The sequence below is a fragment of the Mesorhizobium tianshanense genome (assembly GCF_007830515.1).
GTDB lineage: Bacteria > Pseudomonadota > Alphaproteobacteria > Rhizobiales > Rhizobiaceae > Mesorhizobium > Mesorhizobium tianshanense.
This window is the reverse complement of record NZ_VLKT01000037.1, coordinates 1-55,631: the sequence shown is the minus strand read 5'-3', so window position 1 is coordinate 55,631 and position 55,631 is coordinate 1. Positions and strand designations below refer to the sequence as shown.

Below are 55,631 nucleotides of genomic sequence, written 5' to 3'. Positions count from 1 at the left end.
TCCAGGGCGCTATCGATGCTGCGCTTGAGGAACCGCGCGTAATTGTAGTTCGGGATGATGATGGATACCGGAATTCTCGGCACGGGTTGCATCGCATTTGACCTCGCATCTTGCTTTGGTTTCGGCAAATCCGCTCGTGGGTCTGCCACCTCTTCAAGTGCCCGACGAGTTTCCTGAGGAAACGGCTTTCCATCAAGAGACGGGTCACGTCTTGCGTTGCGACTTCGCAATGAGGCCGCCATTGCCTTCAACACTGGCCGCCCGGGTCAAGAGTATGGTCGGCGGCAGCAAAGGCTCCGACGGTTTCGGTCAGGACGATGCCGCAACCGAGCCCGACGGAAATGGTGCCGCCTTCGGTCACGATCACGTCGGGATCGAAGCGGACGGGCGCCTTGAAGGCATGGCGGATGGTGACCGTCAAATGCGGCCGGAACAAGCCCGCGCCGAAAACAAGGCGGCATTGCGTTTCAGGCTACATGCAGCGACGGCCGTTGCTCTTCCGAAGCCGGCGAACCGGCTCCGGACTGTATGGGCGCGGGCCTGAATAATCAGGCGGCCTGCAGCCCGGGCAGCGACAGGTCGACTTCCTCGGGCAAGTCACCGGCCATCGCGGCGGCGAACTGGGTCTGGTCGAGTTCCCCTTCCCAGCGCGCCACGACCACCGTCGCCACCGCGTTGCCGATGAAGTTGGTCAGTGCCCGGCACTCCGACATGAAGCGGTCGACGCCGAGGATCAGCGCCATGCCGGCGACCGGCACGGTGGGGACCACCGAGAGGGTCGCGGCAAGCGTGATGAAGCCGGCGCCGGTGATGCCGGCGGCGCCCTTGGAACTCAGCATGGCGACGGCGAGCAGCAATATCTGGTCGCCGAAGGTGAGCGGCGTGTCGGTCGCCTGGGCGATGAACAGGGCGGCAAGCGTCATGTAGATGTTGGTGCCGTCGAGATTGAAGGAATAGCCGGTCGGGATGACCAGCCCGACCACCGAACGGTTGCAGCCGGCGCGCTCCATCTTGGCCATCAGCCCGGGCAGTGCCGCTTCCGAGGACGAGGTGCCGAGCACCAGCAGCAGCTCTTCCTTGATGTAGCGGATCAACGCCAGGATCGAGAAGCCGTTGTAGCGGGCAACCGCGCCAAGCACCACCACCACGAACAGCAGCGCGGTCAGGTAGAATGTGCCGATCAGCATGGCGAGGTTGGCGATCGAGCCAATGCCGTATTTGCCAATGGTGAAAGCCATGGCGCCGAAAGCGCCGATCGGTGCGGCTTTCATCAGGATGGCGACGAGGCGGAAGATCGGCGTGGTCAGTGCCTGCAGGAAATCGACGACCGGGCGGCCGCGATCGCCGACCATGGCCAAGGCAACGCCGAACAGCACCGAGAAGAACAGCACCTGCAGGATGTCGCCCTTCGCGAAAGCGCCGGTGATGGTGTCGGGGATGATGTTCATCAGGAAGCCGACAATGGTTGTGTCGTGCGCCTTCTCGGCAAAGGTCGCCACCTTGGTGGGATCGAGCGTGGCCGGGTTGATGTGCATGCCGGCGCCCGGCTGCACGACGTTCGACACGACGAGGCCGACGACAAGCGCCAGCGTCGAGAATGCCAGGAAGTAGATCATCGCCTTGCCGGCGACGCGGCCCACTTTCTGCAGGTCGGAAACGCCGGCAATGCCGGTGGCCACCGTCAGGAAGATCACCGGTGCGATCACCATCTTGACCAGCTTGATGAAGGCGTCGCCGAGCGGCTTCAGCGCCTCACCGGTTTCGGGATAGAAGTGACCAAGCAGCACGCCGGCGGCGATCGCCGCCAGCACCTGCACGTAAAGATGCCGATAGAAGGGAAGTTTGCCGCGCGGCTCGGCGGCAGCGAATGCTGTTTGCATGACGTCCTCCATGGCGCCCCGATCGAACCCTCGACCTCCCGGGGCAATTGCTTTGACCTCCAGCAGCCTCGCGACTGCTGAATTCGTGTTTGCAACCGCCGTGCCACATTGCGCGGAAGAGAATCTCCCTTTGATTTTGTTGAGTATTCTCAAGTCCCAAGACTCGCTTCGCGCCCAGGAAGTGCGAATATTCGCATAGATCGAATTGTGCTTTGTGCGAAATCATGCACAAATGGGCGATGCTGCAACGCCCCGCCGCTGCCTTGTCGTCAACGCCCGAGCAACTCGGCAGGCGGGCGCGCCGTTCCTGGCTGCTGTTTGCGGCCGTCGCCCTTGCGATCGCCGCGGCAGCACTTTACGGCGCCGGCCTGTACGGCCGCACTACAGAGGTCGGCACGCTGGCGGCGCAGGGCCGCACCGACGCCAATCTGAAGGTCGCGCTGCTGCGCGCCGTGCTGGAAAGCCCGCGCGCCCTGCCCCTGCTCTTGTCGGAAGACCAGCAGGTGCGTGACGCGCTGTCGCAGAAAAGTGCCGCTGCAATCGATGTGCTGAACCGCAAGCTCGAGGGGCTGGTCTCCGGCACCAAGGCGTCGGTGCTCTATGTCATCGGCACCGACGGACTGGCGATCGCCTCCAGCAACTGGCGCGAGCCGATCAGCTTCGTCGGCAACGACTACCGCTTCCGCGATTATTTCTCCGGCGCGATGCAGGCCGGAACCGCCGAGTATTTCGCGCTCGGCAATGTCAGCAAACGCCCCGGCCTCTACATCTCGCGGCGCGTCGGCGATGCTGCCGCACCGCTCGGCGTCGTCGTCGTCAAGATGGAGTTCGACCAGCTCGAGGCCGATTGGCACGAGGCGAACCGCCCGGCCTATGTCAGCGACGAGCATGGCGTCGTGCTGATCACCAGCGTGCCATCCTGGCGCTTCATGACGACGACGCCGCTGGCCGGCCCAGAGCTTGCCGCCATCCGTGATATCAAGCAGTTCGGCGACGCGCCGCTGGTGCCGTTGCCGATCACGCGCCCTGAGGCGCTGAGCCCCGACGTGTCGATCGTCCATGCCGTGACGCCGGGCGGCAGCGATGCGGAATATCTGCGCCTCTCCACGCCGGTCCCTTCGACCCCCTGGCGGCTCGACTATCTCGTCCCGGCAGAAGCGCCGGTCGCTGCCGCGATCCGTGAAATGCGGCTTCTGGCGCTGGGCGTCGTCATCCCGCTGCTTGGTTTCGCCGCCTATCTCCTGTGGCGCCGCCAGTCGGCGCAAATGCGCATCGCCGCCGAACAGGCGGCGCGCGGCGAACTCGAACGCCGCGTCATCGAACGCACCGAGGATCTGAGCCAGGCCCGCGACCGGCTGCAAGCCGAGATTACTGACCACCGCGGCACCGAAGCAAAGCTCCAGGTGGTGCAGCAGGAGCTGGTCCAGGCCAACCGTCTCGCCATCCTCGGCCAGGTCGCCGCCGGCGTCGCCCATGAGATCAACCAGCCGGTCGCTACCATCCGCGCCTATGCCGACAATGCCCGCACCTTCCTCGATCGCAAGCAGACCAGGCCTGCCGAGGAAAACCTCGGCGCCATCGCAGCACTTACCGAACGCATCGGCACCATCACCGAGGAATTGAAGGCCTTTGCCCGCAAGGGCCGCACCGCCGCCGAGCCGGTCGAATTGCGCGGTGTCATCGAGGGCGCCGTGATGCTGTTGAGAAGCCGCTTTGCCGGCCGGCTCGACGCGCTGGCTATCGAGCTGCCGCCGCCGAGCCTCAAGGTCATGGGCAACCGGGTGCGGCTCGAACAGGTGATGATCAACCTGTTCCAGAACGCGCTGGAGGCGCTGGAAGGCCGCGACGATGCCAGGGTGCAGGTCTCGGTCGAAGAGACGGCTGACGGTGTCATGGTCGGCGTCTCCGACAATGGACCCGGCATCCCGCCAGGGATCCTCAAGTCGCTGTTCACGCCATTCAACACCTCCAAGGAAAAAGGCCTCGGCCTCGGTCTCGTCATCTCGAAGGACATCGTCGCCGACTATGGCGGACGCATCGAAGTTTCGAGCGACGACGGCGGCACCCGCTTCACCATTTATCTTCCAAAAGCAGCGTAATGGCCAAGGCAGCATGACCAACGACGACGCAGCGCCGGTCATCCTGATCGATGACGACAGCGATCTCCTGAAGGCGACCGCGCAGACGCTGGAGCTTGCCGGCTTTTCGGTCTCGGCCTTTTCGGTGGCGGCCGAGGCGCTGGCCAGGGTCGACGCCGGTTTTGCCGGGGTGGTGGTGTCCGATATCAGGATGCCTGAGATCGATGGCCTGCAGCTTTTCGACCGCGTCCTGCGCCTGGACGAAGACATTCCGGTCATCCTCGTCACCGGGCATGGCGATATCGCCATGGCGGTCAAGGCGATCAAGGACGGAGCCTACGACTTTATCACCAAACCGTTCGCCGCCGACCGGCTGGTGCAGAGCGTGCGACGGGCGGCGGAAAAGCGCCGCCTGGTGATGGAGAACCGAGCCTTGCGCGAGGCGGCTGGCGAGGCGCAGGACGGTCTGCCGCTGATCGGCCAGACGCCGGCGATGGAAAGGCTGCGCCGCACGCTGCGGCAGATCGCCGACACCGATGTCGACGTGCTGGTGACCGGCGAGACCGGCTCCGGCAAGGAGGTGGTGGCGAGCCTCCTGCATCGCTGGAGCCGCCGCGCCGGGGGCAATTTCGTTGCGCTGAATTGCGGCACTCTGCCGGAGACGGTCATAGAGAGCGAACTGTTCGGCCATGAGGCGGGCGCCTTCACCGGCGCGCAGAAGAAGCGCATCGGCCGCATCGAGCATGCCAGCGGCGGCACGCTGTTCCTCGATGAGATCGAAAGCATGCCGGTGGCGACACAGGTGCAGATGCTGCGTGTGCTGGAGATGCGCGAGGTCACCCCGCTCGGTACCAACGAAATGCGGCCCGTCGACCTGCGCGTCGTCGCCGCCGCCAAGGTCGATCTCGGCGATCCGCGCCAGCGCGGCACGTTCCGCGAGGATCTCTACTACCGGCTCAACGTGGTGACGATTTCCATTCCGCCGCTGCGCGAGCGCCGCGACGACGTCGCCCTGCTGTTCTTCTATTTCGCCGAGCGCGCCGCCGCCCGCTTCCGGCGCCCGGTGCCGGCTGTCCCAGCCTCGGTGCACCGCCGTCTCAGGGAGCATGACTGGCCGGGCAATGTGCGCGAACTGGCGCATTTCGCCGAGCGATTTGTGCTTGGGTTGGAGGAAGATGCCGGAGCGTCATCCTCTGCCCCAGCTGAGCCGGATGCCGCCATGAAGCTGCCGGAGCGGCTGGAGCGCTACGAGGCCGACATCATCCGCGAGACGCTCGGCCGCAATGACGGCGACGTCAGGCGCACGATCGAAGCGCTGGGCATTCCGCGCAAGACCTTCTACGACAAGCTCCAGCGCCACGGCATCGTGCGCAGCGAGTTTTCCAGATAAAGGGGCGGCGCCGACATCACGGACCTTCCCTGCCTCCGTAGCAACTCTCCTGAGACGAACCCGATTCCGGTTTCCGCCATCCCGCGCTACACTTGGTCCACTTCAACCGGACCATTCTCATGATCGTTCAAGCCTGCATCAATGGCGCGCGCAACGCCGACTTCCATCCGCACCTACCGCTTGACGCGGACGCCATGGCGCGCGACGGCGCGGCCTGCGTGGCCGCCGGTGCGGCCGAGCTGCATGTCCATGCACGCGGGCTCGATGGCCGCGAAAGCCTCGCGCCTGAGGCGATGGATCGGACTATGCTGGCCTTGCGCCGCGCCTGCCCGGGAACGCTGATCGGCGTCTCGACCGGCGCCTGGATCGAGAACGACGACGAGCGCACGCTGGCGGCGATCGACGGTTGGAGCGAACTGCCCGACTACGCCTCGGTCAATCTGAGTGAGAAAGCCGCGCCCGAGGTCATGCAGAGGCTGCGCCAGCGCGGTATCGGCATCGAAGCCGGGCTCGCCTCCGTCGCCGACGCCGAGCGCCTGGTGCGCCTCGATCACGGCTGCAAGGTGCTGCGCATCCTGATCGAGATCTCGGAGCAGGCGCTGAACGCGGCATGGGAAGTCAGCGACGGTATCGCGGCGGCACTCGACCGCGCCGGAATGCGCCACGCCATCCTGCTGCACGGCGAAAACGCGACTGTCTGGCCGTTCGTGCATGGGGCGGCGGAACGCAACTGGTCGACGCGCGTCGGGCTGGAGGACGGCAAGGAGCTTCCGGACGGAACGGTGGCCTTCGGTAATGCAGCGCTGGTGGCGGCGGCGGTGGCGATTTTCAGGGAGAGGCGGTAGCGGGACCTGGTTCCTCGCTGAGGAGAGGTGGTTCGGCGAAGCCGAGACGGAGAGGGGGAAATCGCGCAGGCCCACGCTCGAGCGTCTTCATTAGAAGGCTTGCGTCTTTCGAAGGGTCCCTCTCCGGCCGCTTCGCGGCCACCTCTCCCCACTTCCGTGGGGCGAGGAATCCAAGCTTTCAAAGGCTGCCGATCTCGCAGCCCTTGTCAGGCCTGCCAGGCCTGCCATGCCGCCAGATCTGCCAGAATATGCGCCTTTAGCGCAGGGTCGGCATAGCTCGCGTGCACCGAAGTCGCAGCGAGTTGGCGGATGGCTTCGCCGTCCCATGCGAAAGCCTCGGTGCACGCGGCGTAAGACGCTTCGAGGGTCGTGTCGAGCAGCGCCGGATCGTCGGTGTTTATCGAGACGGCAACGCCGGCCTTGCGCAGGGCGTCGATCGGATGTTCGGCAAGCGACCGGTAGACGCCGAGCACGATGTTGGAGATCGGGCAGACGCCCAAAGGAATCTGTCTTTGCGCAAGCAAGTCGACCAAATCCGGATCCTCGATCGCTCGTACACCGTGGTCGATGCGGTCGGCGCCAAGCAATTCGACAGCGTCACGGACGCCCTCGGGACCGCTTGACTCGCCCGCATGAACTGTCCGCCGCAAACCCGCAGCAGCAGCCCGGCGGAACGCCTCGGCAAAGCGCGGACCGGTGCGGCCGGCAGCCGCTTCGTTTCCGTCGACCGACAGCGCAACGACGCGCGGGTGCCTGATCTCGCTCAGCAACTCCACCAACTCGATCGACTCCGCCGCCGACTGGGTGCGAAGCAGGCTGACGCAAAGCCCGACCGGCGGGTTTCCGTCCTGCTCGGCGGCCGCGAAACCGACGTCGAACGCGTCGATCATCGCCGGGAGGTTCCTGTGCCAGTGCGGCCAGTGGGTCGGGTTGACGATGACGTCGGCGTAACGCACGCCGCTCCCGGTCATGCGCTGCGCAAACTTGTAGGCAGTGGTGGCCAGTTGCTCGCGCGTCCGGAACGTCCCGCATAACCAGTCGAGCATCTCGAGAAAGCTCTTCAGGTCGTGTGCTTCGAAGAGCCTGTCGCGCGGCGCACGCAGCGGAATGCCAGCCTCCTCGCAGTTCCTGATTACGTCGTCGGCCTCGAAGCAGCCCTCGACGTGTATGTGCACTTCGGCTTTCGGCAACCCGATGTAGTCGGTCAATGACGCCTCCCCTGTTCGATGGCCCCATCAAATCACGAAAAGTCCGGTCCACATTTCAAGAAATGATTGAAAGAATTGCGCGTGGCATCCGGCAATGCCGCGCTCACGGCCGCGGCGGTGGCGATCTTCCGGGCCTGCCGCTGATTCATCCAGTAAGCTCCGGGCTCCTTGCCTTGCCCTGCGTCAGGCAACGCCCCGAAAGGTGCGACGCGACGCCGCCGACTTGGCGCCGGCGCGATCCTCGTGAAGCGCGAAGCCTGTGGCGCCCGGATCGCCCAGTTCGGAGCGGAGCTGCATGCTCGGAATGTGGTAGTCCCCGCCATTCTGCTGCCGGAAGGGTATGGGCCGGATTGTCTCGAGCGTCCGCATCCTTTCGCGCAGCCGCTGCGCAACAGGTTCGAAATCGGCCTCACCGAAACGGTCCACTCTGAAAACCACGAACGGCGGAAGCACGTCGTAGCCCGGATAATAAAGGATCCCGTGATTGATCGGGAACAGCAGGTCGTCGATCGGGCCGTTAACGCCGCGGGCGGAATAATGCTCCTCCCAGCCGCCCGTGGTCACGATCAGCATCGCGCGCTTGCCGGCGAGCGTTCCCTCGCCAAAGCGGTCGCCCCACCGCTTGTCGCTGTGCTCGCCGACGCCATAGGCGAAGCCGTAGGCGTACACCCGGTCGACCCAGCCCTTGAGGATCGCCGGCATGGCGTACCACCAGAGCGGAAACTGAAGGATCAGGGTGTCGGCCCACAGCAGCTTGTCGATCTCCGCTTTGACGTCATCGGTCAGCGTGTTGCTCGCGAAAGCCTCTTTGGACGCACCAGCCGGCAGGAAACGCGCTTCGGGCGGCCACGACGGAAAGTCGGCACGGTCCACCTCGGATTTCCAGCCATCGGCATAGAGGTCCGACACCCGCACCTCGTGGCCCTGGGCCTCGAGTTCCCTGATGGCGACGTCACGCAGCGCGCCATTGAGCGACCGCGATTCAGGATGAGCAAAGACAAGCAGGACTTTCATGGGTCAACTCCGAAGAAGGACGGTGAACGCTGAAGGTAGCCAGCCCTTGGGTAATCCGCTATATGTAGACAATGAATAAGATTATGCCGAATAATGGATAGATCGGACGTCACACTCGAGCGCATGCGCACCTTCGTTCGCGTCGCCGAGCGCGGCAGCCTGTCAGCGGTGGCGCGCGAACTCGGCGTTGGGCAGTCGACGGTCACACGGCATCTGCGGGAACTCGAGGAGGCCATCGGCGTGCCCTTGCTCAGCAGGACCACCCGGCGTGTCACGATGACCGATGAAGGCAGCCGTTACTATGCCGACAGCGTCCAGATCCTGCGCCTCGTTGAGCAGGCCGGCGATGAGGCGCGGGGCACGCGCGGCGCGTCGGCCGGCACGATCCGGATATCCTGCACGGCGGCGCTCGGGGTTTTGCACGTCAGCCGCTTGATCTTCGCCTTTCAGGACCGCTATCCCGACATCGGGGTCGATCTCAGCCTCACCGACGAGCGCATCGACCTTGTGCGGGAGGGCGTCGACATCGCGCTTCGCCTCGGTCCGCTCACCGACAGTTCCATGAAACTAAGGGCGCTTGGCCAGTCGCGGCGTCTGCTGGTGGCGGCGCCGACCTATCTGGCGGCGCGGGGCAGACCGGCTGTCCCGCAGGATCTGCCTGGCCATGAAGGCATCCGGATGTCGAACATCGCGGGAAGCGACACGCTCGCCCTGCAGGGGCCGGGCGGCGAGCGCCATGCGGTGCCTTTTGGCGGCCGATTTCGGGTCGACCATGGGCTTGCCGCGCGCGAAGCCCTTGTCGCCGGGCGCGGTATCGCACCGGCCCATCACTGGCTTGTCGACGATCTCCTCGCAGCTGGCCGGCTGGAAGTGATCCTGTCGGGCTATTCCCCGCCTCCCGTACCGCTGAGCATGCTGATCGTTCCGGAGCGCGCGGGCATTGCGCGGGTCCGGCTGCTGGTCGATTTTCTCGCCGAGCGGATCGGCGGCATTCCGGGGATCGAGAAGCCGCGCTAGCCGGCATGCCCTCGGTCGGCCGCGGCAGCGGCAAGCCCTCCATACCCGTCTTCCGGGTTCTTGTTAACAGGCGGCCGAACACTCTTGCGATTTCAAAAGATAACCCCTAAGCTGTTTTCATATCAGAAAGAAAAATCCATAAATTCTTTCCATTTATGAAAGCCTGAGCGTTTGCGGGAACATCTCGATCAGACCGACCGGCGACTGGTCAAGCTGCTGTCGCAGGATGCGCAGCTTGGCGTCAATCGCCTCGCCGAGAAGATGGCGGTCTCGGTGCCGACGGTGCGCATGCGGCTGCGCAACCTCTTGGACCGCAACCTGCTCAAGATCGTCGGGCTGCTCAACCTGACCGAACGCCCCGAGCTGATCTCGGCGATCGTCGGCATCAATGCGCAGGGACGCGGTCGCGCCCGGGAACTCGCGCAGCGCATTTCCGAACTGCCTTTCGTGAATTCGGCCTCTGTCGTCACCGGGCGCTTCGACATCATCGTCGACGTGACGGTGGCCGGCGATGTCGCCGATCTCTACCGTGTCACCAGCGAGCTGATCCCCGGCGCGGGCGAGCCTGGCGAAGTCGTGCGCAGCGAGACGTTCGTCGTCATGGCCTCCTGCAACAAATGGGTCAGCTTGCCGGAAGGCTGCTGGTCGGACGAGACAACTGCGCGCAAGGAAATGCCATGAAGATCGCGGTTCTCGGCGGCCTCGGCCTGCAAGGCCGGGCGGCGATCGCGGATCTCGTCGCCTGCGCCGGTGTCGAGCAAGTGGTCTGCGTCGATACCGCGCCGGACGGGGCAGCCCGGCTCGGCGGCCTGGCCGACCTTGGCCGCGTGCGTTTCGTCGTGCCGGAAGGCGCGATCGCTCCGGCATTGGCGGACGTGCTGGCGGGTGTCGACGCCGCCATCGACCTGTTGCCGCAGCCGCTGATGCGCGAGGCGGTGCTGGCCGCGATCGCGACGCGCACGCCGCTGGTCACCACCAATTACGGCAAGGTCATCGCCGACCTTGCCCCGGCAGCGGAAGCTGCCGGCGTTTCGATCATGACCGAATGCGGGCTCGACCCCGGCATCGACCTTGTGCTCTACGCGCGCGCCGCCCGTCAGTTCGAAACCATCACGGCGATCGATTCCTATTGCGGCGGCATCCCCGAGCCGAAAGCGATGGCCAAGCCGCTGTGCTACAAGGTGAGCTGGAACTTCGACATGGTTCTGGTGAGCCAGAACCGCGACAGCGTGCTCATCGAAGACGGCCAACGGGTCGAGGTGCCGGCCGGCCGCCAGCACGACAATCGCTTCATCCATCAGATCGAGGTCGACGGGCTGGGCAGACTGGAAGCCTTCCCCAATGGCGACGCGCCGCACTACGTCGAGATGTTGGCCGCCGCCAAGGAGCTGCAGCGCTCTGGCCGCTATTCGTTGCGCTGGCCGGGTTGGTCGGCGTTCTGGGCGCCGCTCAAGGAGCTTGGCTTCCTCTCCGAAGACAAACTGCCCGGAGTTGGCGCCAGCCCACGTGAATTTCTCGGCCGGCTGCTCGGCCCGCAACTGCAATATGGCGCCGACGAAAAGGACCTTTGCGTGATGCGCAATGTCTTCTCAGGCACCCAAGGCGGCCGCCGCAAGACGGTGACCTCGAACCTGATCATCGAACGCGATCTCGCCTCCGGCCTGTTCGGCATGAGCCTTGGCGTCGGCTATCCCGCCAGCATCGTGGCGCAGATGCTGGCGCGGGGCGAAATCACTGAACCCGGCCTGCTCAACCCGCTGCTGCATGTGCCTGACGGCCGCTTCCTCGACGAGCTGGCTCGGCGCGGTATACGGGTATCCGAAACGATCAGCTGGGATTGACGATTTTCGAACGGTGGCCGCCGCCGGCAACGGCGCTGCCGCTCAAAAAGCCCCCGAAAGGGTGGAACAAAAACGTGGAACAACAAACGATAACAAGGAGGAATGCCCAATGAAGATTGCCAAGCTTTTCATCGCAGGCCTTGCGCTCGCCGGCCTCACTGCCGCGGCCAGTGCCGGAACGCTCGACGAGATCACCAAGCGCGGCGAGCTGCGCGTTGCCGTGCAGACGCAGGGACCGCCCTTCTCGCTGGTTGGTGCGGCCGGCGAACGCACCGGCAGTTCGGTCGAACTGGCCGAACTGATGGCCAAGGAAATGGGCGTCAAGATCACCTTCCTCGATTTCGACTGGGACGGACTGATCCCGGCGCTGCTGTCGGGCAAGGCCGATCTTCTGGTCGCTGACATGACGCCGACGCTGGCGCGGGCGATGAAGGTCGCCTTCACCAAGCCTTACATGTACACGGGCAGCACCGTCTTCACCAAAGCCGACAGCAAGTTCAAGTCCACCGAGGATTGCAAAGCCAAGGGCACCAAGATCGCTGTGCTGCTCGGCGCCACCGGTGAGAAGGAGGCCAAGACCGCCTTCCCCGATGCCGACATCAAGAGCTACAAGGGCGGCGGCCCGCTGCTGCTCGACGCCGTCAACAACGGCCAGGCCGATTGCGGCGTCAACGACGTCTCGGCGGTCAAGGGCCAGTCGACCGCCTATCCGGCCGGCAGCTTCACCATCATGCCGGACATGCTGTCGAAGGAGCCGCTGGCCTTCGCCACGCGCTATGACGAGCAGGACCTGCTGACCTGGATGAACCTGTTCCTCGATCAGGTCAGCCTCGACGGCCGCCTGCAGAAGAACCTCGACTACTGGGTCAATTCCGACGACTGGAAGAAGGACCACTAAGCAGCAATAGACCCGAACAGCTTCGCGTGCCTCGCGCCGCGAAGCTGTTCGGAAACCGTTTCGCTCGGGGGAATCCGCCCAACGATGCTCGAAAATTTCAGCTTCCGCACCATCGTCGAATATCTGCCGCTGTTCGGGCAGGGCCTCGTCACCACCGTGTGGTTGTCCCTTCTCTCCTTTGCCGGGGCGCTCGCCGTCGGCATCGTGCTCAGCGCCATGAACCTGCAGCGTGGCTGGCTGTTTCGCGTCCCGGCCAAGGCCTATATCGACGCGGTACGCGCCACGCCCTTGCTGGCGCAGCTCTACTTCCTCTATTTCGGCCTGCCCCGGCTCGGTATCATTCTGCCTGAGCTCGTCGTCGGCATTCTCGCTCTGTCGCTGAACAGCGGCGCCTATGTCGCCGAGATCATCCGCGCCGGCATCCTGTCGATCCCGCGCGGCCAGGTCGAGGCCGGCGTCGCTTCAGGGATGACCTATGTCCAGCGCATGCGCCTCGTCATCCTGCCGCAGGCGTTCAAGGTGACCATCCCGCCGCTGCTCGGACAGGCGATCGTGTTGGTCAAGGATTCTGCATTGCTGTCGCTGATCGCGGTCGCCGAGCTGACGCGCGCCGGACAATTGCTCGCCTCCGACCGCTTCATGCCGGCGGAAGGTTTTGTCACCATCGCCGCCTTCTACCTCCTGCTCTACTACGGGCTGAAGGGACTGGCGGCGCTGTCCGGGCGCTGGCTTGGACTGCAGCCGGCAAGGAGCAGCATATGATCTGGCAGCAACTGCAAAGCCTCGCCGGCAGCTACCCCCTCGCCTTGCGCGGCCTCGGCATGACCGTGATGCTGTCGCTGATCAGCCTGGTGCTGGGCACGCTGATCGGCTTTGGCCTCGGCATATTGAGAACCGGCGGCAACCGGCTGATTAGCGGCCTCATCGGCGCTTGGGTCGACCTGATCCGCGGCACGCCGTTCCTGGTGCAGATCTTCCTGATCTTCTTCATCCTGCCGGAGCTGGGCATCGAGCTCGACGCCTTTACCGCCGGCATCATCGCGCTGACCAATCTGGCCGCCTGCTTCATCTGCGAGATCGTCGTCGCCGGCATCCGCTCAGTGCCGACCGGCCAGGTCGAGGCGGCGCTGGCGTCCGGCCTGTCGCGCTGGCATCGGATGCGCCAGGTGGTGCTGCCGCAGGCGATGCGCATCGTGCTGCCGCCGCTGGTCGGACAATATGTGCTGCTGATCAAGGATTCCTCAGTCGTCTCGGCCATCGGGCTCACCGACCTCACCCGGGTCGGCTGGCTGGTGGTGCAACGCGTGCCGAACGGCCTGCTGGTCTTCTTCCTCGTCGGCCTCGGCTATTTCATCGTCTGCTATCCGCTGATCATGCTGGCCCGCCGGCTGGAGCAGCGCATGGGCGCGGCCCATGGCGAGGTGCAGTTGTGACGAACCCCAGCAAAGGCCGCACCGGCATGATCGAGTTTCGCGGCGTCAACAAATGGTTCGGCGCGCTCAATGTTCTGAAGGACATCACGCTCAGCGTCGAGCCGCGCGAGGTGGTCGTCGTCTGCGGTCCGAGCGGCTCGGGCAAGAGCACGTTGATCCGCTGCATCAACGGTCTGGAGACGATCCGCGACGGCGACCTGGTGGTCGATGGCCAGCGCCTCGGCGATCCCGCCACCAACATGACGCGGCTACGCACCGAGATCGGCTTCGTCTTCCAGTCGTTCAACCTCTACCCGCACAAGACCGCGCTCGAGAACGTGACGCTGGCGCCGATCCATGTCCGCAAGATCCCGCGCGCCGAAGCCGAGAAGGCCGGTCGCGAGCTGCTGGCCAAGGTCGGCCTTGCCGACAAGGTCAACGCCTATCCCGCGCAACTCTCCGGCGGCCAGCAGCAGCGCGTGGCGATCGCCCGCTGCCTCGGCATGCGCCCCAAGATCATGCTGTTCGACGAGCCGACCTCGGCGCTCGACCCCGAGATGATCTCGGAAGTCCTCGACGTCATGGTTGCGGTCGCCGAGGAAGGCATGACGATGATGGTGGTGACCCACGAGATGGGCTTTGCCCGCAAGGTCGCCCAGCGCGTGGTATTCATGGATGCCGGCGCCATCGTCGAGAGCGGCACGCCCGACGAGTTCTTCTCGCATCCCAAGACCGACCGCAGCCGCGCTTTCCTGAGCAAGATCCTGCGGCATTAGAGTTCTAACTCAACTCAGTTGGCTGCGCCGATGGCCGAGATGGGTGGATAGTGTCGAAAAGTCCGCAACTATGCCCATTGGGACGCTTGGGTAGAACATCATTTGGCGAATGCCGGAAGCGAAGGTCGTCGGCCTGAAGCATTGCAAAGCTATCTGACCTTGATGACAACCTTGCCCTTGGCGCGGCCTCGCTCAATGTAGGCCAGGGCCTCATTGGTCAGCTCAAGCGGAAAGACGCGATCTATGACCGGGCGGATAACGCCCGACTCGATGAGAGACGTGATCTTGGTCAACTGCGCCCCATTGGCTGCCATGAACAGGAACGAATATCGGACATCTGCGCGTTTGGCCCGCCTCCTGACGCCGGCGCTCAAAAGGCGCATGACCAGTCTCAGCACCATGCTCAGACCCTTCTCCCTGGCAAACTCGGGATCGGGCGGACCGGAGATCGAAACGGCGACGCCACCTGGCTTCAACACGCGCAGGGACTTTTCGAGCGTCTTGTTGTCCTGGCTGTTCAGAACGACGTCGTAGCCCGAAAGGACTTTCTCGAAGTCATCCTTCTTGTAGTCGATGATGACATCGGCGCCTAGTTTCCTGACCATGTCCATGTTCGAGGCGCTTGTTGTCGTGGCGACCGTCGCGCCGAGGTGCTTTGCCAACTGAATGGCGAATGTCCCCACTCCGCCTGAGCCGGCCTGAATGAAGACCTTCTGTCCTTTCTTCAGGTTCGCCCTTTCGACCAGCGCCTGCCAAGCGGTCAGTCCCACCAGGGGAATGGACGCAGCCTCTTCCATGCTGAGGTTCTTCGGTTTCAGGGCCAGGTCCGCATCATTAATGGCGATGTATTCAGCGAAAGTTCCGACCCGACCGTCGCTCGTTCGCGCATAGACCTCGTCGCCCGGTTTGAACTGTCGGACTTTCGAGCCGACGCGAATGACCGTTCCGGCCACGTCATGGCCTGCAACGAAGGGCGGGCGATAGGGCAGGATGAGCTTGAATTCTCCGTCCCTGATCTTGGAGTCCAGCAGATTGAGGCTGGCGGCATGGATCTGCACCAGCACGTCATTGTCCCGTACTTCCGGCTCCGGAACCTCTCCAAGCCGGAGGGGAGCGTTCTTTGCGTATCGATCGACGATAAAGGCTTTCATTGCAGCTTTCCAAATTGAGGAGACCCAGAGCGCCATCTCCGATGCATCGCCCTATTGCATTACGATCACTTAATGATAATATGACCGTAATGCAATAGATGATCGAAGGAGAAACCATGCGCTATGAGAAAGGTAGGAAGGACGCATCGCGGCAGCGGATCATGGATGTGGCGGCCGAACGGTTTCGCTCCGACGGCATCGCTGCATCTGGTCTCGCCGGCATCATGAGCGAGGCGGGACTGACCAACGGAGCTTTCTATCCCCACTTTCCGTCCAAGGCGGCGCTCGTGCGCGAGAGCGTGGCGGCCGCCCTGGAAGTTCAGGCGGACCAAATTCAGGAGCTATTGGCCGCCGGCGGCGCGTCAATGGCCATCGACGCGTATCTGTCGGCGGAACACCGAGACAATCCGGGCAAAGGTTGTGCTTCAGCCGCGCTGTTGCCCGAAATTGCGCGTGAGCCGGCCGAGACGCGCCAAGTCTACGCCGAACACCTGCTAAAGCTCGTACGCCAGGTGGCGGCCGAACTTACGCCCGACGCCCGCGACCCCGAGGCTGTCGCGTTCGGCGTCTTTGCGACCCTGATCGGCACGCTTGAGCTGTCCCGCGCGGTGAAGGGTACCAAACTATCCGATCGCATTCTTGAGGCTGGCGCGGTGGCGGCGAAGGCGCAGCTCCAGCCCCGCGAGAGCGACAAGCCCGCAGAAAGGAAACCATCATGAACGTGCATCAACTATCGCGACCTGCCGCGATCATCAAACACAGGGACGTGCCGACGAAAACGGTCGACGTCGGCGGTACGAAATTCGCCTACCGGGAGCTCGGGCCCACAACGGGGTTACCGGTGATCTTTCTCACCCATCTGAGTGCGGTTCTCGACAATTGGGATCCCCGGGTCGTCGATGGCATTGCCGCAAAACGGCGTGTTATCACCTTCGATAACCGTGGTGTTGGTGCATCAGGCGGCTCCACTCCCAACACGGTGGAGGCGATGGCCCGCGACGCGATCGCCTTCATCCGGGCTCTCGGTTTCGAGCAGGTCGATCTGCTTGGCCTATCTCTTGGCGGCTTCATCGCCCAGGCGATTGTTCAGCTGGAGCCTAATCTGGTTCGCAAGATCATTCTCGCGGGAACCGGTCCAGCCGGGGGTACCGGCATCGACAGGGTGACGTTCGTCACCTTCTTCGACATGATCCGCGCCGCGCTGACCATCAAGGACCCGAAGAACTACCTCTTCTTCACCCAGAGCCCCAACGGCAAGAAGGCGGCGCGCGAATTTCTGCAGCGATTGAGGGAACGGACCGATGATCGCGACAAGCCCATCACGCTCGGCGCCTTCAACCAGCAGCTCAAGGCGGTCCGTGCCTTTGGCCTGGAGCGCCCTGCCGACCTATCGCGTATCCGGCACCCGGTCCTCGTGGTGAATGGCGATCACGACAGAATGGTGCCCACCAGCAATTCCGTCGACATGGCACGGCGCTTGCCCAATGCCGAGCTGGTTCTGTACGAGGACGGCGGGCATACGGCCATTTTCCAGTATCACGGTGCCTTTGTGGAAAAGGCCCTGGACTTCCTCGAGCCCTAGCGGTGGCGCGGCCCGCTTGGTCCGATCCATCGGGTGACGATTAGCTGCCGTCTACAAATGCTAGAAGCTGACCGCAGGAACATTCGGCGCGTGGCCATGGCTGGCTCCTTTCAGCGAACGACATCACTGCGTGTCGGCATGGGCCCTCAGCTCCGCCCTCTTCTCGTCCGAGACGACGGCAAGATCCAGCACCTTCTGCAGTTCGGCGGCATGGTGGAATGACGGCTCGGGCTGAACGCCGTTTCGCACCGCATCGACAAAGCGCTGGTAGTTGGTCGGTACCGATCCGGCATCGAGGACCTGCCATTTGGCGTTCTCGATGTTCTCGCCCATGCACACGTTCAGCTCCGAGCCGTTCAGATTGTGCACCACTTCGATGCCGCCCTTGTCGCCATAGATGCGCAGCCGCAATTCGTTGAGGTGGCCGGTTGCCCAGCGGCTGGCATGGACGACGCCGAAGGCGCCATTGCTGAAATCCAGCGCCATGGTGAAACTGTCATTGGCGTCGAGCTCGTACTCGCCGATCCGGTTGTTGGGCGCCTTGTCGAAGGACCTGAGGCGGCAGAACACATGGTCGATGTCGAGCGCCGCGCCATAGCTGGCGAAATCGAGGATGTGGATGCCGACGTCGCCCAGCACGCCATTGGAGCCGTGGCCGCGCGACAGGCGCCAGAGCCATTTCGGGTCGGTGCGCCAATCGCCCCAGAATTTGGAGACCAGCCAGCTCTGCAGATAGGACGCTTCGACATGCCGGATCTGGCCGATCTCGCCAGCAAGCACCATGGCGCGCGCCTTCTGCAGCGCAGCCACGTTGCGGTAGGTCAGGTTGACCATGTTGATGATGCCGGCCCGTTCGGCGGCATCAGCCATCTCGCTGGCCCTCCGGTAATTTTCGGCCAGCGGTTTTTCGCACAGCACCGGCTTGCCCGCCGCGATCAGCATCATGGTGGTCGGATGGTGGATGCGATCTGGCGTCACGTTCGCGACCGCGTCGAATTTGTCCCATGCGAGCGCGTCTTGCAGCGACGTGAACCGGTTGGGAATACCGTAGCTGTCCGAAAACTTGTCGACACGTGCGCGGTCGACATCGACGGCGCCGATCAATTCGACGCCCGCGATCTTGCTGAACTGCCTGGCGTGCTCCTCCGCCATCCAGCCGGTGCCGAGTATCAGGAGACGCATGATTCTTATCCTTAGGATGTGGCTTTATCTTCTTGTTTGACCGTGGATTTTCCGAACCAAGGTTCGGCATCATGGTCAGCGATAGCCGGCTTCGCCCTCGGCATGAAGTTTTCCGCCGCGCTCGACGATCGGCTCGAGCGCCTTTTCCACCGGCACGTTCGGCGCGTCGAGGATGGCTGGATTTGACCCGAGCGGGTTGTGAGCCCATTTCACCGCATTGCGCAGCACCTTCTGCACGTTGCTGTCGTGATAGGTCGGATAGGTCTCGTGGCCGGGCCTGAAATAGAAGATGTTGCCCGCACCCCGGCGATAAGTCAGCCCCGACCGGAACACTTCGCCGCCCTGGAACCAGGAGATGAAAACCGTTTCCAGCGGCTCCGGCACGGCGAACTGCTCGCCATACATCTCCTCGTTTTCGAGCTCGAAATACTCGCCGATCCCGGCAACGATCGGATGGCTGGGGCTGGTCACCCAGAGCCGCTCGCGCTCGCCCGCCTCACGCCATTTCAGCGTGCACGGCGTGCCCATCAGCCTCTTGAAGATTTTCGAGAAATGGCCGGAATGGAGGACGATCAGCCCCATGCCTTCGAAGACGCGACGCGCCACGCGCTCGACGACTTCGTCGGCGACGGCGCCATGGTCCTTGTGTCCCCACCATAGCAGCACATCGGTTTCGGCCAGACGGCTCGCTGGCAGACCATGCTCCGGCTGCTCCAGCGTCGCGGTCGAGGCGGAGATCGCCTTGTCGGAATTCAGCGCCTTGGCGATCGTCGCATGCATGCCCTCGGGGTAAATGCCAGCGACCACCTCATTGGTCCGCTCATGGATATTCTCGCCCCAGACGACAGCGCGTATTGTCATGACATCCTCTTGGTGAACCGGAGCCGACCCGCCCCGGCCAGTCATAGTCTGCCCGGCCGGGAATGAAAACGGTTTCGGTGGCGGCTGCTGACAATCGGGGGGCTGTGGCGGCTTTCATTCTCGCCGCTGCGGGTCTACGCGCCGAGCTCCTTCGACGCGATCCGCGTCGGCGGCTGGTTTTAGCCGCGCACGACGAGGCGCTTGATCTTGCCCTTCTTGTAGGCGGCTAGGAAGCGCGCATAGTCCTTGAAGGCCACGCAGCCATGGGATTCCGCACGGCCGCCGCGCAGCAGGTAGCTGTGGGCGAGCAGGCCGTCGCGGCCATATTTGTTGTTGCCGCTGGTGGGGGTGAGACGTATCGCCTCGACGCCGTAGAAGCGCGATTCGCGCAGCTTCAAGTCATAGGTGCCGGGCGGTGTCGGGCCGACATTCTTGCGGTTGGCGTAGCGCGGCTGATCGGCCATCGAGCCAATTCCCGAATGCGCCTCGAGTCGCGAACCGTCCGGCATATAGACGGTTTTCGCCGAGATATCGTAGACGGCGACGCCGCTGCCCATGCCGGGCTTGGTGAACAGGTTGCGGAAGGCCCCGCCGCCAGCCGGGCTGTCGGGTTTGGCATAGGCCAGCATGTCTGCGGCCTTGGCCTTGGACCGCTTGGCCGGTTTGCCTTGCATGCCCGGGCTGCCCTGGTTGGCTTGCATACTTGGCATGGCCGCCGATGACGAACTCCTCGGTGACTGGGCTGGCGCCCGGGGCGTGTCGACCCGCGGAGCGTCGGCGGTCTGCACCTTGTTGGCTTTGGATGGCTGAGACTGGGACTTGGCGGGCTTCGACGCCTGAACTTTGGGCGCTTTGGCCTTGGGTGCCTCGACCTCGGGCGCCTCGTCTGACTGAGCGGTGTCCGCCTGCGGGCGCCAGGTCGGTAAGGGAATGCTGTCAGGCATCTCGTCTTGTGGCGGAAGCGAGGCCATCTGAACCTCAGCTTCTTGCGGCTCCTGTGGAGCGGAAGGCTCGCTTGCCGTAACAGCCGCCGGCAGCACGTCGATCATCTCTTCCGGCGACACGTTCGCAAGCGCCAACGCCAGACGGGAGGATCGTTCGATCTCCGCGACCTCCGGCCCGAAGCGCACGGAGGCCGGGCCGTTCTGGTCGGGCAGGCGCACCGGCTCCGCAAAGCGCGCGGCCGCCGGCAGGCTGGCAAGCGTAAGGGGCGTCGCGGTGGCATGGGCAAAGGCAGCAGCAAGTTTTTCGGGCGACAGCGCGGCTTTCGCCACCACGTCGTCGAAGCGGGCGTCATGCGAGGTGAAAGGCGCAATACCGTTCGGCTGCGCTAACGGCTTGAGGCGCGCCATCTTGTCTTCATGCACGGAGCTTGCGGCGGCGCAGCCGGCATCGCATCGATTGAGCAGCGACGCCTGACGCTGCCGGTTTGCCAGTGACGGCGCCCGTGAACTGGCCCATGAATCGGCAGAGGTGCGCCGGGGATCGGCGAGCGCGATGCTGCGCGGCGCGAGCAGGTTTTGCGGAAGGCTGTTGGACGCGGCATTGAGCGAGGTCCCTACCGAATAAAGGCCGGCCATGGTCGCCACCGACCACAAAGCGATCGCAACGCCAACAACGGGAACCGCGACCCAGCGCAGGCCGGGCCTCATCGAAGTCAATCCAGATTCAGGATCGTCACCCCGGTTTTTCAAACGCACAAACGCCATACAACCAACCTCAATCGGCCTTGCGGCATGCGGGGCTCGCTGCCGTCACGATCACAGTCGCCTAGTGCCCCCTGCACGCTTCGCGTCTGTTGCCGATTGATTCAAAAGATGGACAAACTTGGTTAACCAATCCCTCTACCGATCGCCGATTGGCGAAAGGTGCTGAACTTTGCTGCCCGTTTTCGCCAGCCGAGTCAAGAAATTCGAAAACTCTAACGATACTGGGAAGGCTCCCGTCGGTCGGCAAGGATCGTGCGAGAGGCAACGCCTGACCGGCCCGCGTCCTCCGGTCGGAGGCGCGGGCCTTGTCATTGCGTGCGTGCCCTATGCGGCGCGCAGGTTTTCCGCCGGACGCAAGTTCTGGTTCATGCGGAACAGGTTCAGCGGGTCGTATCGCTGCTTGATTTCCAGAAGCCGCCGATAGTTGCCGCCATAGGCTTCTTCGACCCGGTCGACTTCATCCTCGGGCATGAAGTTCACATAGGCCGTGCCGGCGGCATAGGGCTTGGCCGCCTCGTAAACACCGCGCGCCCAGTCGATGCAGGCGCGGTCCATTTCCGGCTCACGCCAGCGGGCGTGAACATTCATGACGTAATGCGCGCTGCGCTGCGGAAACGCCGTCGCATCGGCTGTCACGCGGCCCGCGGCACCGCCGACATGGCCGAAGAATACTTCGCATTCGGGGCCGGGAAGCCTGGATATCGCCGCGGTTACGACCTCTACCGCGCTGTCGGAAAGCGCGGTGAAGTCGTGGCTCTTCCAGTAGTTGCGGGCGCCGGGCGCAAGCAACGGATCGAAAGCCTGCTGCCAGCCGGTGAACGGATTTGGACCGACGACATCGGCGATCGGCGTTCCGATGGCGCGAAGCCTTTGCGTCGCCTTTTCCCCCTCCCGGAGATCGCCGCAATAGCACATGGCCAGAACCAGTACCTCCTTGCCATGCCATTCGGCCGGCAGGAATGGCAGCGGCGGTGCCTGCCGCATGACCACCCAGCAGGTCAGCTCGTCGGAGGCCACCTCGAGCGCTGCCCGATACTCCCGCAACACGTTTTCGGCATCGGCGAAGGGATGAACGACAAGCCCCGACAGCACTTGCGGGCCGACACGGTGGAGCTTGAACTCGAAAGCCGTGACGATGCCGAAATTGCCGCCGCCACCGCGCAGTGCCCAGAACAGGTCTGGATTCTCCGTCTGGCTGGCGCGCAGCAGCTTGCCGTCGGCGGTAACCACATCCATGCAAAGAAGATTGTCGATGGTCAGGCCGAATTTCCGCGTGATCCAGCCGAAGCCGCCGCCCAGCGTCAGGCCCGATATACCTGTGGTCGAGTTGATACCGGTCGGCACCGCCAGTTCGAAGGCCTGGGTTTCCGCGTCTACATCGGCGAGCGTCGCGCCAGGTTCCACCCATGCCCGCCGCGTCGCCGGATCAACCCGCACCGACTTCATCGGCGACAGATCGATCATCAGCCCGCCGTCGCAGACGGCACTGCCGGCAATGTTGTGGCCGCCGCCGCGAACCGCCACGAGAAGCCTGTTTTCCCTGGCAAAATTGACGGCAGCGATAACGTCGGCGGCGCCGGCGCAGCGCACGATCAGCCCGGGCCGGCGGTCGATCATGGCATTCCAGATGCTGCGTGCATCGTCATAGGCGGCGTCGCCTTCCGTCAGCACAGTGCCGCGCAATTGCGCCGAAAGCGCCTCCAGGGCCGCGGCATCGACTGTCGTCTTGCCGCGTTCAAGCGTGGTGAGGCTCATGCTGTTCATGGCTTTCCTCCCGATTGCCTTGAGCTGTTTTCCCTCCACCCTTTTCGAACTGTGCTCTCATATTAGAGGTCACGCAAGTTCATAGTCGCTCGCTGGCCGGCATTGCGGCACGCGTCGGCGGAACTACGCAGCGGTTCGCAGAGTTAGGCATTTGACCGACCAATGGGAGAGCTCCGATGGCCCGCGCGGAAAACCCGACATGGCGCGGCTGCGCGCGGCCCTTTCTGGGAATGTACCTAATTCCGTGAAAATTCCTGCAGCGACAGAAAAGGCCCCGCGGGGAGGAAACGCGGGGCCTGGTCCGAAGCCGAAGCGAACGGCTTTCTGAGTCGCTGGAGTAGAACGACTGTGCTTCCAACCGCCGCCGGCGGATGTTGTTCCATGGAAACCGGAAAAAGGCCGCGCCCATTTGCGGTGTGCGCCAGCATTCCGTCCGCACCATCGCCTCATCGGGACTTGCAAAAGCCGCTTTTTGCAGTCAGCCTGAGTGGATGGCATGCTGGTCGTCAAAGCAATTCCTTGTCATGCTGCTCGCGGTTTTCTTGACCGCGGGGTTCGGCCTTGCCGGCGCACAGGCGAGCGTCATGTCGGCCAAGATGACGACGACGTCGGACAACGCCATGGCCATGCACCCCGACGCGGACATGACCATGTCCCCCGACCAGGCTGGCGACTGCAAGGCATGCCCCGAGAGCGCGGACGACGACGACAACCGGATGCAATGTTCGACGACCTGTATCGCGCCGGTGCTCGCGGTGCTGCCGCAAGACCTCGCCGTGACGACGGCGCCGCGGGTGGAGCAGCCGTCGGCGCTACCGACCCCGCTCCTTCACGGGCGAAGCTCCCTGCCCGACCCATCCCCTCCAAAATCCAGCGATCTGATCTGACGCCGTTTCAGCCGTCCTGCGGCTGATTGCCGGCGCTCGATCGCCCACCGCGCTCACTGCGGCGTGGGCGGGCGCGGACAGCAGGGTCAATCGATGTCGAGATGCTCGCCGTCGATCGAGATCGCAAAGGACATAAGGGTGAATTCCGATCTCAGCCATTTGATTTCACGCCGCAGGTTTCCCGTTGCGGCGATGGCCGCCACATGACCTTGTTCCGCGCGACGTAAAGCTTTTTTCATTCAACCAAGGAGAACTGCAATGAAACCGACCTACGCCTTCGCCGCTTTCGCCCTCGCAATTGCAACGCCGACGCCTGCACTCGCCGCGACCATCAACGCCATCATGTACAAGAACCCGGAGTGCAGCTGTTGCGAGGCTTATGCAGCCTATCTCGAACAGAACGGCTTCAAGGTCGACATCAAGCCGGTCGACAATCTATCCCAGATCAGCAGCGACGCCGGCGTGCCTGCCGACCTCGAAGGCTGTCACACGCTGATGTTCGACGGCTACGTCGTCGACGGCCATGTGCCGGTCGATATCGTCAGGAAGCTGCTGACCGAACGACCCGCCATAACAGGCATCACGCTGGCCGGCATGCCGGCCGGCACGCCAGGCATGGGCGGCGAGAAAGCCGAGACCTGGACGATCTACGCCTTCACCAAGGACGGCAAGGCGCCCACCGTCTATGCGACGGAGTAAAGGGGCAAAGCGCTATCCCGGACGGCTGCGGCGGGGCATCCAAATTGCCGCGCCGGGTTGACCTTCCAGCCACAGGAAGGTTTACTTTCCGGCTGACCAGGAGGTTTCCATCATGAACATCGGCATCGCTTCCGAAAAATCCGGCCTGCCGTCCAAGACGATACGCTACTACGAGGACATCGGCCTTGTGCGCCCGGCCCGGACGGACAATGGCTATCGCGACTACTCGGTAGCCGACATCCACCGCTTGCGGTTTCTGCAGCGCTCGCGCAGCCTGGGATTTTCAGTCGACGAGTGCCGCCAGTTGCTGTCGCTTTACCACGACAGGAACCGCGAGAGCGCCGACGTCAAGGCCATTGCCGAAGCCAAACTGGTGGAGATCGACAGGAAGATCGCCGAACTGGCCGGATTGCGCCATCTGCTGCATCATTTGGTCGAGCACTGCCATGGCGACGAGCGGCCGGACTGTCCGATCATCGACGAACTGGCGGGAGAAGGCATGGTCCAGTGAAATGGGCCGCCGCAGCGATGCTCTCGCTTGCCTTCGTTTCCGTCGCGGTCGCCGCAACGCACGCCGGCCGCGATGCAACCGTCAAGGCGCGCCAGGCGTCGATGAAGGAGATGGCTGCGGCGGCCAAGACAATCGCCGGGATGTTCGACGGCAAGCAGGCCTATGACGCCGCTGCCTTCAAGGCGGCGGTCGAGACCATTCGCGCCCGTGCCGGCCCTGCCCTGGTTGCGGAATTTCCCAGCGCGACATTGGGTGCGCCTTCGGGCGCCAAGTTGGAAATCGATCAGGCTCGTCCGGAATTCGAGGCGCTGGCCCGTCACATCGCGACGCTGGCCACCACGCTGGCCGCCAAGGCCGAGCGGGCGCCGCCCGGCATTACCGACGACATGAGGATGGGTCCCGGCCTAGCGATGGGCGGCGGCAGCCTGCTTGGCAAGCGGCCGGCTGCCGCGGAAGCCGATCCAGCCAAACTTCCCGCCGAGCACCTCCTGCATCTTATCCTGCAGGATTGCTCGGATTGTCATTCGAAGTTCCGGCAGAAGGCCCTGTGAAGGCCGACCGATCCACGAGATCTGTCGCACCGGATGGCTGACTGGCGGGGCGCGGCGCTGATTGACGTTGCGGTGCCTTTTCTTCATTGTCCCGTTGCTGCCTGCCCCGAGGTCCAGCAATGAGGCGCAGTCTCGCTTTCGGTGTGATTGTCAGCAGTGTGATTGCCGTCGTCGGCCTGCTGGGCGGCGCCGCGCTTTTGATTGCTGGCCAGTCCAGAGTTTCGCGAGACGCAATACAGTCGTCGGTTACCCGCACCCCTGAATTGATTGACAGCGCCTGGAAGCTGCCTGTGGCAGCCACGTTCAATGCCGAGCTTACATGGCAATCAAACGGGTCGCGCTGCGGCCCGGCAAGCATTGCAAACGCATTCCGCTCAATCGGCGAGGAGGAGACAACCGAAGCCGAAGTCCTCGATGGAACCGGAAAGTGTTGGACCGGCTTTTGCATCGTCGGGCTTACGCTGGACGAAGTGGCCGAGGTCGCTCGAACCAATACCAAGCGGAAAGTCTCGGTGCTTCGCAATCTCAGCGCCGACACGTTTCGCGAGCACATGAAGCGCGCCAATGACCCCGGCCGCCGTTACATCGTCAACTTTACCCGTGAGAAGATTTTCGGCGCAGGCGTTGGCCATTTTTCCCCGATCGGAGGATATTTGGAGGCCGAGGACATGGTCTTCGTCCTCGATGTGAACGAGGACTACAAACCCTGGCTGATCGAGCGTGAGCGCCTGTTCTCAGCCATGGACACAATCGATAGCGATGGCGACAAAAAGCGCGGCTTGCTGCTGATCGAGTAATACTCGCAAGCTGTTTGTGAGAGCGCCAACGAGCGCGGTGCCCTCGGCTCGGGTGCTGCATTCCTGTTGATCCCACAAAAACTTGATAATTTCTATCATGAAATATATCAAGGCGAATGGATAATGCCATTACAGGGAAACGGGAAGTGGCTTTCGCCCCACGCATGGAAAGTCGCATTCAGGGTTTTTCCGTCATTGGCGGCCTCAAAGGGCATGTCTGGGACGGCGTTGTCGCCGACCTCTGGGACGTTGCGTGCGGGGAGCGAGCGGAAGGCTATTATGTCTCTCCCGACCCCCGGCTCTTCGTCGCGCTGGATGTGGACGGCGAAGGCGCCTTTTTCGTCGAAGGAGCGCGGGGCGATTTGCGCCGTCATGACCGGGCATTTTCCATGGCTTACATACCGGCCGGAGTGCCCATCAGAGGCAGGGTCGAGGGCCTGCGCCGCATCAAGCATCTCGATCTGCATTTCGACGAGGCAGCGCTGACGCGTCGCTTCGGCGGCAGCCTGGACAGCGACGCCTTGCATGTGTCGCGCTTTCAGTTTCGCGACGACCGGATCGCCACGCTTGCCGGCCTGATCGCGGCCGAATGCGACAGCGGCCAGCCGATGCACGATCTCTATGGCGAGGGCTTGCTGAACGCATTGTTCGCCGGACTTTTCGAAATCGGCCAACCGGGCGGACAGCGGCGCCGCACGCCGCTGTCTCGTCGGAAGCTGCGCCTGGTCACCGACTACATCGACGCGCATTGCCTGGGCAAGATCCGTCTCGCCAATCTTGCTGCGCTCATCGGCCTGTCGGAAACCGCCACAAGCCACGCATTCAAGGCGGCTACCGGTATACCGCCGCACCGTTGGCAGATGCAGGCACGGGTTCGGAAAATCCAGACCATGATGGTACATGAACCGGTCTCGCTCGGTGATATCGCCGAAGCGACCGGCTTTTTCGATCAGGCTCACCTGACGCGAGTGTTCAAGTCCATCGTCGGATTGACGCCTGGCGCATGGATGAAGAGCGCCGGCAATGGGCGCGACGCGCTTATTTCCGCAACATCAAGTCGCAATGTCCGCCTTTTGGGACAAAAACCGACAAACCACTCAAATCCATCCAATGACCCACATATAAGCTGAGGTAAACAGTCAGGTATATGCGTTTCGAGAACCTGGGGTTTGCCTTATGAACAGAATCTGCCGGATGAAGCTGCTTTTGGCAGGCGCCGCCATTGCCATGATCCCGCCCATCACCGCCTTCGCACAAGATGTGCAAAACAGCACCCAGCTCGAACCTGTGGTGGTCGAGGGCGAGGCCGGCGACAGCGCGACCGGGCCGGTCGACGGCGTCGTCGCCAAGGAGACAAAGACCGGCTCCAAAACCGCGACCAAACTGACCGAAATCCCGCAATCCGTCTCGGTTATCGGCCGGCAGGAAATCGACGATCAGGGCGCCCAGAAGATCGACGAGTCGCTGCGATACACGGCTGGCGTCTTCACTCAGCCCTTCGGCCCCGACAGCGACACCAACTGGATGTTCATCCGCGGCTTCCAGGCGACCGCCACCGGCGTCTACATGGATGGACTGCAACTCTTCAGCTACGGCTACGGCGGCTTCTATGTCGATTCCTTCGGGCTCGAGCGCATCGAAGTGCTGAAGGGCCCAGCCTCCGTGCTTTATGGCGGCAGCAATCCGGGCGGCATCGTCAACTATGTCAGCAAGCGCCCCGACGGCAGGCAGCGTTATGTCGAGACCGGCGTCAACGACGCCGGCAACGTCTATCTCGGCTTCGACATTGGCGACGTGGCTAGCGACGGCGTGGTCAGCTACCGCGTCAACGGCCGCGTCGCCGGCGGCGATACCTATAGCGACCTCCAGGATGGCTGGCGCGGCTTCATCTCGCCAAGCATCACCTGGCAGCCCGACGAGCAGACCAGGCTGACCGTGCTGGCCAACTACAGCCACATCGACGAGAACCACAATGGCGGCAGTTTCCTGCCCTACGAAGGTACCGTCGTCGACAGAATTGTCGGCGGTGTGAACTACGGACGCATCGACCGCGACGCCAATTTCACGGAACCGGATATCGATCTCTACAAGCGCGAACAGGGTTCGATCGGCTACGAGTTCGAGCACACGTTCGACAATGACTGGACCGTTCGTTCCAACGCCCGCTTCGCGGCCGCCGATGTTAAAGAGGTCCTGGTCTACCCGAACGGCTGGTCGTCCACCGGAGGGCCCACCGATCTGGCCCGTATTAATTTCGACCATGACACACAGGCGATGACCTTCCTCCTGGACAATCAGATCGAGGGCAAGGTCGAGACCGGTCCGGTCGAACATACGATCCTCGTCGGCGTGGACTTCAAATATTACAACATCGACCATGTGCAGTCGTCGGGCCTCTACGATCCCCTCAATGACAATCCCATCGATGCCTTCGACCCCATCTATGGCTCGACGTTGACGCCTCGCGTCAGCTATCTCAACCAGGATCTGACGCAAAAACAGCTCGGCTTCTACGCCCAGGACCAGCTCCGCTTCGCAGATGGCTGGCTGGTGACGCTGAACGGCCGCTATGACCGCGCCTGGCTCGAAGCCGACAACCGCCCGACTTACTACAGCGCGGCCTCCAGCACCGAGAGCAGGACCGGCGGCGATTTCTCTGGCCGCGCTGGCCTCGCTTATGAGTTCGGCAACGGCATCACTCCCTATGCCAGCGTCGCCACCTTCTTCAATCCGATCATCGGAACCGACGCGAACGGCGATCTGTTCAAGCCGGAAGCGGGCGTCCAGTACGAGGTTGGCATCAAATATGAGCCAACCTTCATCAACGGCCTGTTCACCCTGTCGCTCTTCGAGCTCACACGCCAGAACGTGGCCATGGCAAGCGATACCGATCCTAATGCCCAGATCCAGGCCGACGAGATTCGCTCGCGCGGCGTGGAGCTGGAAGGCAAGGTGAACGTCACCGAGGATCTCAGGCTGACCGCGGCGCTGACCGCCTACGATATCGACTTCACCAAGAACGACGACCCTGCCCTCATCGGCAAGACGCCTTACATCGTGCCTGAAATCATGGCCTCGGCGTCCTTCGACTACACCTTGCGTGGCAGCTGGTATGACGGCATCTCGGTCGGCGCCGGCCTGCGCTATATCGGCTCCTCATGGGCCGACAACGAGAACACGGCAAAGGTGCCGGCCGTTACGCTGGCCGACCTGAAGGTCGGCTACGAAAAGGAGAAATGGGGCGTCGACCTGAACATCACAAATCTCTTCGACAAGACCTATGTGGCAAGCTGCCAGACGCTCGCGACCTGCTCTTACGGGGAGAGCCGGTCGTTCAAGTTGAAGGCTCATATGACTTGGTAGTTTTGTGCCAAAGACCTCGGCGATGAACAGTCTGTCCCGGGCGATGAACAATCTGCCACGGGCAACGAACCATCCGCCCAACAGGAGGCAGGTGCTTGCGCTGGCGGCCACGGCCATGCTGCCGATCGCCGCCAGAGCAGCTTCGCTGCGCGTAGCCGCGATCGACTGGGGTATGCTGGAAACCTTGCTGGCGCTCGGCATCGAGCCGGTCGCGGCGACCGAACTGATCCAGTTCCGCAAGCTGGCGGTGGAGCCCGAGGTGCCTCGATCGGTGACCGATCTCGGGCTGCGCGGCACGCCCAACTACGAACTGCTGCGCATCGTCGCGCCAGACCTTGTCGCCATCTCCAGCTTCTACGAATACCAGCGCCCGATGCTTGAGCGCATAGCGCCGGTCTTTGCGCAAACGGTCTACGAACCTGGCACGCCGCCATATCCGCTCGCCGAAGCGGCGACGCTGGCGCTTGGCGAAAAGCTCGGGCGACAGGCCGAGGCGAAGCGCTACGTCGATGAGACAGCCGTCGAAACCACGCGGTTGCGCGCCATCCTGCCAGCGGCCGCCGGGCGGCCGGTCTTCGTCATCAGCCTTGGCGATTCACGCCATTTCCGCGCCTTTGGCCGGGATTCCATGTTTGGCGACGTACTGCTGCGTCTCGGCTTGGAGAACGCTTGGGCCGACGTGACGCGCTACAGTGCCGCCGCGCCGGTCGGGCTGGAGGCGCTGGCGCGTGTACCCGACGCCTCGATCCTTGTCGTTTCGCCGCTTCCAGCCGATGTCGGCCGTTCGCTGCCCGAAAATGCGCTGTGGAACGCACTGCCGGCCGTCCGCGAGGGCCGTGTCGCTCTGCTGGAGCCGATCAATCATTTCGGCTGCCTGCCCTCGGCACGCCGCTTCGCACGCCTGGTCTCGGCGGCACTTGCCGGTCAGACCCATGGCTGACCGCGCCATGACTCAGCGCGCCACGACCGGCCATGCACTCTCACCCATCGCACTGTGGGGCCTCCTCGGGGCGGTGGCAGCACTCCTGTTTGCATGGCGCGTCAGCATGCAGTCGCCGACCGCACCGACGAGCGACGGCGCCGGTCTCGATCGCGTCATCCTGCTCTACAGCACGCTGCCTCGCGCGGCGGTGGCGGTGCTGGCCGGCGCGGTTCTCGGCCTGTCCGGCCTTTTGCTGCAGCGCGTGCTGCGCAACCCGCTGGCCGAACCGTCGACGCTCGGCATTTCGGCGGGCGCGCAATTGGCGATGACGGCGGCTTCCGTCTATGCGCCGTTTCTGATGGAACGGTCGCAAGGGCCGGTCGCCTTTGCCGGCGGCATTGCTGCCGTGCTGCTGGTGCTGTCGCTGACCTGGCGGCGTGGGCTAGAGCCCGTCTCCGTCGTGCTTGCCGGAATGATGGTGGCGCTGACCGCCAGCTCCATCAGCGCCGCCCTGATCCTCGCCAACGGCGACTATTTGTTCTCGCTGTTCATCTGGGGCGGCGGATCGCTGGTCCAGCAGGACTGGGGACCGGCCATTGCCCTGTCGACCAGGCTGGCTGTCGGTGCCGGCGCTGCCCTTTTGCTGCTCAGGCCGCTGACGATCCTTGGTCTTGACGACGCCTCTGCACGCAGTCTCGGCATCGCCCGCCACACCAGCCGCTTTCTCATCATTGCGCTCGCCGTTTGGATGGCGACCACCGTGGTCGCCGAGGTCGGCGTCATCGGTTTTGTCGGCCTTGCAGCGCCGGCCCTCGCCACGCTTTCGGGCGCGCGAACGCTGCGGCAAAAGCTGCTGGCCGCGCCCCTGATCGGCGCCATCCTGTTGTGGCTGACCGATGGCCTGGTCCAACTGGCTGCCGGCGCCGGCGGCGAACGCATTCCAACCGGCGCGGGCACCGCACTCCTGGGCGGCCCGGTTCTGCTCTGGCTGCTGCGGCGGCTGCGCCTGCTCGAATGGCCGAACTTGAGCACATCAGGCACGTCGCCGCGCAAGTCTGGCCGGTCTATCATCCTGCTGTTGTTCCTGATGACGCTTCTCGCGGCGGTGGTGGCGCTCGTTGTCGGGCGCGGTCCGGCAGGCTGGTCGATCGCCGGCGGCGACATTCTGGCCGATCTTGTCGCCTGGCGCGCGCCGCGCATCGGCGTGGCGGCAGCCGCCGGCGCCATGCTTGCGGCGGCGGGCCTGGTGATCCAGCGCATCACCGGCAATCCATTGGCAAGCCCCGAGGTGCTGGGTGTCGGCACCGGCGCCGGCGCCGGCCTGACCGCGGTGTTGGCGCTCAGCGCGACGGCGGGGCCCGGCTTGCAACTCGTTGGCTCCATTCTCGGCTCGCTGGCGGTGCTGATCGCCATGCTGATAATCGCCGCACGGGCGAAATTCGGCTCCGAGCGGTTGCTGCTTGCCGGCATCGCCATGAGCGCGCTGTGCAGCGCCGTGATCACCGCGGCAATCGCCATGGGGAACACGCAGTCCTATGTCCTGCTGCGCTGGCTCAGCGGCTCGACCAGCCAGGCGACCGGCTTCGATGCCTGGCTCACCTTGGCGTGTCTGATACTGCTGACGTTGCCGCTGTTTCTCGCCGCCCGCTGGCTCGATATCCTGCCGCTCGGCGAGGATACCGCACGCGGGCTCGGCCTGCCGGTCGCGGGCGGACGGCTGACGCTGATCGTTCTCGCCGCAATCCTGACCGCGCTTGCCGCGATGTTCGTCGGGCCACTGAGCTTCGTCGGTCTCATCGCGCCGCACCTTGCGCGGCTGATCGGCTTTACCCGCGCCCGCCCTCACCTCGCCGGCGCGGTGCTGACCGGCGCGCTGCTGATGATCGTGTCGGACTGGCTGTCGCGCATGGTGGCCTTTCCATACGAGTTGCCGGTCGGCCTGATCGCCTCGCTGCTTGGCGGACCTTATCTCGTTCATCTGCTTGCAAAAGGAATGCCGCGCCATGGTTGACATGCCGAGGAATCTCAAGGCATCCGCCGAGATCGCACTGTCTTGTCCGCAAGACGTCATGGCGCGGCTTTGCGCGCATTTTGCCGATCATGGCGATGTCGCCGTCGACGGCGCCTGCAGCCGCATCGACACGGCTTTCGGTTCGGCCAGCATGCAAGCCTGTCAACGTTGCCTGAAGGTCTTTGCCGAAGGCAGAGACGAGACATCCCTGGCCTATGTAAAGCTCTCCATCGCCGAGCACCTGCTGCATTTCGCAGCGGCGGAGAGGCCCGCCATCGTCTGGCAGGGCGACGGCGCGGCGGGCCAGAAGCTGCCCTATTTCCGCGAAATGCGCGTTGTGCGGAGCGCCAGCGTGACACCGCATATGCGACGGCTGACGCTTGCCGGAAACGACCTTGGGCGCTTCGCGACGGGCGGGTTCCACGTCCGCCTGCTGCTTCCCCGGGATGATGCCGTACCGGCTTGGCCGGTTACCGGCGAGGACGGCCGTCCGGCATGGCCCGAAGCGGAACGGCGGCCGGACGTGCGCGTCTACACGATCCGCCGCATCGACGTCGAAAAGGGCGAGGTCGATATCGACTTCGTCTTGCATGACGGCGACGGCATGCCCGGCGCACGCTTCGCGGCCAACGCCCGGATCGGCGACATCGTCGGGATGACCGGGCCGGGCGGCGGCGACGTTCCCTCGGCCGGCTGGTGCCTGCTCGCCGGCGACGAGACCGCCCTGCCCGCAATCGGCCGCATAGTGGAGGCGCTGCCGGCAGGCGTGCACGCGGTCGTCCGCATCGAAGTCGCCGATGCCGACGAGGAGCAGAAGCTGGTTTCGCAGGCTACGCTGGACATAAAATGGCTGCACAGGAATGGCGTGGCGCCAGGCAAATCCGCTTTGCTCCAGAACGCGGTCCGGGACGTGCCTTGGCCCGAAGACGGGCGCAGCGTCTTCGCTTGGGTCGGCTGCGAGCACAGAAGCTTCCGCGCCATCCGGTCCTATCTCAGGCAGGACCGGAAGCTGGAGCGAAACGCGCACCTCGTCGTCGCCTATTGGCGTTGCGGCTTCGAGGGCGATACAGCGCGGCAGAACGACCAAAGCTGAGTTGGTTGGCTCCGCCTTCAGTCGACGAGCACGGCGACCACGGCGGTGCAGTCGCCCGCCTTGACCAGTCCGGGGAAATGCCGCGCGGCCAATAGGCCCGACATTCTCGCCCTGATTTCCTGAGGTGCGGTACCGGTGCGACCGATGGAGTGGATGCGCGCCAGGACCTGGCCCTCTTCGACAGGCTCGCCGAGATCGATCATCGTTTCGATCATCCCGTCGTCCTCGGCGAACGAGAAGCAATCGCCCGACGGCATGTCCAGCCAGCGGGTCGGCTGCATCTCGACCGCACCGGTGACGATGCCGGCATGGCGCAGCACATTGAGCACGCCGCGACGGGCGATCCGCACCGTCTCCGCGCGGGACGTCCCACCTCCTCCTAACTCGGTGGTGATGAACAGCTTGCCCATTTCCTCGGCGGCAGTGTCGAACATGCCGACGGCATCGATTTCCAGCATCTTCATCGACCAGGGTGCCGAGAACGCCTCGACCGCGGCGAAGCCCTTCGCCTCCAGCGCCTTGTCGGGCCGGATATGGGCGGCACAGAACGGCACGAAGTCGAGCGTCCTGCCGCCGGAATGGAAGTCGAGCGCGATATCGGTGCGCGGCAGCAGTTCGCGCTGGAAGTAATCCGCAATCTTCTCGGTCACCGTGCCGTCGGGCCGGCCGGGAAAGCTGCGGTTGAGATTGCCCTTGTCGATCGGCGAGGTGCGGGTGCCGGCACGGAACGCCGGATAATTCATTGCCGGCACGATGATGACCGTGCCGCTGACTTGCCTCGGATCGAGCGTGCGGGCGAGATCATAGAGCGCCAGCGGCCCCTCATACTCGTCGCCATGATTGCCGCCGGTGAGCAATGCGCTCGGCCCGTTGCCGTTGCGGATCACGCAAATCGGGATCATCACCGATCCCCAGGCCGAATCGTCGCGGCTGTAAGGCAATCGCAGGAAACCGTGCTGCACGCCGTCGCGGTCGAAGTCGACGGTCGGCGTGATCGGCGATGGGCGAAGGCTGGACATCGGGCTCAATTCTTCACTACCAGCTTGCGCGGCACATTGGCCAGGCACTCGACCCCTGTCTCGGTGATCAGGATGGACTCGGTGATTTCGAGCCCCATCGTCTCCAGCCATAGGCCGGTCATGAAATGGAAGGTCATGCCGGGCTTCAGCTCTGTGCGATCGCCGGGGCGCAGGCTCATCGTTCGTTCGCCCCAGTCCGGTGGATAGGAAAGCCCGATCGGATAGCCGGTGCGGTTATCCTTGACGATGCCGTATTTCTTGAGCACCGCGAAGAAGGCATTGGCGATGTCTTCGCACGTATTGCCGGGTTTCGCCGCGGCAAGCCCGGCCTCCATGCCTTCCAAGGTCGCCTTCTCTGCATCGAGGAATTCCTGCGTGGGTTTACCAAGGAACACAGTCCGGGAAAGAGGGCAATGGTAGCGGTTGTAACAGCCGGCGATCTCGAAGAAGGTGCCCTCGCCCGACTTCATCGGTCGGTCGTCCCAGGTCAGATGCGGCGCCGACGCGTCAGCGCCCGACGGCAGCAGCGGCACGATCGCCGGATAGTCGCCGCCGATGCCGTCGACGCCGCGCGTGCCGGCGTCATAGATCTCGGCGACCAGATCGCATTTGCGCATGCCGACTTCGATCTTGTCGACGATGCGCTGGTGCATCGCTTCGACGATGCGGGCGGCCTTGCGCATATAGTCGATCTCGGTCGGGCTCTTCACCGCGCGCTGCCAGTTGACCAGTGCCGTGGCGTCGACGAAGCGGGCGTTCGGCAAATGTTTCTGCAGCGACGCGAAGGCAGCGGCGGAGAACCAGTAATTGTCCATCTCGACGCCGATGCTGAGCTTGCCCCAGCCGCGATCGCTGAGCACGCTGGCGAGGTAGTCCATCGGGTGGCGCTCAGTCGACTGCACATAATGGTCGGCATAGCCAACGATGTTGTTGTGCCCGAGATAGGCAGTGCGCTTGGCGCCGTTGGCGTCCTGGCCGCGCCCGTACCACATCGGTTCGCCCGACGGCGGCACGATGACGGCCTGGTGCACGTAGAATGACCAGCCGTCATAGCCGGTCAGCCAGGCCATGTTGGACGGGTCGCTGACAACAAGCAGATCGACGCCCTTGGCCTCCATGGCCCTCCGTGTCTTGGCGAGCCGGTCCGCATATTCGCCGCGCGTGAATTTGAGATTGGGCTGCATTGTTCTTGGTCCTCGTTTGTTGGGCCTTGCGGCCAGCATCAGCTTTCGAAAATCGTACCGGTGTTGGCCGCCCGGGCGCGGTCGCGGGCGAGCGTGGCAATCGCCGTGTCCTGCACGCCGGTGCCGGTGAGGTCGGCGATGGTGATGTCGCTGTCCGAACGGCGGCCGTGTCTTTCGCCGGCGATGATCTGGCCGAGCTCGGTTACTTCGGCATCGGCTGCCATCACGCCCGCCGCGATGGCATGATGCAGTTCGCCCAGCAGCCGCGTCTGTTTCGCGCTGTCGGCGACGTAGAGATCAGCCATACGCAGGATCGCTGGCGCGATTTCGTTCTTGTGCTCGGCGTCGGCACCCATCGCGGTGATGTGCTGGCCGGCGGAGACGAAGCCGGCCTTGATCAGCGGTTCGGTCGACGGCGTCGTGGTGACGATGATGTCGGCGCCGGCCGCCGCCTTTGCCGCATCGGGCTCGGCGCGCACGACGATGCCCAGTCTTTCGCGCAATGCATTCGCCGCGGCTTCGGCCTTGGCGGCATCCCTGGCCCAGATGCGGGCCTCGCTGATCGGCCGCACCAGCATAAGCGCCTCGAGCTGCAGCCCGGCCTGGACGCCGGCGCCGAAGATCGCGGCGACCGAGGCGTCCGGTCGCGAAAGATGTTTCGCCGCGACCGCTCCGGCCGCCGCCGTGCGGATGTCGGTCAAATAACCGTTGTCGAGCAGCAGCGCCTCGACCAGCCCGGTTTTTGAAGACAGCAGCACCATCATGCCGTTGACGCTGGGCAGGCCGAGCTTCGGATTGTCGAAGAAGCCGGGACTGATCTTGATCGCGAAACCGTCGATCCCAGGCACATAGGCGGTCTTGACGTCGACCTCGCCGCGATGCTCGGGGATATCGAGCCTCAGGATCGGCGGCATCGCCACCGGCAAGGTGGCAAGCGCGCGGAACGCATTCTCGACGCACGCGACGGCGTCGAGATCGAGCTTCACGATCGCGCGCAATTCGGCTTCGGTGAGTATCGTCATCCGGCTCATGCGGCGCTCTCCTCAATTGCTTCGCCGCAAACGACTTTCCTGTGCAGCGTCATGTCGATGTTGCGGCCCGACAGAATGAGCACCGTGGGGCCGCTCGCCCTGGCCTTGCCGGCAAGCACGGCGGCGATGGCTACCGCGCCGGCGCCTTCGACGATCTCGCGCTCCTGTTCGTAGGCATGGCGGATGCCGGCGGCGATCTCGTCCTCGCTGAGCAGGATCACGTCGTCGAGCAGGTCGCGGCACATCGAGAAGGTCAGCCGGTTGTCGAGGCCGATGCCGCCGCCGAGTGAATCCGCCAGTGTCGGCAGTTCCTCGACCAAAACGGGATGTCCGGCATCGAGACTCGCCTTCATCGCAGCACCCCGCTCCATCGAAACGCCGATGACCTTGGTGCCGGGGCTGGCGCCCTTTACGGCAGCAGCCACACCCGACGCCAGTCCGCCGCCTGACAGCGGCACCAGCACCAGGGCGGCATCCGCGACCTGCTCGATGATCTCCAGCCCGAGCGTTCCTTGCCCGGCGATGATATCAGGATGGTCGAAGGGCGGCAGCATCACCAGCCGGTCTTCCGCGACCAGCCGTTCGACCTCCTGCTGCGCATCGTCCTGGCTGTTGCCGACGATGCGGATCTCGGCGCCCAGCCGTCGGATCTCGTCGAGCTTGTTTTGCGGCACCAGTCGCGACATGCAGATCGTCGCGCGCATGCCTTCGAGCTTCGCCGCATGGGCAAGCGCCCGGCCGTGATTGCCGGTCGAGGCGGCAACCACGCCACGCGCCTTCTCCTCAGGGCTTAGCGACGCGATGGCGTTCGAGGCACCACGCAGCTTGAAGCTGCCGGTGGTCTGACGATGTTCGAGCTTGAGATAAACGGGCGCACCCAAGTACCCGGAAAGACTCGGCGAAAGGACGGTCGGCGTGCGCTCGATCTTGGCGGCGATGCGCTCGCGGGCTGCACGGATATCGGCGATGGTGATGTCGTTCGCGGTCATGATCTTTGCTCTGCGATCAATTCAAGGCAGCGTCATCAGACGGCCGAATTCGGCGCGCGGCTCGTCGTCGCCGCAAAGCCGCAGGCAGTTCCAGGCCGTCGCCTGGTTGCTCGTGACGACCGGACGGCCGATCGCCTCTTCCATACCGACCACCGCAAGCGCGGCCCGCAGCGCCGTGCAGGAGACGAACAGCGCGTCCGCTTGCGCATCGGTCGCCTCGCGCGCCAGATCAACGAGCGACGCCGGCGCAATCCGTGCCATCTCGCGGTCGTCCTCAAAGCCGAGACAGGTGAAGCTGGCGATCTCGAAACCGTGCGCCGCGAAATAGGCCGCCATCGGCCGGCTGGTCTCGACCGTGTAGGGGGTGAGGATACTGATCGTCCTGGCGCCCAGCGCCTTCAAGCCGCGCACTCCTGCCATCGGCGGCGTGACCACGGGCACGCCGGGCTTGGCTGCCTGCACCGCCGCCTCGACCTCGGCATCGCCGATGACCACGGAGGCCGAGGTGCAGGAATAGCAGATCGCATCGAGCGGCTCGTCGGGCAGGATGAGCGCCGCGCCCGCCGTCAGCGACGGCTGCATCTTGCGCAAATTCTCCGGCGTCGTCGGATTGGCGTAGGGGATTCGCGCGACATAGACGCCGGTCCGGTCGCTTGCCACCATGCGGCGAAAATCCGGTTCGGTCGTATGGTCGGTGGCAAGGATGATCAGGCCGATACGCTTGTCCAAGGGACGCGCGTCGAGCGCCGGCCGTGTCGGCGCCAGTCTGATTTCGGGCAAGTGTTTCATGAAAAGACTACCTCTCGATCTTGCCGTAGCGATGTTCCAGCCAGCGCAGCAGCACGACAGAGAAAAGACTGATGACGAGGAAGAAGGCGCCGACCAAGGTCATCGGCTCGACATAGCGGTAATAGGTGTTGGCGACGCTCTTGGCCTGGTTCATCAGTTCCAGCACGGTGATCGCCGAAAGCAGCGGCGTCTCCTTGAACATTGCGATGAAGTAGTTGGCAAGCGCCGGGATCATCGGCGGTATCGCTTGCGGCATGATGATGTGCGTCCAGGTCTGCCTGGCGTTGAGATTGCAGGCCTTGGCGGCTTCCCACTGGCCGCGCGGCACATTGTCGATACCGGCGCGATAGACCTCGGCCGTGTAGGTGCCGTAATGCAGGCCGAGCCCGATGACGCCCGCCACCAGCGGCGGCAGCAGGATACCGATATCCGGCAGCACGTAGAAGATGAAATAGAGCTGCACCAAGAGCGGCGTGCCGCGGATGAACTCGGCGAGGAAGCCGACGCTGCGCGACACGGCCCTGTTCGGCGAGCGCCGCGCCAGCGCGATGGCCAGCCCCACGATCGCGGCCAGAACCGAGCCGAGCAGCGTTGCCAGGATGGTGATCTTCACGCCCTGGATCAGCGTCGGCATGATCTCCCGGACAAAATTCCAATCCCATTCCATTATGAGGCCCAATCCATCAGACGCGCACCCCGTCGAGCCCGCGCGCCATGCGGCGTTCCAGCGAACGCACGCCCCACGAGATGACCAGAGCGAGGACGAAATAGATGATGAGGATGGTGGTGAAAGGCACCAGCGTGTTGCCGGTCTGCGAGCGCACCACTTGCGCCTGGAAGGTCAGGTCGGTGAGCGAGATCAGCGAAACCACGGCGGTGGCCTTGAGCAGTTCGATGGCGTTGTTGCCGAAGGTCGGCAGCATGACCAGCAGCGCCTGCGGCAGGATGACATGGCGCATGCCTTGCCAGCGGCCGAGATTGAGCGCGGTGCAGGCCTCGTACTGTTCGCGGCCGATCGATTGGATGGCGCCGCGCACCACCTCCGCCGCATAGGCGCCGACATTGAGGCCGAGCGCCAGCACGCCGGCTTGCAGCGGCGTCAGCGAAATACCGATGAAGGGCAGCACGAAATAGGCCCAGAACAGCTGCACGAAGATCGAGGTGCCGCGGAAGAATTCGATATAGGCGGTGGCCAGCGCACGAAAGACGAAAAAACGCGACAGCCGCCCTAGCCCGGCGAGAAAGGCCATGATCAGGGCAAGCACCGACCCCATCAGCGTCAGCTCGATGGTAATCAGCGCTCCTTGCAATATCAGGCCGAGATAGCCGGACCATTGGGTCATTAGTGTATTGTCCTACTTGGACGTTTGGTCGAAGTCCCCTTCACGCGCCCTCCGCTTCGCTCGGGCGACCTCTCCCCGAGGGGAGAGGAGGCTTGCGACGCCGGCCAACCTCTTCTCCCCAGCTGGGGAGAAAGTGGCCCGAAGGGCCGGATGAGGGGCTGTCCCTACTTCGCCGAGCAGAGCTTGTCGCGGCTCGTCGACATCGCCGCTGCCGCCGAGAAGCCGTAAGGCTCGATGATCTTGGCGAATTCACCGGATTCCTTCAGCTTGGCCAGCTCGACGTCATAGGCATCGCGCAGCGCCTCGTCGCCCTTCTTGAAGGCCGCGCCGTCGCAATAGACCGGCGCGCCGACCACCGGGGCGACGACTTCGAGGTTCGGATCGTTGGCCTTCTTGACCAGGTCGTTGATCGACAGCACCGGCAGCGAATAGGCATCGATGCGGCCGTCCTGCAGCATCTTCAGGCCGCTCTGGCCGTCCGGCACGACGATGACGCGCTCGCGCGGCACGCCGGCAGTGAGCGCCAGCTTCTCCTCGGTGCCGCCGCCCGGCGCCCCGATCGTCGCACTCGTGTCCTTGGCGACATCCTCGTAGCTCTTGAAGCCCTTCGGGTTGCCCTTCTTGACCAGCATCGCCTCGGCGTCGCACAGCACCGGCTCCGAATAGACGACCGCCGCGCAACGCTCCGGCTTCATGAACAGGCCAGCGGTGACGACGTCGAAACGGCCGGCCTGCAGGCCAGGGATCATGGCGCCATATTCCGAGATCGAGGCGACGATGTCGTTGACGCCGAGGCGCTTGAAGATTTCACGCGCCACATCGGGCGCCGCACCCGAAACCTTGCCGTCGGCGGCGACCGCCGTATAGGGCGGCTCGTTGGCGATGGCGACGCGGGCGAAGCCCTGTGCCTTGAGCTCTTCGAGCTTGCCTTCATCGGCCGATCCCGCGGTCGCGGCGGCCAGAATCGCGGTCAGTGCAACACCGGCGACGCCGGCCAGAATGCCAAGTTTATTCATTGTTCCCAACTCCTTGTTTCTCTTCTTGGTTTGCCTTGGTTCGAGACGGCGTCGCCGCCCCTAGAGGACGGCGTTGCCGCCTCCGACATGCGGTCAGACGCGATGTCCGGCCGCGATGATCTTCTTCAGGAAGCCTTGCGTGCGCTCCTGCTTGGGATTGCGGAAAATCTCGTCGGGCTTGCCTTCCTCGACGATCTTGCCGCGATCGAAGAACAGCACCCGGTCGGCGAAATCATGGGCAAAACCCATTTCGTGGGTGACCAGCAGCATGGTCATGTCGGTCTCGGAGCAGAGCCGCCACAAGACGTTCAGCACCTCCTCGACCAGCTCCGGATCGAGTGCCGATGTCACCTCGTCGAACAGCATGATCCTGGGCTGCAATGCGAGCGCCCGGGCGATCGCCACGCGCTGCTTCTGCCCACCGGAGAGCTGCGCCGGCATGCTCTTGGCCTTGTCGGCCATGCCGACCATGTCGAGCAGTTCCATCGCACCTTTTTCGGCGGCGGCGCGCGGCATGCCCTTGGTCAGGATCGGCGCCAGGGTGACGTTGTCGATGACGCTCTTGTGCGGAAACAGGTTGAACAGCTGGAAGACCATGCCGATCTTCTGGCGCATTTTTGCCAGATGGCGTTCGTCGGCGGCCAGCAACTGGCCGTTGCGCTCCATGTGGTAAAGCTGCTCGCCGTCGATCTGGATGTGGCCACTATCGATCCGCTCCAGCGTCATCAGGATGCGCAGGATCGTCGTCTTGCCCGAGCCGGATGGGCCGATCAGCGCCAGCTTCTCGCGCGGCATGACCTGCATCGACAGGCCGTCCAGCACCTTGAAGGTGCCGAAGCTTTTCGAAATGGCGTCGATCTTGATGATGGGCGCGGACAATGAATTTCCCCGTTCTGGAGAAGGCCTATGCCCTAACGATGCGGAACGCGCCAAATCATGTCAATCGGGAAAATAAACTCATGACAATGTTTGTGACTCCGCACAATTTCGCGGCAATATCTGCCTAGATCGCCAGCAGGAGATGCTCCGGATCGCCGAGCAGCAACTTGGTGACAACGCTCAGGCCGGCGCGCAGTTCCCCCTCGGTGGTCGAGCCCAGCGAGATACGAACCGCCGGCTGCCAGGGCGCCGCCGAGATGCGGAACGATGTGCCTGGTGCGATCGCCACGCCCTGCAGACGGGCCTGTGAGACGAAACTCTCCTCGGCGCGGTCGCCGGGCAGCTGCAGCCACAGATGCAATCCGTCGCGATGAACGCGGTAGTCGACGCCGGCGAGCACTTGCGCCGCGATCTCCTGCCGCCGCCGCAGCGCCGCACGCTGCCAGCGGACGAGCTCCATCGCCGTGCCGTCGGTCACCCATTTGGTTGCGATCTCCGCCACCAGCGGCGTCGCCATCCAGTTCGAGACGAGATGCCGGTTCGCGACGGCGGCGACATAACGGTCGGGCGCCGCGAGATAACCGATGCGCAGGCCCGGCACCACGATCTTGGTGAAGGAGGTGACATAGAGCGTGCGCTCGGGCGCGAAGACAGCGACCGGCGGCGGCCGGCCCTCGACCAGCGGGCCGAGCACGTCGTTCTCGATGATGGCGATGTCGTGCTTGCGCGCCACCGCGGCGATCTCAGCCCGCCGCGCGGCGTCCATCAGCGTCGCGGTCGGGTTGATCACCGAAGGCTGCACGAACACGGCCCGGATGTCGGACAGCCGGCACGCCTCGTCGAGCGCCTCCGGGATCAGGCCGTTGTCGTCGATCGGCAGGCCCTCGAGGTTGAAACCGAGATAGCGCGCCAGCGGGATCAGCGTGTGGTGGCCGATCGCCTCGGTGGCGACGGTCGAACCGGGCGGCGCCACGCTCATCAGCGCCACCGTCATCCCGGCCGTCGCGCCGTTGGTCAGGCTGACATTCTGCGCGGACACGTCGAGACCGCACAGCCGCAGCCATTCGACCGCCACCGCGCGGTGGCGCGGGAACACCATGTTCGGCCGGAACGACAGCGCCGAGCTCGACGGCAGGGTTTCGGCAAGCCAGCCCAGCGCCTGTTTCAGCCGCTCCAGATGCATCGGCTCGCACACCGGCTTCAGAATGGAAAGGTCGATGACCTCGCCAAGGCGCTCCGGCAGATAGGGTGGCTCCGGCTCGCGGCGCTGCGTCTGCACGAAGCTGCCGCGGCCGATCTCGCCGGAGACCAGGCCCCGGCGGATCAGTTCCTCATAGGCGCGGCTGACCGTCTGCACCGAGAGCTTCAGGTCGTCGGCCAACCGGCGATGTGTCGGCAGCCGCGCGCCGTTGGCCAGCCGCCCGTCATGGATGGCGCGCGCGAACTGGTCGGCAAGCGACTGATAGGCCGGCCGCCGGATGAGCGCGGGATCTGGACGCCACAATGTCATGACTTATTAGAGATCGAAATCAGTGCAATTGACAATCGAAATAATGCGCCGTCATGGTGTCTGGGACGAAAAAGTGGACGCTCATGGCCGCACCGAAACTCGATCCGATCGACCTCAAAATCCTTGATGCGGTCCAGCGCGACGGGCGCATCACCAAGCTGGCGCTCGCCGACAAGGTTGGCCTGTCGCCGACGCCATGCTGGATGCGGCTGCGAAAGCTGGAGAAGGCCGGCATCGTCTCCGGCTATCACGCCAAGGTCGCGATGCGCGCCGTCGCCCCGGTCGCAACCGTACTGATGGAGGTGACGCTGGCCAGCCACCGCCAAGCCGATTTCGACCGTTTCGAGCGCGTCATCCGCGACGTCCCCGAGATCGTCGCCTGCTGGTCGGTGGGCGGCGGTGTCGACTATCTGCTGAAAGTGATGGCGCGCGACATCGACGCCTATCAGCGGCTTGTCGACGCCCTGCTGGAACGCGAGATCGGCATCGACCGTTATTTCACCTACATCGTCACCAAGACGGTGAAGGAGGAGGTCGCCTTGCCGGTGGCCGATCTGTTGCCGATGTCATCGTAACGCTAGAGAGATCGTCTGCCCGGGCAGCCCAATAGAGACAATCTCTCTACGCGCGAGCACCCAAACAGCCTCTCTGTCTGCTCCACGCGGATAGTCTTCCCGTATCACCCCGAACCGGGAGACCCGAACATGTCCGCGCATTTTGCCCGCCCACTACGCCACGAAGCGCTTGACCGCCTCGCCGACCGCCGGCTGCTGCGCGAACTCGCCTATGTCGACGGCCACTGGACGGCGAGTGAGGCCGCCGAGAGCTTCGAGGTGACCGATCCTGCCACAGGCGCCACTGTCGCCTTCGTCGCCGCGCTCGATATCCAGCAGACGAGCAAGGCGATCGACGCGGCGTCCCGTGCCTTTCCCGCCTGGCGCGCGGCTCTGCCGCAGGAACGCTCAAGAATTTTGCGAAAATGGTTCGACCTGATCATCGCCGCCAAAGATGATCTGGCGCTGTTGATGACGCTCGAACAGGGCAAGCCGCTCAGGGAAGCGCGGGGCGAGATCGACTACGCCGCCTCCTTCGTCGAGTGGTATGCCGAGGAGGCAAAACGCCTCAACGCCGAAAGCGTCACCAGCCATTTGCCAAACGCCGAGATGATGGTGCGGCGCGAACCACTCGGCGTCGTCGGTGTCGTCACGCCGTGGAATTTTCCCGTGGCCATGCTGACCCGCAAGGCGGCGGCAGCGCTTGCCGCCGGCTGCACCATCGTCGCGCATCCTTCGTCGGAGACGCCGCTGTCGGCACTGGCGCTGGCCGAACTCGGCGAACGCGCCGGCCTGCCGGCAGGCGTCTTCAACATCGTCACCGGCAAGGCTTCGACCATCGTCGGGCGGATGTCCGAGGACCCGCGCATTCGCGCCATGAGCTTCACCGGCTCGACCGAAATCGGCAGGCTGATCGCCGCGCAGAGCGCGCCGACGATGAAGCGGCTGGTGATGGAGCTTGGCGGCCATGCCCCGCTGATCGTCTTTGCCGATGCCGATCTCGACAAGGCTGTGACCATAGCCGTCGATGCCAAATTCGCCACGTCCGGGCAGGATTGCCTCGCCGCCAACCGCATCTATGTGCAGCGGCCGCTTTACGATCGATTCTGTGCTGCCTTCGCCAGACGTATCGAGACGTTGCGGACCGGCAATGGCCTGGCTGATGACACCGACATCGGGCCGTTGATGCACGAGCGCGGCGTCAAGAAGGTCGAGGAGCAGGTCGCCGATGCGCTGGCTGGTGGCGCGCGCTGCCTCACCGGCGGCAAGCGACATCCGGCCGGGCCGCTATTCTATCAGCCGACCTTGCTCGCCGATGTTGCCGATGACGCGCTCATCATGCGCGAGGAAACCTTTGGTCCGGTCGCCGCCGTGACGCCCTTCGACAGCGAAGACGAAGTCATCACCCGCGCCAACGCCACCGAATACGGCCTCGTCGCCTATGTCGTCACCGAGAACGGCGGCCGCCAATTGCGCATGGGCCGCGCGCTCGACTACGGTATGGTCGCCATCAACCGCGTCAAGATCACCGGCGCGCCGATCCCGTTCGGCGGCGTCAAACAGTCCGGCACCGGCCGAGAGGGCTCGCGCCACGGGCTCGAAGCCTTTACCGATCTTAAATATCTCTGCCTGGACGTGGCCTAGAGATCAGAATTTCCTTCAAGGAGTAGAAAAAATGCTCGACCAGTCCAATGAACTTGCCGCCTGGGACCGCGACCACTTCTTCCATCCCTCGACCCATATGGGCACGCACGCGCGCGGTGAATCGCCGACCCGCGTCATGGCCGGTGGTGAAGGCGTCACCGTCTGGGACAATAATGGCCGCAAGAGCATCGATGCCTTCGCCGGGCTTTATTGCGTCAATGTCGGCTATGGCCGCCAGAAGATCGCCGACGCCATCGCCGCGCAAGCCAAGAACCTCGCCTATTACCACGCCTATGTCGGCCACGGCACCGAGGCGTCGATCACGCTTGCCAAGATGATCATCGACCGGGCGCCGCAAGGCATGTCGAGGGTCTATTTCGGCCTTTCCGGTTCCGACGCCAACGAAACCAACATCAAGCTGATCTGGTACTACAACAATGTGCTTGGCCGGCCGGAGAAGAAGAAGATCATCTCGCGCTGGCGCGGCTATCACGGCTCCGGCGTCATGACCGGATCGCTGACCGGGCTCGACCTGTTCCACAACGCCTTCGACCTGCCGCGCGCGCCGATCCTGCACACCGAGGCGCCCTATTATTTCCGCCGCGCCGACCGTTCGACGAGCGAGGAACAGTTCTCGCAATACTGCGCCGACAAGCTCGAAGAGATGATCCTCGCCGAAGGCCCGGACACGGTCGCCGCCTTTATCGGAGAGCCGATCCTCGGCACTGGCGGCATCGTGCCGCCGCCCGCTCTCTATTGGGAAAAGATTCAAGGCGTGCTGAAGAAATACGATGTGCTGCTGGTCGCCGACGAAGTGGTGACCGGATTCGGCCGGCTGGGCACCATGTTCGGGTCCGACCATTACGGCATCAAGCCCGACCTGATCACCATCGCCAAGGGCCTAACCTCGGCCTATGCGCCGCTGTCGGGCGTTATCGTCTCGGACAAGGTCTGGCAGGTACTGGTGCAGGGTTCCGACAAGCTCGGCAGCATAGGCCACGGCTGGACCTATTCGGCGCATCCGATCTGCGTTGCCGCCGGGGTGGCCAACCTGGAACTGATCGACGAGATGGACCTCGTGACCAACGCCGGCGAGACCGGCGCCTATTTCCGCGCCGAACTGGCGAAAGCCATCGGCGGCCACAAAAACGTCGGCGAGGTGCGCGGCGACGGCATGCTGGCGGCGGTCGAATTCGTCGCCGACCGGGACGACCGCGCGTTCTTCGACGCCTCGCAGAAGATCGGGCCGCAGGTCGCGACCGCCCTTGCCGAGCGCGGCGTCATCGGTCGCGCCATGCCGCAGGGCGACATTCTCGGCTTCGCGCCGCCGCTGTGCCTGACCCGCGAAGAGGCCGACATCGTTGTCTCCAAGACGGCTGATGCGGTGAAAAGCGTGTTTGCCAACATCTGAAGACTGACATGAACGCCATGACCAAAACCATCCCCGCCACCATGGCCGCCGTGCAGTTGATCGGTCACGGCGGGCCGGAAAAGCTCGTCTACCGCACCGATGTGAAAGTGCCCTCGCCCGCGCCGGGCGAGGTGCTGGTCAAGGTCACCGCTTGCGGCATGAACAACACCGATGTCTGGGTGCGCCAAGGCGCCTATGGCACGGAGGAGGATGCTGCCGCGGTGTCGACCTGGCCGCGTCAGGGCAACACGCTGACCTTCCCGCGCATCCAGGGCACCGACACGGTCGGCAACATCGTTGCCGTCGGCGATGGTGTTGCTTCTGCCCGCATTAGCGAGCGGGTGATGGTCGATTTCTCCATCTACAACCGCGACGATGATTCACTCGCCGATATCGACTATATGGGCCACGGCCGCGACGGCGGTTATGCCGAGTACCAGACCGTGTCGGCCGAGAATGCCCATGTCGTCGATACCGATCTGAGCGATGTCGAACTCGCCACCTTCTGTTGCGCTTATCTCACCGGCGAACAGATGCTGGAACGCGCCGCATTGAAGGCCGGCGAGCGGGTGCTGGTCACCGGCGCGTCGGGCGGAGTCGGCTCCGGCATCGTACAGTTGGCGCGGGCGCGCGGCGCCATTCCCTATGCGGTTGTCGGCAAGGGCAAGGAACAGGCGGTGCTCGACATCGGCGCAGAGGCGGTGATCGCCCGTGGCGCCGCTGATCTGCTCGCCGCCGTGAACGCGGCGACCGGCGGCCAGCCGATCGACGTGGTTGCCGACCTTGTAGGCGGTGCCATGTTCAATGACCTGTTGCGCATCCTCAGGCCCGAAGGCCGCTACACGACCGCAGGAGCGATTGCCGGCCCGGTCGTGCAGCTCGATCTGCGCACCATGTACCTGAAACAACTTCAACTGCATGGTTCGAGCCAGGGCACGCGAAAGGATTTCCGCCGCATCGTCCGCTACATCGAGGAGAAGAAGATCCGGCCGCTGGTCGGCGGCGTCTACAGGCTGTCCGATTTCCATCGCGCCCAGGCGGATTTCATCGCCAAGGATTTTGTCGGCAAGCTGGTGGTCGTTCCGGATGCCGTTTCAGATCTCGCTGCAAGCCGCTGACCATGACTATTGAGGCTTGGCATGTTCGCCGATACCGAGCGATATGACCTTGCGGCGCCGCAACTCCTCGTTCCGATGCCCATTCAGCCCTGTGAACCGACCTGCTTGGTGGCGGCTTCGAGCGACCTTTCAAACGCGTCGACCATCTGATCGACCTGGGGCTCGGTGATGATCAGCGGCGGGCAGAAAGCCAGCGCGTCGCCCATGTTGCGCGAGATGACGCCGTTCTGCTGCATAAAGCCGTTGACGAGCCCGCCCAGCGCGCCGGCCGTCTCCCACGGCGTCTTGTTGGCCTTGTCGCCGACCAGTTCGACCGCCGCGATCAGGCCGACGCCGCGTACCTCGCCGACAAGCGGATGCGAAGCGAGGGTGCGCAACCGCTTCTGCATATGCGCGCCGACCGTGCGCGCATTGCCGACGAGGTCGCGCTCCTCGATCAGCTTCAGGTTCTCGAACGCGACCGCCGCCGCAACGGGATGGCCGCCGCCGGTGAAGCCGTGACCGAACGTGCCGATGCGGTTGCTTTCGTCGGCAATCGGCTCGAAAACCTTTTCGTTGATCAGCAGCGCCGAGATCGGCAGATAGGACGAGGATATCTGCTTCGACATGACCATGATGTCGGGCCTGATGCCGAAGGTCTGCGAGCCGAACATCTCGCCGGTTCGGCCAAAACCGCAGATGACCTCGTCGGCGACGAGCAGGACGTCGTATTTCGACAGGACCGCCTGGATCTTCTCCCAGTAGCCGGCCGGCGGCACGATGACGCCGCCAGCGCCCATGATCGGCTCGCCGAAAAAGGCGGCAATGGTTTCCGGGCCCTCGGCCAGGATCAGCTTTTCCAGATCGTCGGCAAGCCGGCTCGAAAACTGCTCATCACTCTCGCCCGGCAGCGCCTCGCGCCAGTGGTGCGGCGTCGACGTGTGCAGCACATTGGCGATCGGCAGGTCGAACGAAAGATGATTGTTGGGCAGTCCGGTCAGGCTCGCCGCAGCGATGGTGACGCCGTGATAGCCGCGATTGCGGCTGATGATTTTCTTGCGTGCCGGCTGGCCGAGCGCATTCGACCGGTACCAGATCATCTTGATGGCCGTATCGTTAGCCTCGGAGCCGGAATTGGTGAAATACGCCTTGCTCATCGGCACCGGCGCCATCTGCACCAGTCTCTCGGCAAGGTCGATCAGCGGCGAATGCGATTTGGAGCCGAAGTCGTGATAGTAGGGCAGCTTCGACATCTGGCGCACCGCTGCATCGACCAGCCGCTTCTCGGAAAAACCGACCGCGACGCTCCAAAGCCCGGCCATCGCCTCGATGTAGCGATTGCCGGCCAGATCCTCGACATAGATGCCGTCGCCCTTCTCGATGACAAGCGGCCCTGCCTCCTGATGCTTGCGGGCATTGGTGTAGCCGTGCATGTGGTAGCTGATGTCGCGGGCTTCGGGAGAATTCGGTCGGGCGTCCATGCTGGTTCCTGTCCTGTATGCCGGGACGTGGATCCTGCCGCCGTTCGGCGCGCATCGGCAGGTTCCCTCTTGCATTGATGCTGTTTGATGCATCTGTTTCCTGTAACGGTGTCAAGCCATTTCGGAAGGCTGGCGGATGGACGCAGACATATGCAGAATTTAGGCTTCGAGCCCTGGAACGCGCGGGCCTGCGCGAAGTTGTCTGCGCGCCGCCGGGACATGATCCTCGAACGGCTCACCAGCAGGCACAACAACAAGGCTGAGGTGGCCTGATCATGGACCATGTCGACTGCATCGTCGCCGGCGCCGGCGTCGTTGGCCTGGCGATCGCACGAGGCATGGCGCGCCGCGGCATTGACACCCTGATCCTCGAGGCCGAGAACGCCATCGGCACCGGGATCAGTTCGCGCAATTCCGAGGTCATCCATGCCGGCATCTACTATCCGGCCGGATCGCTGAAGGCCCGGTACTGCGTGGCAGGCCGGGAGAAGCTCTACCGTTATTGCGGGGAGCGGGCGCTCCCGCATGCGCGCTGCGGCAAGCTCATCGTCGCTACGGATGCCGAACAGGAGCCGGTGCTCGCTTCCATCCGGGCCAATGCGTCCGCTTGCGGTGCGGGCGACCTGACGCCCTTGACCGCGGCAGAGGCGCGCAGGCTGGAGCCCAGGCTGCGGTGCACGGCAGCCCTGCTGTCTCCCGCCACCGGCATCATCGACAGCCACGCCCTGATGCTTGCGCTGCTGGGCGATGCCGAGGAACACGGAGCGGCGCTCAGCCTCAACACCCGCATCGTCGCCGGCCGTATCGAGGACGGGCGGGCCGAAGGGAGCCGCATCGTGCTCGACACGATCGACGGCACCAGCGGCGAGCGCTTTGAAATCGCCACCACGCGCTTCGTCAACGCTGGCGGGCTTGGCGCCACGGCACTTGCCGGCACGCTTGACGGGCTCGATCCGCAATTCGTGCCAAGACTTCGCTATGCCAAGGGCAACTATTTTTCGGTCGCCGGCCGGGCGCCCTTCTCCCGGCTGGTCTATCCCGTGCCCGAACCCGGCGGGCTCGGTGTGCATCTGACGCTCGATCTCGATGGCGTCGCCCGTTTCGGACCGGATGTCGAATGGACGGATCAACTCGACTATCGCGTCGATCCGGCTCGCGGCGAACGCTTCTACAACGAGATCCGCAGATACTGGCCGGACCTGGCCGATGGCAGCCTGCAGCCGGCCTATAGCGGCATCCGGCCAAAACTCTCCGGTCCCGGCGAAGCCAATGCCGACTTCGTCATCCAGGACACGGCGGTGCACGGCGTGGAGGGCCTGGTCAATCTGTTCGGCATCGAGAGCCCTGGCCTGACGTCAAGCCTGGCGATCGCCGACCACGTTGTGCAGCGCCTCGCGCCGAAGGCAAGCTAATCGAGGCGACACCGAGCGAGCCCGCCCGCTGCTAGGAGCGCAGCCAAAAACGCCCGTAAGCCATCCGTGAGCCGGGGTCGCAGAACCTCGGCCCGTCGATCACAGCCGACGACCGGAGGCTTCGAGTTCCCCGGAACCGTCGACTCCATGACGGGGATCTAGATGGCTACTCAAGCACTTCGCAGAGCCGGCAGCACGCTTTCGTCGATGCGGACATCGCGGGAGGCGTACCAGAAGCCCAGCCTTGGCATTGTAGACCGCCCGAGGCAACCAAGCGACAGGGTACCATCGATATGAAGGACCGTTTCGAAGCCATACCGAATCCAAGCTGCCGGTTCGAGATCTGGGACAATGAGAGCGGCGAGCCCGTCGTTCGTCACGGTCGGCTGCTAACCTTCGCCTCGGCAAAGTCGGCGGCGAGGATCACCGGCTTCCTCAACGACAGCCGCAACCTCCACCGCGCCGGCGCCGCCGAATGGCGTGTCGCGGACCGCGATGTCGGCTTGCGAGGATGATCGCCGAGCTGCTCTACCTCGCAATGCCTTTGCGCGATCAAAAGGACACGCGCGGGCAAAGGCGTGAATCCGGTGCGGTTTTGGATTCGAAATTCCTGGGCGCCGATGCTGTCGATGGAGCAGGAGCTTCAAGCTCGCATATGACGCATCAATGCGCCGTCTGCGAATGGTCGCCACCCGGCTGCGAAATGCCGCCCAGCGCTTCGCCGGCCCAGGCTGCCTCGCCATTCGTGGCGAGATCGCCGAGCGAGACAATGCCAACCAACCGCCGGTCGCGGCTGATCACCGGCAGCCGCCGCAGTTTGAGATTGCCCAGGTGCTGAAGGACATCGTCGACTTCCTGGTCGTCAAAGCAGCATCGTACCTCAGCACTCATAACGTCCCTGATCCTGGTGTCCGGGCCTTTGCCCTCCGCGATCCCACGGACGGCAATGTCGCGGTCCGTGATCATCCCGACCAGCCGGTCATTCTCACCGACGGGCAGAACACCGGCGTCAAGATCGGCCATGGCTCGTGCGGCATCCTGCAGGGATTGGTCCGGGCTGGCGACCTGAACATTCTGTGTCATGCACTCGCTGATTCTCATGATTTTCTCCTCGAGGTGCAGCGCCCCGCCGATCCTGTGATCAAAGGTGTGATCCAGGAAGAATGAACGCCTGTCGGAATCGTTCCATCTTTCCACCGCGCGCGACGGGTCCGGACAGAGCCTCCATTAATGTGACGGGCCGGGCAATGTGATGGACCGGGAACCATAATCCGGCACAATGGTTGAGTGGTCACCGAGTGGTCCTCCTCGAGAAAACGGAAGGAAAGATCATGCGCATGTTGACGACAATCGCCGCCCTTTCGGGATTGGCCCTCGCGCAGCCGATCCACGCTCAGCCCACCGACCCGCAGCTTCCCCAAATCGCACCCCCGGCCCCGGAAGCCCTGCCCGATCCAACCCTGCCCGACCTACCGCAGCCTGACCAAGCGCCGCCTGACCAGGCCCTGCCAGATCAAGGTTTCACCGACCAGAACTTTACCGGCATTGCGATTGTCGCCCTCGAAGATTTGCCTTCGGAACTCAAAACACAAGCCGAGGCCGTGATCACCGAGACCAGCGTTGAAGATTTGCTTACCCTGCAGAGCTCGATCGATGCGTCGCCACAGGCAGCATCGGCACTGGCGGCGAACGGGCTTGATTCCTCGCAGGTTGTCGCTGCCAACATCGACGGCGACGGCATGCTGACACTGATCATCCAGACGACGACTTGATCGGCAGTCCGGGACCTGATCGGCGGTCCGGGCATGGCGGACCGGAGCACTCGGCTTCGGTCGTGAAAAACGCAGTACAGCGGAGCACCGTCATGGTCGAAGCCGCAGTTCGCAACTTCACCCTCAACTTCGGGCCGCAGCATCCCTCTGCCCACGGCGTCCTGCGGCTGGTGCTGGAACTGGACGGCGAGATCGTCGACCGCGCCGATCCCCATATCGGCCTGCTCCACCGCGGCACGGAAAAACTCATCGAGTACAAGAACTATCTGCAGGCCCTGCCCTATTTCGACCGGCTCGACTATGTCGCGCCGATGAACCAGGAGCATGCGTTCTGCCTCGCCGCCGAGAAGCTGCTCGAAATATCAGCTCCTAGGCGCGGACAGCTCATCCGTGTCCTCTTTTGCGAAATCGGCCGGCTTTTGTCGCATCTCCTCAACGTCACGACACAGGCCATGGATATCGGCGCGCTGACCCCGCCGCTCTGGGGTTTCGCCGAGCGCGAGAAGCTGATGGTCTTCTACGAGCGCGCCTCCGGCGCCCGCATGCATGCGAATTATTTCAGGGTCGGCGGCGTGCACCAGGACCTGCCTCCGAAGCTCCTGGACGACATCTGGGATTTCTGCGATCCGTTCCTCAAGGTCTGCGACAACATCGAGGGTCTGCTGACCGACAATCGCATCTTCAAGCAACGCAATGTCGACGTCGGCGCGATCGGGCTGGACGACGCCTGGGCCTGGGGCTTCTCTGGCCCCATGGTGCGCGGATCGGGCGCGGCATGGGATTTGCGCAAGGCGCAGCCATATGAATGTTACCCCGAGATGGATTTCGACATTCCCGTCGGCAAGAACGGCGACTGCTATGACCGCTATCTCGTCCGCATGGAGGAAATGCGCCAGTCGGTGCGGATCATGAAGCAATGTCTGGAGAAATTGCGGTCGCCGGAAGGCGGGGGGCCGGTCGCCATCCCGAACCAGAAGATCACGCCGCCGCCACGGGCGACGATGAAGCGCTCGATGGAAGCGACCATTCACCATTTCAAACTCTACACCGAAGGACACCGCGTGCCCGCCGGAGAAGTCTACGCCGCAGTGGAGGCGCCGAAGGGCGAATTCGGCGTCTATCTGGTTTCAAACGGCGGCAATACTCCATATCGATGCAAGATCCGCGCGCCGTCCTTTGCCCATCTGCAGGCGATGGATTTTCTGTCGAGGGGGCACATGATCGCCGATGTCGCCGCGATCATCGGGTCGCTCGATATCGTGTTCGGCGAGATCGACCGCTGACGAGGTGACCATGGAGAACGAGCGCAAGGCAATCCGCGTCAGACTCAGTGGAAGGGTGCAAGGCGTCTCGTTTCGCGTGTGGACGCGGATCGAGGCCGAGAAGCTCGGCCTGTCCGGATGGGTTCGCAACGAGGATGACGGATCCGTAACGGCACTGATCGTCGGCGCCGAGGGCGCGGTTTCGACGATGATGGACCGGCTCTGGAAAGGGCCGAACGGGGCGTCGGTCTCCGGCGTGACATCCCAAGACGTCGACCCCGGCCAGGTGCCGACCGGATTCAGGATCATTGGCTAGAAAGCGGCACCGGTTTTGGGAAAATCCGATGCTCAACCAAAAGCCACGCTTCCGCTGCTCTTGCCTTCCGGCGGCCAGCGCCGTTGGGACCAATCAGCCAATGACAAACGATGATGGGATTCGGCCAATGGAAGTCACGGGAGCAGATGGCTTTTCGCTCAGCTCGGCGAGAAAGCATCTCAGGTCGGCTTTGGGCTGCCGATAACGGTTCGATGTATGCTCTTGCTCTAGCCACTGACTATGATGGCACACTCGCGGAAAACGGGATCGTTTCCGGTGCGACCCGTGCCGCGCTCGGCCGGTTGAAGGAAACCGGCCGCAAGTTGATAATGGTGACCGGTCGCGAGCTTGCCGACCTCGAATCCGTTTTCCCGGAGCTTGGCATTTTCGATAAGGTCGTCGCCGAAAACGGAGCGCTCGTCTATACGCCGGCTTCGAAGAAAGTGCGGATCCTGGCGCCTGCCCCTCCTGCGGAATTCGTCGACAGGCTGATGATGCGCAAGGTCGCGCCCCTGTCGATGGGACGTTCCGTCGTCGCCACCAGGGAGCCCAACGAGACCATCGTGCTGGAAGTGATCAAGGACCTTGGCCTGGAGCTGGAGATCATCTTCAACAAGGGTGCCGTCATGGTGCTGCCAAGCGGGGTCAACAAGGCAACCGGTCTGGCGGCTGCCCTGGAGGATCTGGAATTGTCCGCCCACAACGTCGTCGGCATCGGCGATGCGGAGAACGACCATGCCTTTCTGCGCGCCGTCGGCGTCGGAGTTGCAGTTGCCAATGCACTGCCAAAGGTAAGGGAGACGGCGGACCACGTGACGAATGGTGCCCGCGGCGCGGGCGTCAGGGAGTTGATCGAGGCCCTCATCTCGCAGGACGCCGCCTTCCTGGACACGGCGCGGCACCGCATCGAAATTGGCGCGGACGACGGATCGGGCGCAGTGATGCATCTTTCACCGCGCGGCGGCAGTGTCCTGCTGGCCGGCACGTCGGGGATCGGAAAATCCACCCTCGCCACCGCTCTGACCGAACGCTTCGTCGAGCAAGGCTTCCAGTTTTGCGTGCTCGACCCGGAGGGCGACTACGAGGAGCTGGAGGACGTGCTGGTGGTTGGCGACGCAAAAAGCCCGCCGAGCTCGCGCGAAATCTTCGACCTTTTATCCAAGCCGTCCAACAACGTCGCCGTCAACATGCTCGGGATCAAGACCAGGGCTCCGAACTCAGGTTAACGCGCTTTCGCTGTTGTCGATTGGCTGATTCCATGGGCGCTCATTGATTCGGAGCGCCCGCCATGACCATTGCTGCCCTCGAGGGGTTCGAGAAGCCGCGCCTGAAGGCGCTTCTGGACCATTTTGCCGCCATAGAGGACCCGCGCGAGCCGTGGCGAGTCGCCCATCCGCTGAGCGAAGTGCTGTTCCTGGTCGTCTGCGGCACGATCTGCGATTGCGACGACTACGATCTGATCGCCGACTGGGGAAAGGCC

Annotated in this window: 56 protein-coding genes (1 of these 56 running past the window's edge); 34 read left to right on the top strand and 22 right to left on the bottom strand. The window is 63.9% G+C overall.

Features of this window, described 5'->3' with window-relative positions:
- From IQ26_RS25890 to IQ26_RS25880, 3 genes are all read right to left on the bottom strand, one after another.
- Nucleotides 1-92, bottom strand: the start of a protein-coding gene (locus IQ26_RS25890) for a glycosyltransferase family 2 protein (RefSeq protein WP_145721195.1). The gene continues 973 nt to the left of window position 1, outside the view; only the first 92 of its 1,065 coding nucleotides appear in the window; it begins with the start codon at nucleotides 90-92; its stop codon lies beyond the left edge, outside the window.
- Between the two features lie 155 nt (nucleotides 93-247).
- Nucleotides 248-436 (bottom strand): hypothetical protein, encoded by a 189-nt coding sequence (locus IQ26_RS25885; RefSeq protein WP_145721193.1) that lies wholly within the window; start codon nucleotides 434-436, stop codon nucleotides 248-250.
- 112 nt (nucleotides 437-548) lie between these two features.
- Nucleotides 549-1,880, bottom strand: a complete 1,332-nt coding sequence (locus IQ26_RS25880; RefSeq protein ID WP_167522708.1) for a dicarboxylate/amino acid:cation symporter — start codon at nucleotides 1,878-1,880, stop codon at nucleotides 549-551.
- Between the two features lie 239 nt (nucleotides 1,881-2,119).
- On the opposite strand from IQ26_RS25880, the gene IQ26_RS25875 reads away from it, so the two are divergent.
- The 3 genes from IQ26_RS25875 (at nucleotide 2,120) to IQ26_RS25865 (ending at nucleotide 6,193) form a co-directional block, all read left to right on the top strand.
- Nucleotides 2,120-3,979, top strand: coding sequence for a sensor histidine kinase (locus IQ26_RS25875; protein WP_208760214.1), 1,860 nt, complete (start codon nucleotides 2,120-2,122; stop codon nucleotides 3,977-3,979).
- A gap of 13 nt (nucleotides 3,980-3,992) precedes the next feature.
- The gene (locus tag IQ26_RS25870; protein ID WP_145721186.1) at nucleotides 3,993-5,348 is read left to right on the top strand and encodes a sigma-54-dependent transcriptional regulator; all 1,356 of its coding nucleotides are present in this window, start codon (nucleotides 3,993-3,995) and stop codon (nucleotides 5,346-5,348) included.
- Nucleotides 5,349-5,467: 119 nt separating this feature from the next.
- Nucleotides 5,468-6,193 carry a 3-keto-5-aminohexanoate cleavage protein gene (locus IQ26_RS25865; RefSeq protein ID WP_145721184.1) on the top strand — a complete coding sequence of 242 codons (726 nt, stop codon included), beginning with the start codon at nucleotides 5,468-5,470 and terminating at the stop codon, nucleotides 6,191-6,193.
- A gap of 206 nt (nucleotides 6,194-6,399) precedes the next feature.
- On the opposite strand, the gene add is transcribed toward IQ26_RS25865, so the two are convergent.
- Both add and IQ26_RS25855 read right to left on the bottom strand, forming a co-directional pair.
- On the bottom strand, nucleotides 6,400-7,401 hold the full coding sequence (gene add, locus IQ26_RS25860) for an adenosine deaminase (protein ID WP_145721183.1): 1,002 nt from the start codon (nucleotides 7,399-7,401) through the stop codon (nucleotides 6,400-6,402).
- A 183-nt stretch (nucleotides 7,402-7,584) separates the two neighbouring features.
- Nucleotides 7,585-8,415: an NAD(P)H-dependent oxidoreductase gene (locus IQ26_RS25855; protein ID WP_145721180.1), complete on the bottom strand. Its 831-nt coding sequence runs from the start codon at nucleotides 8,413-8,415 to the stop codon at nucleotides 7,585-7,587.
- A 93-nt stretch (nucleotides 8,416-8,508) separates the two neighbouring features.
- Between IQ26_RS25855 and IQ26_RS25850 the strand changes: the two genes are divergently transcribed.
- The 7 genes from IQ26_RS25850 to IQ26_RS25820 all read left to right on the top strand — a co-directional run bounded on the left by IQ26_RS25850 (nucleotide 8,509) and on the right by IQ26_RS25820 (nucleotide 14,359).
- Nucleotides 8,509-9,432, top strand: a complete 924-nt coding sequence (locus IQ26_RS25850) for a LysR family transcriptional regulator (RefSeq protein WP_145721178.1) — start codon at nucleotides 8,509-8,511, stop codon at nucleotides 9,430-9,432.
- A gap of 171 nt (nucleotides 9,433-9,603) precedes the next feature.
- Nucleotides 9,604-10,113 carry an Lrp/AsnC family transcriptional regulator gene (locus tag IQ26_RS25845; RefSeq protein WP_145721175.1) on the top strand — a complete coding sequence of 170 codons (510 nt, stop codon included), beginning with the start codon at nucleotides 9,604-9,606 and terminating at the stop codon, nucleotides 10,111-10,113.
- Complete coding sequence (locus IQ26_RS25840; protein WP_145721173.1) at nucleotides 10,110-11,273, top strand: saccharopine dehydrogenase family protein; 1,164 nt, start codon at nucleotides 10,110-10,112, stop codon at nucleotides 11,271-11,273. Before IQ26_RS25845 ends, IQ26_RS25840 begins: the two co-directional genes overlap by 4 nt.
- 109 nt (nucleotides 11,274-11,382) lie before the next feature.
- The gene (locus IQ26_RS25835) at nucleotides 11,383-12,171 is read left to right on the top strand and encodes an ABC transporter substrate-binding protein (protein WP_145721171.1); all 789 of its coding nucleotides are present in this window, start codon (nucleotides 11,383-11,385) and stop codon (nucleotides 12,169-12,171) included.
- 84 nt (nucleotides 12,172-12,255) lie between these two features.
- Nucleotides 12,256-12,933, top strand: coding sequence for an amino acid ABC transporter permease (locus IQ26_RS25830; protein ID WP_145721167.1), 678 nt, complete (start codon nucleotides 12,256-12,258; stop codon nucleotides 12,931-12,933).
- A complete protein-coding gene (locus tag IQ26_RS25825) occupies nucleotides 12,930-13,604 on the top strand; it encodes an amino acid ABC transporter permease (RefSeq protein WP_145721162.1) in 675 nt (224 codons plus the stop codon). The genes IQ26_RS25830 and IQ26_RS25825 overlap by 4 nt, the downstream gene beginning before the upstream one ends.
- Nucleotides 13,605-13,630: 26 nt before the next feature.
- The gene (locus IQ26_RS25820) at nucleotides 13,631-14,359 is read left to right on the top strand and encodes an amino acid ABC transporter ATP-binding protein (RefSeq protein WP_091599429.1); all 729 of its coding nucleotides are present in this window, start codon (nucleotides 13,631-13,633) and stop codon (nucleotides 14,357-14,359) included.
- Between the two features lie 149 nt (nucleotides 14,360-14,508).
- On the opposite strand, the gene IQ26_RS25815 is transcribed toward IQ26_RS25820, so the two are convergent.
- Complete coding sequence (locus IQ26_RS25815) at nucleotides 14,509-15,510, bottom strand: NADP-dependent oxidoreductase (RefSeq protein WP_145721155.1); 1,002 nt, start codon at nucleotides 15,508-15,510, stop codon at nucleotides 14,509-14,511.
- A 116-nt stretch (nucleotides 15,511-15,626) separates the two neighbouring features.
- On the opposite strand from IQ26_RS25815, the gene IQ26_RS25810 reads away from it, so the two are divergent.
- The gene (locus IQ26_RS25810; RefSeq protein ID WP_145721134.1) at nucleotides 15,627-16,229 is read left to right on the top strand and encodes a TetR/AcrR family transcriptional regulator; all 603 of its coding nucleotides are present in this window, start codon (nucleotides 15,627-15,629) and stop codon (nucleotides 16,227-16,229) included.
- Entirely contained in the window at nucleotides 16,226-17,092 is an 867-nt protein-coding gene (locus IQ26_RS25805) for an alpha/beta fold hydrolase (protein WP_145721129.1), read from the top strand. The genes IQ26_RS25810 and IQ26_RS25805 overlap by 4 nt, the downstream gene beginning before the upstream one ends.
- A 123-nt stretch (nucleotides 17,093-17,215) precedes the next feature.
- On the opposite strand, the gene IQ26_RS25800 is transcribed toward IQ26_RS25805, so the two are convergent.
- From IQ26_RS25800 to IQ26_RS25785, 4 genes are all read right to left on the bottom strand, one after another.
- Entirely contained in the window at nucleotides 17,216-18,274 is a 1,059-nt protein-coding gene (locus IQ26_RS25800; protein WP_145721127.1) for a Gfo/Idh/MocA family protein, read from the bottom strand.
- 75 nt (nucleotides 18,275-18,349) lie between these two features.
- Nucleotides 18,350-19,135, bottom strand: coding sequence for a ThuA domain-containing protein (locus tag IQ26_RS25795; RefSeq protein ID WP_145721126.1), 786 nt, complete (start codon nucleotides 19,133-19,135; stop codon nucleotides 18,350-18,352).
- A gap of 179 nt (nucleotides 19,136-19,314) precedes the next feature.
- Nucleotides 19,315-20,787: a tlde1 domain-containing protein gene (locus tag IQ26_RS25790; protein WP_145721125.1), complete on the bottom strand. Its 1,473-nt coding sequence runs from the start codon at nucleotides 20,785-20,787 to the stop codon at nucleotides 19,315-19,317.
- Between the two features lie 381 nt (nucleotides 20,788-21,168).
- Complete coding sequence (locus IQ26_RS25785; RefSeq protein ID WP_145721124.1) at nucleotides 21,169-22,608, bottom strand: FAD-binding oxidoreductase; 1,440 nt, start codon at nucleotides 22,606-22,608, stop codon at nucleotides 21,169-21,171.
- A gap of 524 nt (nucleotides 22,609-23,132) precedes the next feature.
- Here IQ26_RS25785 and IQ26_RS25780 point away from each other — a divergent pair.
- The 10 genes from IQ26_RS25780 (at nucleotide 23,133) to IQ26_RS25735 (ending at nucleotide 33,442) form a co-directional block, all read left to right on the top strand.
- Nucleotides 23,133-23,495: a hypothetical protein gene (locus IQ26_RS25780; protein WP_240547233.1), complete on the top strand. Its 363-nt coding sequence runs from the start codon at nucleotides 23,133-23,135 to the stop codon at nucleotides 23,493-23,495.
- Between the two features lie 258 nt (nucleotides 23,496-23,753).
- Nucleotides 23,754-24,194, top strand: a complete 441-nt coding sequence (locus IQ26_RS25775) for a DUF411 domain-containing protein (protein WP_145721122.1) — start codon at nucleotides 23,754-23,756, stop codon at nucleotides 24,192-24,194.
- 112 nt (nucleotides 24,195-24,306) lie between these two features.
- Nucleotides 24,307-24,705, top strand: coding sequence for a Cu(I)-responsive transcriptional regulator (cueR, locus tag IQ26_RS25770; protein WP_145721121.1), 399 nt, complete (start codon nucleotides 24,307-24,309; stop codon nucleotides 24,703-24,705).
- Nucleotides 24,702-25,256 carry a cytochrome c gene (locus IQ26_RS25765; RefSeq protein WP_240547232.1) on the top strand — a complete coding sequence of 185 codons (555 nt, stop codon included), beginning with the start codon at nucleotides 24,702-24,704 and terminating at the stop codon, nucleotides 25,254-25,256. The genes cueR and IQ26_RS25765 overlap by 4 nt, the downstream gene beginning before the upstream one ends.
- Before the next feature lie 119 nt (nucleotides 25,257-25,375).
- On the top strand, nucleotides 25,376-26,053 hold the full coding sequence (locus tag IQ26_RS25760; protein ID WP_145721246.1) for a phytochelatin synthase family protein: 678 nt from the start codon (nucleotides 25,376-25,378) through the stop codon (nucleotides 26,051-26,053).
- A 146-nt stretch (nucleotides 26,054-26,199) separates the two neighbouring features.
- A complete protein-coding gene (locus IQ26_RS25755) occupies nucleotides 26,200-27,183 on the top strand; it encodes a helix-turn-helix domain-containing protein (RefSeq protein ID WP_240547231.1) in 984 nt (327 codons plus the stop codon).
- A gap of 46 nt (nucleotides 27,184-27,229) precedes the next feature.
- Nucleotides 27,230-29,416 carry a TonB-dependent siderophore receptor gene (locus IQ26_RS25750; protein ID WP_240547230.1) on the top strand — a complete coding sequence of 729 codons (2,187 nt, stop codon included), beginning with the start codon at nucleotides 27,230-27,232 and terminating at the stop codon, nucleotides 29,414-29,416.
- A 22-nt stretch (nucleotides 29,417-29,438) separates the two neighbouring features.
- Nucleotides 29,439-30,356, top strand: coding sequence for an iron-siderophore ABC transporter substrate-binding protein (locus IQ26_RS25745; RefSeq protein WP_240547229.1), 918 nt, complete (start codon nucleotides 29,439-29,441; stop codon nucleotides 30,354-30,356).
- A complete protein-coding gene (gene fhuB / locus IQ26_RS25740; RefSeq protein ID WP_145721120.1) occupies nucleotides 30,349-32,349 on the top strand; it encodes a Fe(3+)-hydroxamate ABC transporter permease FhuB in 2,001 nt (666 codons plus the stop codon). Before IQ26_RS25745 ends, fhuB begins: the two co-directional genes overlap by 8 nt.
- Complete coding sequence (locus IQ26_RS25735; protein ID WP_145721118.1) at nucleotides 32,342-33,442, top strand: siderophore-interacting protein; 1,101 nt, start codon at nucleotides 32,342-32,344, stop codon at nucleotides 33,440-33,442. Before fhuB ends, IQ26_RS25735 begins: the two co-directional genes overlap by 8 nt.
- 17 nt (nucleotides 33,443-33,459) lie before the next feature.
- On the opposite strand, the gene doeB is transcribed toward IQ26_RS25735, so the two are convergent.
- From doeB to ehuR, 10 genes are all read right to left on the bottom strand, one after another.
- Nucleotides 33,460-34,461 carry a N(2)-acetyl-L-2,4-diaminobutanoate deacetylase DoeB gene (doeB, locus tag IQ26_RS25730; RefSeq protein ID WP_145721116.1) on the bottom strand — a complete coding sequence of 334 codons (1,002 nt, stop codon included), beginning with the start codon at nucleotides 34,459-34,461 and terminating at the stop codon, nucleotides 33,460-33,462.
- 5 nt (nucleotides 34,462-34,466) lie between these two features.
- Nucleotides 34,467-35,645 carry an ectoine hydrolase DoeA gene (doeA, locus tag IQ26_RS25725; protein ID WP_145721114.1) on the bottom strand — a complete coding sequence of 393 codons (1,179 nt, stop codon included), beginning with the start codon at nucleotides 35,643-35,645 and terminating at the stop codon, nucleotides 34,467-34,469.
- 38 nt (nucleotides 35,646-35,683) lie between these two features.
- The gene (gene eutC / locus IQ26_RS25720) at nucleotides 35,684-36,676 is read right to left on the bottom strand and encodes an ectoine utilization protein EutC (RefSeq protein ID WP_145721113.1); all 993 of its coding nucleotides are present in this window, start codon (nucleotides 36,674-36,676) and stop codon (nucleotides 35,684-35,686) included.
- On the bottom strand, nucleotides 36,673-37,665 hold the full coding sequence (eutB, locus tag IQ26_RS25715; protein WP_145721111.1) for a hydroxyectoine utilization dehydratase EutB: 993 nt from the start codon (nucleotides 37,663-37,665) through the stop codon (nucleotides 36,673-36,675). Before eutB ends, eutC begins: the two co-directional genes overlap by 4 nt.
- Before the next feature lie 21 nt (nucleotides 37,666-37,686).
- Entirely contained in the window at nucleotides 37,687-38,454 is a 768-nt protein-coding gene (gene eutA, locus IQ26_RS25710; protein WP_145721109.1) for an ectoine utilization protein EutA, read from the bottom strand.
- Nucleotides 38,455-38,461: 7 nt separating this feature from the next.
- Nucleotides 38,462-39,121: an ectoine/hydroxyectoine ABC transporter permease subunit EhuD gene (gene ehuD, locus IQ26_RS25705; protein ID WP_145721107.1), complete on the bottom strand. Its 660-nt coding sequence runs from the start codon at nucleotides 39,119-39,121 to the stop codon at nucleotides 38,462-38,464.
- Nucleotides 39,122-39,137: 16 nt separating this feature from the next.
- Nucleotides 39,138-39,797, bottom strand: a complete 660-nt coding sequence (gene ehuC / locus IQ26_RS25700) for an ectoine/hydroxyectoine ABC transporter permease subunit EhuC (RefSeq protein ID WP_145721105.1) — start codon at nucleotides 39,795-39,797, stop codon at nucleotides 39,138-39,140.
- 164 nt (nucleotides 39,798-39,961) lie between these two features.
- Nucleotides 39,962-40,813: an ectoine/hydroxyectoine ABC transporter substrate-binding protein EhuB gene (gene ehuB / locus IQ26_RS25695; RefSeq protein ID WP_145721104.1), complete on the bottom strand. Its 852-nt coding sequence runs from the start codon at nucleotides 40,811-40,813 to the stop codon at nucleotides 39,962-39,964.
- Between the two features lie 93 nt (nucleotides 40,814-40,906).
- Nucleotides 40,907-41,692, bottom strand: a complete 786-nt coding sequence (gene ehuA, locus IQ26_RS25690; RefSeq protein WP_145721101.1) for an ectoine/hydroxyectoine ABC transporter ATP-binding protein EhuA — start codon at nucleotides 41,690-41,692, stop codon at nucleotides 40,907-40,909.
- A 124-nt stretch (nucleotides 41,693-41,816) separates the two neighbouring features.
- Entirely contained in the window at nucleotides 41,817-43,202 is a 1,386-nt protein-coding gene (ehuR, locus tag IQ26_RS25685) for a MocR-like ectoine utilization transcription factor EhuR (RefSeq protein WP_145721099.1), read from the bottom strand.
- 83 nt (nucleotides 43,203-43,285) lie between these two features.
- On the opposite strand from ehuR, the gene IQ26_RS25680 reads away from it, so the two are divergent.
- The 4 genes from IQ26_RS25680 to IQ26_RS25665 all read left to right on the top strand — a co-directional run bounded on the left by IQ26_RS25680 (nucleotide 43,286) and on the right by IQ26_RS25665 (nucleotide 47,929).
- Nucleotides 43,286-43,777, top strand: coding sequence for an Lrp/AsnC family transcriptional regulator (locus tag IQ26_RS25680; RefSeq protein WP_145721098.1), 492 nt, complete (start codon nucleotides 43,286-43,288; stop codon nucleotides 43,775-43,777).
- Nucleotides 43,778-43,906: 129 nt separating this feature from the next.
- Nucleotides 43,907-45,400, top strand: a complete 1,494-nt coding sequence (locus IQ26_RS25675; protein ID WP_145721095.1) for an NAD-dependent succinate-semialdehyde dehydrogenase — start codon at nucleotides 43,907-43,909, stop codon at nucleotides 45,398-45,400.
- Between the two features lie 31 nt (nucleotides 45,401-45,431).
- Nucleotides 45,432-46,811: an aspartate aminotransferase family protein gene (locus tag IQ26_RS25670; protein ID WP_145721094.1), complete on the top strand. Its 1,380-nt coding sequence runs from the start codon at nucleotides 45,432-45,434 to the stop codon at nucleotides 46,809-46,811.
- 8 nt (nucleotides 46,812-46,819) lie between these two features.
- Nucleotides 46,820-47,929, top strand: a complete 1,110-nt coding sequence (locus IQ26_RS25665; protein ID WP_145721093.1) for an alcohol dehydrogenase family protein — start codon at nucleotides 46,820-46,822, stop codon at nucleotides 47,927-47,929.
- An 83-nt stretch (nucleotides 47,930-48,012) separates the two neighbouring features.
- On the opposite strand, the gene IQ26_RS25660 is transcribed toward IQ26_RS25665, so the two are convergent.
- Entirely contained in the window at nucleotides 48,013-49,389 is a 1,377-nt protein-coding gene (locus tag IQ26_RS25660; protein WP_145721091.1) for an aspartate aminotransferase family protein, read from the bottom strand.
- Nucleotides 49,390-49,539: 150 nt separating this feature from the next.
- Between IQ26_RS25660 and IQ26_RS41125 the strand changes: the two genes are divergently transcribed.
- The 3 genes from IQ26_RS41125 to IQ26_RS25650 all read left to right on the top strand — a co-directional run bounded on the left by IQ26_RS41125 (nucleotide 49,540) and on the right by IQ26_RS25650 (nucleotide 51,316).
- The gene (locus IQ26_RS41125; protein WP_276316441.1) at nucleotides 49,540-49,662 is read left to right on the top strand and encodes a hypothetical protein; all 123 of its coding nucleotides are present in this window, start codon (nucleotides 49,540-49,542) and stop codon (nucleotides 49,660-49,662) included.
- Nucleotides 49,663-49,664: 2 nt separating this feature from the next.
- Nucleotides 49,665-50,801, top strand: a complete 1,137-nt coding sequence (locus tag IQ26_RS25655) for an NAD(P)/FAD-dependent oxidoreductase (RefSeq protein WP_145721089.1) — start codon at nucleotides 49,665-49,667, stop codon at nucleotides 50,799-50,801.
- Nucleotides 50,802-51,094: 293 nt separating this feature from the next.
- The gene (locus IQ26_RS25650; protein ID WP_145721087.1) at nucleotides 51,095-51,316 is read left to right on the top strand and encodes a hypothetical protein; all 222 of its coding nucleotides are present in this window, start codon (nucleotides 51,095-51,097) and stop codon (nucleotides 51,314-51,316) included.
- Between the two features lie 148 nt (nucleotides 51,317-51,464).
- Here IQ26_RS25650 and IQ26_RS25645 read toward each other — a convergent pair whose 3' ends face one another.
- Nucleotides 51,465-51,902: a CBS domain-containing protein gene (locus IQ26_RS25645; protein WP_145721085.1), complete on the bottom strand. Its 438-nt coding sequence runs from the start codon at nucleotides 51,900-51,902 to the stop codon at nucleotides 51,465-51,467.
- Nucleotides 51,903-52,132: 230 nt separating this feature from the next.
- On the opposite strand from IQ26_RS25645, the gene IQ26_RS25640 reads away from it, so the two are divergent.
- From IQ26_RS25640 to IQ26_RS25620, 5 genes are all read left to right on the top strand, one after another.
- Entirely contained in the window at nucleotides 52,133-52,573 is a 441-nt protein-coding gene (locus tag IQ26_RS25640; RefSeq protein WP_145721084.1) for a hypothetical protein, read from the top strand.
- A gap of 92 nt (nucleotides 52,574-52,665) precedes the next feature.
- Entirely contained in the window at nucleotides 52,666-53,856 is a 1,191-nt protein-coding gene (locus IQ26_RS25635; RefSeq protein ID WP_145721083.1) for an NADH-quinone oxidoreductase subunit D, read from the top strand.
- Nucleotides 53,857-53,866: 10 nt separating this feature from the next.
- Nucleotides 53,867-54,151, top strand: coding sequence for an acylphosphatase (locus IQ26_RS25630; RefSeq protein ID WP_145721082.1), 285 nt, complete (start codon nucleotides 53,867-53,869; stop codon nucleotides 54,149-54,151).
- A gap of 212 nt (nucleotides 54,152-54,363) precedes the next feature.
- Nucleotides 54,364-55,377, top strand: coding sequence for an HAD family hydrolase (locus tag IQ26_RS25625; RefSeq protein ID WP_145721081.1), 1,014 nt, complete (start codon nucleotides 54,364-54,366; stop codon nucleotides 55,375-55,377).
- Nucleotides 55,378-55,439: 62 nt separating this feature from the next.
- Nucleotides 55,440-55,631 (top strand): transposase family protein (locus IQ26_RS25620; RefSeq protein WP_420846407.1); only part of this gene is annotated, 192 nt, incomplete at its 3' end.

Coding starts and splice junctions, on each gene's coding strand:
- IQ26_RS25880 (WP_167522708.1), bottom strand. CDS start 1,880: ATGCAAACAGCATTCGCTGCCGCCGAGCCGCGCGGCAAACTTCCCTTC.
- IQ26_RS25875 (WP_208760214.1), top strand. CDS start 2,120: ATGCTGCAACGCCCCGCCGCTGCCTTGTCGTCAACGCCCGAGCAACTC.
- IQ26_RS25870 (WP_145721186.1), top strand. CDS start 3,993: ATGACCAACGACGACGCAGCGCCGGTCATCCTGATCGATGACGACAGC.
- IQ26_RS25865 (WP_145721184.1), top strand. CDS start 5,468: ATGATCGTTCAAGCCTGCATCAATGGCGCGCGCAACGCCGACTTCCAT.
- IQ26_RS25855 (WP_145721180.1), bottom strand. CDS start 8,415: ATGAAAGTCCTGCTTGTCTTTGCTCATCCTGAATCGCGGTCGCTCAAT.
- IQ26_RS25850 (WP_145721178.1), top strand. CDS start 8,509: ATGGATAGATCGGACGTCACACTCGAGCGCATGCGCACCTTCGTTCGC.
- IQ26_RS25840 (WP_145721173.1), top strand. CDS start 10,110: ATGAAGATCGCGGTTCTCGGCGGCCTCGGCCTGCAAGGCCGGGCGGCG.
- IQ26_RS25835 (WP_145721171.1), top strand. CDS start 11,383: ATGAAGATTGCCAAGCTTTTCATCGCAGGCCTTGCGCTCGCCGGCCTC.
- IQ26_RS25830 (WP_145721167.1), top strand. CDS start 12,256: ATGCTCGAAAATTTCAGCTTCCGCACCATCGTCGAATATCTGCCGCTG.
- IQ26_RS25825 (WP_145721162.1), top strand. CDS start 12,930: ATGATCTGGCAGCAACTGCAAAGCCTCGCCGGCAGCTACCCCCTCGCC.
- IQ26_RS25820 (WP_091599429.1), top strand. CDS start 13,631: ATGATCGAGTTTCGCGGCGTCAACAAATGGTTCGGCGCGCTCAATGTT.
- IQ26_RS25815 (WP_145721155.1), bottom strand. CDS start 15,510: ATGAAAGCCTTTATCGTCGATCGATACGCAAAGAACGCTCCCCTCCGG.
- IQ26_RS25810 (WP_145721134.1), top strand. CDS start 15,627: ATGCGCTATGAGAAAGGTAGGAAGGACGCATCGCGGCAGCGGATCATG.
- IQ26_RS25805 (WP_145721129.1), top strand. CDS start 16,226: ATGAACGTGCATCAACTATCGCGACCTGCCGCGATCATCAAACACAGG.
- IQ26_RS25800 (WP_145721127.1), bottom strand. CDS start 18,274: ATGCGTCTCCTGATACTCGGCACCGGCTGGATGGCGGAGGAGCACGCC.
- IQ26_RS25795 (WP_145721126.1), bottom strand. CDS start 19,135: ATGACAATACGCGCTGTCGTCTGGGGCGAGAATATCCATGAGCGGACC.
- IQ26_RS25790 (WP_145721125.1), bottom strand. CDS start 20,787: ATGAGGCCCGGCCTGCGCTGGGTCGCGGTTCCCGTTGTTGGCGTTGCG.
- IQ26_RS25785 (WP_145721124.1), bottom strand. CDS start 22,608: ATGAACAGCATGAGCCTCACCACGCTTGAACGCGGCAAGACGACAGTC.
- IQ26_RS25780 (WP_240547233.1), top strand. CDS start 23,133: ATGCTGCTCGCGGTTTTCTTGACCGCGGGGTTCGGCCTTGCCGGCGCA.
- IQ26_RS25775 (WP_145721122.1), top strand. CDS start 23,754: ATGAAACCGACCTACGCCTTCGCCGCTTTCGCCCTCGCAATTGCAACG.
- cueR (WP_145721121.1), top strand. CDS start 24,307: ATGAACATCGGCATCGCTTCCGAAAAATCCGGCCTGCCGTCCAAGACG.
- IQ26_RS25760 (WP_145721246.1), top strand. CDS start 25,376: ATGAGGCGCAGTCTCGCTTTCGGTGTGATTGTCAGCAGTGTGATTGCC.
- IQ26_RS25750 (WP_240547230.1), top strand. CDS start 27,230: ATGAACAGAATCTGCCGGATGAAGCTGCTTTTGGCAGGCGCCGCCATT.
- IQ26_RS25745 (WP_240547229.1), top strand. CDS start 29,439: ATGAACAGTCTGTCCCGGGCGATGAACAATCTGCCACGGGCAACGAAC.
- fhuB (WP_145721120.1), top strand. CDS start 30,349: ATGGCTGACCGCGCCATGACTCAGCGCGCCACGACCGGCCATGCACTC.
- IQ26_RS25735 (WP_145721118.1), top strand. CDS start 32,342: ATGGTTGACATGCCGAGGAATCTCAAGGCATCCGCCGAGATCGCACTG.
- doeB (WP_145721116.1), bottom strand. CDS start 34,461: ATGTCCAGCCTTCGCCCATCGCCGATCACGCCGACCGTCGACTTCGAC.
- doeA (WP_145721114.1), bottom strand. CDS start 35,645: ATGCAGCCCAATCTCAAATTCACGCGCGGCGAATATGCGGACCGGCTC.
- eutC (WP_145721113.1), bottom strand. CDS start 36,676: ATGAGCCGGATGACGATACTCACCGAAGCCGAATTGCGCGCGATCGTG.
- eutB (WP_145721111.1), bottom strand. CDS start 37,665: ATGACCGCGAACGACATCACCATCGCCGATATCCGTGCAGCCCGCGAG.
- eutA (WP_145721109.1), bottom strand. CDS start 38,454: ATGAAACACTTGCCCGAAATCAGACTGGCGCCGACACGGCCGGCGCTC.
- ehuD (WP_145721107.1), bottom strand. CDS start 39,121: ATGGAATGGGATTGGAATTTTGTCCGGGAGATCATGCCGACGCTGATC.
- ehuC (WP_145721105.1), bottom strand. CDS start 39,797: ATGACCCAATGGTCCGGCTATCTCGGCCTGATATTGCAAGGAGCGCTG.
- ehuB (WP_145721104.1), bottom strand. CDS start 40,813: ATGAATAAACTTGGCATTCTGGCCGGCGTCGCCGGTGTTGCACTGACC.
- ehuR (WP_145721099.1), bottom strand. CDS start 43,202: ATGACATTGTGGCGTCCAGATCCCGCGCTCATCCGGCGGCCGGCCTAT.
- IQ26_RS25680 (WP_145721098.1), top strand. CDS start 43,286: ATGGCCGCACCGAAACTCGATCCGATCGACCTCAAAATCCTTGATGCG.
- IQ26_RS25675 (WP_145721095.1), top strand. CDS start 43,907: ATGTCCGCGCATTTTGCCCGCCCACTACGCCACGAAGCGCTTGACCGC.
- IQ26_RS25670 (WP_145721094.1), top strand. CDS start 45,432: ATGCTCGACCAGTCCAATGAACTTGCCGCCTGGGACCGCGACCACTTC.
- IQ26_RS25665 (WP_145721093.1), top strand. CDS start 46,820: ATGAACGCCATGACCAAAACCATCCCCGCCACCATGGCCGCCGTGCAG.
- IQ26_RS25660 (WP_145721091.1), bottom strand. CDS start 49,389: ATGGACGCCCGACCGAATTCTCCCGAAGCCCGCGACATCAGCTACCAC.
- IQ26_RS41125 (WP_276316441.1), top strand. CDS start 49,540: ATGCAGAATTTAGGCTTCGAGCCCTGGAACGCGCGGGCCTGCGCGAAG.
- IQ26_RS25655 (WP_145721089.1), top strand. CDS start 49,665: ATGGACCATGTCGACTGCATCGTCGCCGGCGCCGGCGTCGTTGGCCTG.
- IQ26_RS25650 (WP_145721087.1), top strand. CDS start 51,095: ATGAAGGACCGTTTCGAAGCCATACCGAATCCAAGCTGCCGGTTCGAG.
- IQ26_RS25645 (WP_145721085.1), bottom strand. CDS start 51,902: ATGAGAATCAGCGAGTGCATGACACAGAATGTTCAGGTCGCCAGCCCG.
- IQ26_RS25640 (WP_145721084.1), top strand. CDS start 52,133: ATGCGCATGTTGACGACAATCGCCGCCCTTTCGGGATTGGCCCTCGCG.
- IQ26_RS25635 (WP_145721083.1), top strand. CDS start 52,666: ATGGTCGAAGCCGCAGTTCGCAACTTCACCCTCAACTTCGGGCCGCAG.
- IQ26_RS25630 (WP_145721082.1), top strand. CDS start 53,867: ATGGAGAACGAGCGCAAGGCAATCCGCGTCAGACTCAGTGGAAGGGTG.
- IQ26_RS25625 (WP_145721081.1), top strand. CDS start 54,364: ATGTATGCTCTTGCTCTAGCCACTGACTATGATGGCACACTCGCGGAA.